Source organism: Blastocatellia bacterium (genome assembly GCA_025055075.1).
Classification (GTDB): Bacteria; Acidobacteriota; Blastocatellia; order HR10; family HR10; genus HR10.
The window spans coordinates 1-56,679 of record JANWYV010000014.1; the positions used below are offsets into that span (position 1 = coordinate 1).

Sequence of the window (56,679 nt, forward strand, 5' to 3'; positions counted from 1 at the left end):
AGACCACATGGAGGGCACAGTTGCTTCACACCACCTTCAGGAAGATGACGGCGAGCGTGAAGAGCACGAGCGTCTCGATGAAGACGACGCCGATGAGCATGAGCGTTTGGAGACGCCCGCCAGCTCCGGGATTGCGCGCTACGCCCTCACACGCGGCGCTGATGGCGCGCGAGTCGGCGTAAGCCGCCGCCGCCGCGGCAATTGCCATGCCGAAGGCAGCCGAGATGTACTTGAACGTCGTGTCCGTCACTCCCGTCCCACCTTGCTGCGCCCATGCTGGAGCGGTGAAGAACAGCAGCGAACCCATCCCCATGAGCGCTCTCGCGAACATCGGTTTCATATCCCCCTCCTGAGCATCGTGATCATCAGGGCCGCGCGGGGCGTATGAGGCCTTCGATGCCCGGTATACTTCCGTCCCCCTCTTACGACGGAAGCTCCAGACGGCATCGAATCTCGTCCATACATTGAGCCCCCGGCCCTTCCCCGCCTCACGCGGAGAGCGAAAGACATCGCCGCCGACGCGCCTGTCCTTCGCTCTCCCCTCGCGTCAGGCGTGAGCCGCTTCCTCCTGAAGCTCGACGCGCGAGATCGTACTCGCCTCCGCGTGATGCGTCACTTCGCCGATGTAGATGATCGAGAGCATGACGAAGATGAACGTCTGCATGAGCGCGACGAAAAGGCCAAGCGGCATCAGCAGCACGGGCACCCCCCAGGCGACGATCTGAGCGAAGACGCTCACCAGCGTCTCATCGCCGAAGATGTTCCAAAACAGACGCATCGAGAGCGAGATGATCCGCGCCGAATTGCTCACGATCTCCACCGGGAAGAAGAGTGGCGCGATCGCCAGGACCGGTCCCGCGAAGTGGCGCAGGTATTCGACAAGCCCGTTCTCCTTGATGCCGACGTAGTTGTAGTAGAGGAACGACATCAGAGCGAGCGCGAGCGGGACGTTGTAGTTGGCCGTGGGCGCGATGAGTCCTGGGATGAGACCCATGACGTTGCACACGCCGATGATGATGGCGAAGGTCCCGATCACGGGAAAATATCGCAATCCGTGCGGGCCGATATTCTCCCGCATCAGGTTGCGCAAGCCGCTGAAGATCAGCTCGAAGAGCTGCTGACGCGGACTCGGATTCTCCAGCGAGAGCCGTCCGAGCAAGAGCCGAAGTCCCACCGTACTGATCAGCACGGCGACGAAGAACATGACGACGTGCGTCGGAATTGGGAGATTCGGATCTCCGTGCCACTCGGCGCCGAAAAGCCCATAGAGCCGAGGCATGAGCGCTTGTTGCCAGCGATAGACAGTCGGGCCGAAGACATGATTGACCCATTCGACGAGTGCCGGGACATGATGCGCCGATCCGGCTTCCGATCCGACGGCCAAGAGGGCCAGCCCCGTGGCGACCATCACCTATTCGTCCCTCCCCAAGAGGATGCCACCGATGCAGTACCCAACCTCGAGCATAACGGCTACGACGAAGGCGCAGAATCCGGCGACCAGCGCGAGAATGTCAACCGCCCGGCTCCAGAAAGCGAATCCGATCGCTCCCCAGATGACGAGCGCTCGAAGGCTGAAGAACAAGATCGCTCGACGCGAAGCCTTCCTCGACGATCCGATCGAAGCGAAGAGCGTCCGCGTGCTCGCCGAGAGCCAACTATAGTTGGCCCAACCTAACGCTCCACCGAGGGCCACACCGAGGATAACCCCCGGCTCTCTCGTCCACGCCGCGATGAGCAGCATCGCGGCGAGCGCAAGCCACGTGTTTCGCTCCAACCGATGTCGCAGCCGGTGGAGTTCGCGCTCTTCACCGGATGTGAAGCACGCCTCGCTCATCCCTGAAAGGGGGAAATGGTAATCCACCGCTTTCCGTTTTGTCCAGGAGTTGGATTCGCGGTAACGGCTTCCGCTCTGGGGACGTGAATCAAGGGGGGACTCGCACAAGGTGCGATGCTCTCCGCTATGCTGGAAGCCACAAAGATGGCGGAGAGATTCGGTCCTCCTCCCGCCCTATCAGATCCCGAGGGCGTAGGTGAGATCACTCGGTTCCGAAACGCATCTTGTGCGCATTAGCGTTCGTTCGGCCCAAGGATGGAAGTCGCCATTCGTCAGAGCCCTTCGATCAAAATCCAGTCAAGTAGGGGAGCTGAGCAGCGGTGCGTTCGATGGCCTCTCCGGCTTCCAAGAGGACGAAGGTCGAATTCCAAGTCCCTTCCAGAAATTGTCGCCGAGTGCCTTCGGGCATCTGCACGGGGATCGTGCGATCGCCCGCGCGCAGGACCATCGTCTCCAAGCTGAGGTGAAGCTCCAGCTCGGGACGCTCGGCGACGGTCTCCCGCAACCATCGGGCTTCTTCGGGCGAGACCATCACGCAGGGGATGCCGATAGCCGTGCAGTTAGCGAAGAAGATCTCGGCGAACGATTCGCCGATGATGCCGCGAATGCCCCATCGCATAAGGGCTTGCGGCGCGTGCTCGCGCGAGGATCCACAGCCGAAGTTGCGTCCCACAATCAGCAAGGACGCCCCGCGATACTTCTCCTGATTGAACGGATGGTTGGGGTTCTGCCGCCGATCGTCCTCGAAGACGTGAGCCTCCAAACCCTCGAAGGTCACAACGCGCAGGAATCGCCCCGGGATGATCCGGTCCGTATCAATATCATCGCCGGGCAACGGAATTCCTCGACCGCTGATCTGGCGAATCGCCGCCGACGTCATCGCAGTATCTCCCGCACGTCTACGACTTCGCCCGCAATGGCTGCAGCAGCGACCATCGCGGGGCTCATGAGCAAGGTTCGTCCCGTCGGACTTCCCTGACGACCCTTGAAATTCCGATTGCTCGAAGAGGCGCAGATCTCGCGTCCACGCAGCCGATCGGGATTCATGCCCAAGCACATTGAGCATCCCGGCTTACGCCACTCGAATCCCGCTTCGAGAAAGATCTCATGCAAGCCTTCGGCCTCGGCCGCGCGAGCGACGGCTTCCGACCCGGGCACGACTAATGCGCGCACGCCACGTGCGACCTTGCGTCCGCGCACGACTTCGGCAGCCGTGCGTAGATCCGAGAGCCGCGAATTCGTGCACGAGCCGATGAAGGCGACATCAATCGGCGTCCCGAGCATGAGCTGCCCGGGTTTGAAGGACATGAATTCGAGCGCTTCCCAATAGGCGGTGCGCTCGGTTTCAGGCACCTCTTCGGGGGTGGGGATCGGCTCGGTCACCCCCACGGATTGCCCGGGGTTGATTCCCCAGGTCACCATTGGTTGCATCGTCGAAGCGTCCAAGTGGACCTCATCATCGTACGAAGCGCCAGGATCGGACGCGACCTGCTGCCACCATCGGACAGCGCGCTCGAAGGCGTCGCCTTGCGGGGCGAATGGACGTCCGCGCAGATACTCAAACGTCGTGCGATCCGGATTGACATAGCCGATGCGCGCTCCCCCTTCGATCGTCATGTTGCAAATGGTCATGCGTTCTTCCATCGTCATCGCTTCGATGGCCGAGCCCGCATATTCGTACGCGTATCCCACGCCTCCCTTCACGCCGAGTCGTCGAATGATGGTCAGGATCACATCCTTCGCGTAGACGCCGCGCGGCAATGTCCCTTCGACGACGATGCGCCGAAGTTTAGGTTTGCTCATGGCCAGACATTGTGTCGCCAGGACGTCGCGCACCTGGCTCGTCCCGATGCCGAAGGCGAGCGCCCCGAACGCCCCATGCGTCGAGGTGTGGCTGTCGCCGCAAGCGATCGTCATCCCCGGCTGCGTCAATCCCAACTCGGGCCCGATGACATGCACGATCCCTTGCCGTCCGCTGCCGAGATCGAACAGGGTGATGCCGAAATCTCGGCAGTTCTTCACCAGCGCGGCGGTCATCTGTTCGGCCAACTCATCGGCGAAAGGGCGCGCGTGCGAATCCGTGGGGACGATGTGATCTACCGTGGCGAATGTGCGGTGGGGAAAACGCACCGTCAGGCCCAGATCCCGCAGCATCGAGAACGCCTGCGGGCTGGTCACCTCATGGATGAGATGCAAGCCGATGAACAATTGGGTCTGTCCGGAGGGCAATTCTCGAACCGTGTGCCAGCGCCAAACCTTATCCAAAAGCGTCTCGGCCATAGGCGTCTTCTCCTCGCCGCGCGAAGGGGGAATTGTAGGTTTGGCCATCGCCAGCGTCAAGCCGGAGTTCGCGAGCGCTTCTTTGTGCGCGGGCGCATTATCGCTCCGAGAGGTCGCGTAGGACAGCGAGCACGCGCTCAGCGATGACGGGCCAATCGTAGCGCTCGCGATAGAGTGCGCGCCCGCGTTCGCCGAGCTGACGGCGTCGTTCGGCATCCTCGGCTAAGGCGACGACGTGTCGCAGGAATGCATCGAGGTCATCTGCCGGGGAAAGCAAAAGCGCTCCCGAATGCTTCAGGCTCTCGTCGGTCAACCGTCCCGAGGTCCCCACGACCGGAAGCCCATGGCTGAGAGCGGCCATGAGCGAGGAGCGGCGCGTCGAGACCCCATCGCTCAAGGGGAGAAGGAAGAGATCGCTCGCTTGCAGCAAGCGTGAGACGGTCGGCGCGTCCACATATCCGAACGCGAGGATCTTCTCTCGCACCTTCATCGGAGCGAGCGCGAGCAGCTCTTCCGAGTCGGGTCCGATCGCCAGCAGGCGCGTTGGAATCTGCCGGGCCGAGAGCGCCTCCACGCTCCGCAAGAGCCACATGCGTTTCTTCGAGACGTGTAACGTCCCGAAGAAAGCGAGGACGACCTCCTCCTCCCGAAGGCCAAGGTGTCGGCGCACGCGCTCGCGATCGGTCGGTACGGGTTCGATATTGGAAGGGCTGGGCAGGTGAAAGATTCGCGCGCGCGTCCATCGGATCGGCGGCGCTTGGCGAAGCCATGTTGTCCAGGGTTCAATCGAGACGGCGAGGCCGCGCGCGGCGCCGGCAGCGAGCCAGAACATCGCGCGCTGTGCGAGCGCTGCGCTCAAATGTCGAAGGGGGAAGAGCGGGAGATCGGCATAGAGCTCATGAACGAGGAGCAACAGGCGTCGTCCCCGGAGCCGTTCTCGAACGAGCATCAGGGGAAAGGCCAAATTTACCCCTCCTCGTCCATAGGCATGGGGCACATACGGCACGAGGAGCCAATCCGGTGCCGCGCGAGTGATCTCTCGCGCGAGCGAAGCGAAGCCGCGCCATCCCCAGTGCGCGATGACGCGCCGCACGAGGACGCCGGCAACATCTTCCTCCTGCGCCTCCGTCGGGACTGCTGCGCCTCCTTCTGAAACGCTCGTCGTGAGCACGATGACCTCGTTTTGGCCGAGTCGGCGAAGATGTTCGGCCAGATGCCGCGTGTGATCCGCGAGCCCGCTCCGTTTCGGAGGATAGTCAGGGGAGAGGATGACGATCCGCATCTTCGTTTCGCGCGACCTCGATCACGAGCGAGCGCTCGCCCACTCCCGCCGCGTATCTTCAAAAGCGCGCATCAGGCATTCCAGATGGCGCCAGGAGGCGAACATCACCTCGGCGAATTCGCGCGCGCGGGAGCGGAGCGCGATCATCAGCTCGCCTTGGGTCACCAGACATTCGATGGCTGCCGCCAGCGCACGAATGTCCCCCGGTTCGACGAGCAATCCCGTCTCCCCATCGCGCACCCATTCCGGAAGCGCCCCGACGCGAAAAGCGATGACCGGCGCCCCATGCCACAGCGCTTCAGCGCTGACGCGACAAAAGGGCTCGGGCCAGACCGATGGAACGACGACGGCGTGCGCGCAGCGATACAAGTGAAAGATGAACGGGCGATCGAGCCATCCGAGAAAAGAGACGGTATGCCGCGTCGGCACGCGTGCGGCCAAGCGCTCCAAGCGCGGTTGTTCCGGACCTTCGCCGATGAGAACAGCATGGATGGAAGGCGCGACGAATTCCAATGCGCGGAGGAAGAGGTCAGCGCCCTTGTGGGCGTACAGACGTCCGCAGAACAGAACGATCGGCAGAGGAGTCGGTGGGAATTCCGATTCCGGAAGCGGACGCTCTTCCCCCACGAGCGCAGGCTGCACGAAAATGGGATTCGTGACGATCCGGTCTTCGGGCAGCCCGACGGCCATAAGCTCGCGCTTCATGTACTGGCTCGCCACGAGAAGGCGCGGCAACTGGCGCGCCGCTTCGATCCACTGCTTCGTCACGCGAACATTGGCCCAAAGGCGCCAAGGTCGGCGCGTCGCGCACCCGTGCAGATATGGGGCGATGAGGCAATACGGGCTGAAGGGTCTTTGGCAAACGCGCTGCTGGCGTGCGTAGAACTTCCCATGTCCCGGACACACGTAGCGACTGTGAACGTGGATGAAGGGAATCGTGGGGCGAAGTCGATCGAGGAGGCGAAGCACGGCGGCCTCCTCCACATCGTGCGCGAGGATGACATCGGGATCGAGTCGTTCCACGATCCGGCGCAATTCGGCGGCGCGCTGTGGCCATGGTCCGGTATTCGGTCGCAGCGCGGGAACATGAACGCGCGCGGACGTGATCGCCCGAAGCCGTTGCGTGACGGCCAGGCCATGCAGCAACGTGATCTCGTGCCCCTCTCGCTCCAAGAGCCGATGGAGATCGGCAGCGTACGTCTCCGTGCCGCCGACGATCTCTCCATGAAGCGTGATGTGCACGATGCGCATCGCGAGACCCTCATCCCGTGCGGAGCGCCTCTCGATAGATCGCCAGGCACCGGCGCGCGACGGCCTCCCATGTGAATCGTTCCAAGACGCGCGCGCGTCCTCGTTCCCCCATGCGGCGCGCTTCTTCGGGATGTCGCCGCAGCCACGCGATCCGATCGGCCAATGCGCGCGCATCATTGGGTGGGACGAGGAATCCCGTCACTCCGTCCTCGACGATCTCCGGAAGCGCGCCCACCGTCGTCGCGATCACGGGCGTCGCACACGCCATCGCTTCCAGAAGCGTCAGCCCGAAAAGCTCCGGAGTCGCATGCCGCGTCCCGAAGACGTCCGTGTACACCGAGGGGAGAACCGTCACGAGCGCCGCGTTATACTCGCGAACGAGGCGCTCATCGTCAGCATTGAAGATGAAACTCACGCACTTGCCGCGCGCCAACGTCCGCAGCAGCTCCAAGTATTCCGCGCTCCGCGTCGCACCGAGCTGCGGCTCCCACAACCGTCCGACGAGCCGCAACTCGACCGTCGCGTCCACGGCTTCGACGAGATAATTGATCCCTTTGTGCGGAAGCAGTCGTCCGACATAAAGCACCGTCTCATACGTGCGCCCAGGCAGGGGACGAAATCGCTCGACGTCTACGCCCGCGAAGATGATGCGATTCTTCCCTTCGTAGCGCGCGAACCGCTGTGCGGAGAACTGCGAAAGGTGCAGGAACCCATTCACCCATCGCCCAGTGTCGAGGTGGTAGGAGACGTCCCATCCCCCTCCTCCGAGGTCCGTGACGAAGACGCGTTTGCCCGTGACGCGAGCATAGGCGATGGCGAGCGTCGTCGCGACGACGTGGAATTGGTGGCAATGGATGACGTCCGCATCCGCGAGCGCCGTGAGGAATCGAAGGCTGACGGGATTGGTCCGCTGCCCACGCGGATACCAGAAGGGGCGGAAGAGCCGCACCTCCAGCGAAGCCCATTCGAGGCGCGACTCTTGCTCGTCCGCGCGCGCGGCGAAGCTCACCAGTCGCGTGGGCGTCAACCGCGCCATCGCGCGCGCGAGTTCTGTGGCGTAGCGCTCTCCTCCGCCGAGGATCGAACGTTCGCCGAAGTACGCCGGCGAGACGTGAACGACGCGAATCGGTTTGTCAGCGTCGTTCACCTCATTGTGACGAGCGCGCTTTCGCACGGGCGCGATCAACGACGTCCTCCAAGATCTCGGCCAAACGACGCGTTAGGGCGCGCCGCTCGTAGCGGCGGATGACCGCCGGCTGCGGATGATAAAACTGCCGCGCGAAGCCTTCTGGGTCAAGGGTCGCGTGGCGCAGCAGAGTGCGCAGTCGTTCGCCTTCGCGAGGCTCCACGCTCACGCCGACGCCAGCTTCCGCGATCAACGCGGAGGCCAATCCCGATGGCACCACGGCGAGGATCGGGCGCCCGGCGGCCATGTACTCGAAGAGCTTTCCAGGAAACCACTTCCTCCCTCCCTCATGGCTCGTGATGAGCAGAAGTAGCACGTCGGCGGCGACCATGCGCGCCAGCACCTCGCGATGCGTCGTGCGCGGCTCGATCGCGACCACATCGTGCAACCCTCGCTCGCGCACGAAACGCAAATTTGAGGGCGGCAATCCTCCCACGAAATGCACGCGCCAAGAGGACGGCGTCAACGTTTGCTCCTTGAGCCAGGCGATCGCTTCCAAAAACGCCGTGGCCGCATCTCCCCACACCATGCCCGTGTGCACGAGTGTCGTCGGAGCGCCGGCCTCAGGGGATACTCGCACGAGCGTTCGAAAATCCTCCGCATCGTAGCCGTTCGGGATGACGACCGAACGCGCGATCGTCTCCGGAACGAGTCGCGCGAAGTCTTCGACCATGGCCTCGTGCACGCAGACGAGGCGATCGGCGGCGCGCAAGATCCATCGTTCCGCCCACGCATCGAGGCGATCGCGGACGGGACGTCGCGCTTTGATCGGCCACTGCGTCCAATAATCGCGGAAATCCACGATGAGAGGCCGATGGAGCCATCGCTTGAGCCAAACGCCGAGCATCACCGAAGTCCACGGGCTCGCGGAGACGAAGATGGCTTCCACTTGATGTCGCCGCGCGATCCGCACGCATGTGGGCAGTGCGCGCATCGCCCAGTAGAAATGCTCGTCGCCGATGGGCGCTAAGCTGAAGTGATAGAGCGCGCGCAGCAGACGGTACCACCGCGCGCGCGGCGCATCTTCGCTGGGGACTTCGGAGAGGGTGACGGGATCGGTCCCCGTCGCCAGCGGAGAAGTGAACGAGAGCCTTCGCCGCACCCGTTCGCCTAGGGCCTGCACTGGATTGAAAGGCGCAAGCCGGTAGATGGGGAGATCGGGGGGCAGATCTTCAAGTAGCGTCTCGTCTCGTTCCTGCGGAGCGAGCACGCGGGCCCAATCGAGGGTGACGACGACGGGCTCCCACCCGAACTCGCCGAGATATTTGACGAACTTCACCGAGCGGAATGTGCCGCTGCTATTTTGCGGTGGGAACGCCAGAGCGATGAACAAGACCCGGCGCGGCATAGGTGCTCAAGAGACGTTCGAGGATCGCGTCGTCGCGCGCGATGCTTCGATCACCGACCAATACAGCGCCTCGAGTCGAGGGGCTTCGCGGCGAATGTCATGGTGTTCAGCGACGAACGTGCGGCCGGCTTCGGCCATCGAGGGCCACCGCGCGGGATTCTCGATGAGCTCGAGAAGCGCGTCGGCGAGTGCCGCGACATCGCGCTCGGGGACGAGTCGAGCGCTCTCCCCCTCGCGAACGACATAGGGAATATCCGCGTGGCGCGTCGCGACAATGGGCATGCCCGAGGCTTGCATCTCCAGCAGGACCGTGGGGGCTCCTCCCTCATCATCGCCATTGGCGGCGACGACGCTCGGCTGCACGAGGATATGGCAGCGCTCGGCCACCTCGCGATACGCCGCGCGCGAGAGAGGGCCCAGCCAATGCACGGCTCCAGCGATTCCCAACTCCCCAGCGAGTCGTTCCAAATGCGGACGCAGCGGTCCATCCCCGATGATGTAGAATTCGCTCTCGCGAGCGCGCGAGCGCACGTGCGCGAACGCGCGCAGCGCATACTCGTGCCCCTTCTTCTCCACCAGACGCCCGACTTGCAGCAAGCGGAGCGGTCCCTCGCGCCACACGCGCGGACGAAAGGGGAATTCATCGAGATCAATCGCGATGCGTCGCACGCGGATCTTCTCCGGCGGACATCCGAGCCGAATGAGTCGCTCGCGCATGTGCGGGCCTTCGACGAGAAAGAGCGCGCCGTGAGCGAAGAGGTGACGGTATCGCGCTCGCCACGCGGGATCTCGTGCGAGAGCCGAGAGGTCGTAGCCGTAGAAGGAGGTGATCAGCGGAACGCCCAGACGTCGCGCGGCCGCGAGCACGAGAACCCCTGTCGGCCCGAAATGCGCGTGCACAAGCTGCGGATGCAAGCGTCGCAGCGCCGCATGATACCGATAGGCGCGCGCGTTCTCGAATCGGAGCAGAATCGCGAGCAGCCGATCCCTCATGCGCTCTCTCAACGTCAGCTCCAACGTTCGCACGCGAACGAGTTCCTTCACGGGAAAGAGATCGAGATGCTTCACCTCCTCGGCCACGACGACCGGGCGCACACGACGCAGCGCGCGCAGGTATTCGTAGATGAAGGTCTCCGTCAGCGGCAGATACTCCGGTTTCACTTCGGCGACGATAGGCCGCGCATCCGCTGTGTTCCTCATCTGGTCCGTCCGGCGCATCCGCGTCGGCGTCGCAGGCGCGAGGTTTCGGCCGTCATCGCTTTCGTCTGCGTTCCTGCTCTCTCCATGGCGATCGCACGGATCGAACCCGCCGCTACGGCCGTTTCGCCTCCACAGCGACGAGGCCGCGCTTCATCAGGATGGCGAGGACGACGCCGACGAACATCCCCATGAGATACCCGTAGGGGAGTCCGACCGCCAGGAGTCCGACGAGCAAAATGATCATCCAATCGCTTCGAGACGACGTGGCCTCGCCCACCAGTCGCAAAAGCGCCACGCCCTCGAAGAACAAGATGACGCCCAGAATCGGCAGCGGAAAGATCTTCACAATCGCATCAAATCCCCGCCCGAAGAAGAGGCCTAGAAGCAGGTAGAGCGCGCCTTCGATGATCACCGAACCGCCTGTGCGCGCGCCGAAGGTGTAGTGTCCGGCGACTCCTCCGGAGCCGTGACAAGTGGGAATGCCCCCGAAGAAGGGATTCACCACGTTCATCAACGCATACGTGAGGCTGAGCTGCCGCGCCGTGATCCGGCGCTCGGGGAAAAGGTCCTCGACGATCTGTCGCGTGGCCAGGATCGAGTTCCCGAGCGAGAGGGGGATTTGCGGCAACGCCAGAAGGAGAACGCCCGTCCAGATGTCCGACCATTGGGGAAGGTGAAACTTCGGCGCGCTGAAGCCGACGCCCTGGACGAGGGCGGAGGGGGAGATTTTGAACGCGAGGCTGTAGGCGAAGCCCATCAGGACGAGCAGCAGGGCGACCGGATATCGCCGATTTCCCAACAGGATGAGCGTGAGGGCGAATCCCACGATGGCGAGCGCATATCCGAAGAAGCCATCTGCCGGCACGTACTCCCGCAGAGCGAGCATCGCCAATTGCAGGCCGAGTCCGAATTGAATCCCCCGCACGACGCTCTTCGGAATGACTCGCGTCAGCCACTCGATGAGGCCTGAGAGGGACAGCAGCAGCATAATGACGCCGATGGCCAATCCGGCTCCGTAGAGGACCGAGCCACTGAGTTTCTGCGTGATCACGATGGCGGCCATCGCCTTGAGCGGCTGCACCGGCATCGGGAGGCGGTATCGCCATCCCGTCAGAATTTGCATGAGGCCGAACATGGTGAGCACGCTCGCGCTATCCAGTTGGGCCGCCAGCGTGACGCCAACGACCAGTGGGAAATCCGTGCCCAGGTCCCCGAACGCGCCCGCCCATTCATTGCGGTCGAAGCGGATGGGGAACGCTTTGGATTTCGCCGTCGCGATGGTCTCCATAGATTCCCCCACGGCTTTCCGCAATCTCGCGCCAGGAGCCACAGAGGATAAATTCCCGTGGAGGGGGCAGGCAAGGGCGAACCGAGCCCGAGCGATGCTTCGGCATCGTAGGCGAAGCGCGCGGGCCACACTGTGATGTTCATTCGCTCGAGCGCGCCTCGCGCCGAGCAATGAGGCGCAGCAGCTCGCGCAGCTCGCGGAACGCGCTCGGTCGGAGACGGCTCAGGGCGAAGGCGTAGAGGCTCGCGCCAAGACCAGCTTGTAGCGCCAATGCCGCGAGATCGCTCGATGTGCGCGGAAGAATGAGCTGGAGGCGAGCGAACATAACTCCACCGGCCATGATGAAGGTGCTCGCAGCCGCGGGCGCGAGCGCGCGCAGAAAGACGCGCATCGGCAACGCGATGATTCGATTGGCGAGCGCGTGCGAGAAGTACCAGGCCGCGACACTCACGCTCGCATAGGCCAGGGCGACGCCTTCGATCCCCCATCGAAGGCCGAGCGCGATGGCGCCAACGACGGCGGGCGTGAAGATGAGGTTCCAGCGAAACAAGACATCCGGTCGCCCTTGAGAGAGACAAAGCGGCCCGATGGTCGTCCCGATCGCCTGCAGTGCTCCGATGACGCAGAAGACGCGCGCTAAGAAGATGGCGCGCTCCCATTGCGGCCCATAAAGCAATCGAATCAATTCGGGCGCGACGATCGCCATGCCGATCATCGTCGGGAAGGCCACGAGGGAGATTCCTTCGACCACGCGCCGATAGCCCACGCGCACGTGCTCCATATCGGATACTCGCGCCAGCGCCGGGAAGAGCGCACGCCCAAGCGCCCACGAGATGTTTTGCAATGGGAAGAGCAGCAGCCGATAGGCGAGGGCATAATACCCGAGCGCTTGCGCTCCGAGGAATCGCCCGATGAGCGCATTGTCCGCATTCCGAGCGATGTAGTTCAAGACGTTGATCCCCATCAGCGGTCGTCCGAAGCGCAATAACTCTCGCAGAGCGTCGCGATCCACGCGCGTCGGGTTCCCCAGCTCTTGGGGGCGCACAGAGAGCATTCCCCATGCCGCGATGACCGTCGTTCCCGACGCCACGAGCGTTTGTCCCACCAAGCTCCACGCTCCGCCTCCACGAAACGCGAGGCTTATGGCGGCGGCTCCGCCGAGTCCGAGCGCGAGGATCTCCACCAGGGCGAGCCGCCCCAACCGAAGCTCGCGCTGCAGGAGGTTGAGTGGTACGGTCGCCAATGCGACCAGCGGGAAATTCGCGGCGAGCGCAAGCGTAAGCGGCACAAGCAACGCATCCGCGTAGGCAACGGCGACCAGCGGCGCGCTGAGCATCAGGATGAGCATCAGCGCCAAACCGGTCACGAAACTCCCCCAAAAGGCCGCCGAAAGGTGCGCGCTCTTCAACTCGCGCTTCTGGATCAAGGCGGGGCCAATTCCCAGCTCGCTGAAGAGGTTCAAGAATCCCGTCACGACGCCGATCATCGCCACGCGCCCGAAATCGGCCGGAGTGAGCCATCGGGCGAGGATCGCCATGATCCCGAGCTGCAATAGCTGCTTGAAGAGTTGCGCGCTCCAGGACCACAACGCGCCGCGCGCCGCTCGGACCAAGAGCGCGGTCGCCATCCTTTGCTCCGCATGTCCCTCGGATTCGATCTCCGATCGTCGCATATGGCGGCGGTGTCTATCTCAGCGTGGGCTCGGCCGTGATGCTGGACGATCGAGCGTCGGCGCGAGATACCCAAGCCTCAGGAATCGCGCGCGGCTTCTACGGCGTCAATGCGTTTGATGACGCGCGCCGGAACACCGACGGCGATGGAGAAAGGCGGGATGTCCCGCGTGACGACAGCGCCAGCGCCGACGATCGCACTGCGGCCAATGGTGACGCCGGGCAGAACGACGGCATTCGCCCCGATGGTCGCATTCTCCTCCACCACGATGTCGCCCATGCGCTTCGGCTGAAAGCGCGCCGGCCGACTCAGATCGCGATAGCTGTACATCTCCGAGACGAGCACGGCTCCGGCCCCCACGATCGCGAAGTCGCGGAGGATGATCTGAGCCCCACCTCCATGCAGGATGCATCCCCAAGCCAATTCGACGTGATTGCCGATGACGATGCGTCCTCCCTGACGATACTCCGGCGCATGCCCCGCGCAGTAGAGCACGCAGTGGTCGTGGATGATGACGTTCTCCCCCAGGATGAGCCGATCCGGCCGAATGATCGTGACATGTCGGCCCAGTTGAAGGCCGGGCGCTCGTGCTTGAAGCTCATCGCGGAGCTTCTCCTCGTAATACGCGCGCTTCAGATCGGACTGCATGCGACGCCAGAGGCGGAGAAGGTCCCTCCACGTCATAGGTCATAATCCCTCTTCGTCCGATCGGCGAACCACCCGCGGGAGATGCTGGAGAGCAAGCGCGCGCGCACCGTCGCATACATGCGGGAGAATTCATTACCTCCGACCTCCGCCGCGTGGAAGTAGAGCATCTGCGGATGGAATGATTGCTTGAAGCGCACAACGCCCGCATGACCGCCGCTCGGGTTGAAGTCGTACCATTCGTAGCCCCGCTCGCACGCATCGCGAATGGCTTCAGCGTGCACGAGATTGCTCGGCCGATATTCGAGGAAGGCCCCGACGAACGCGCCGTGCCAATAGACGGCATGACGATTGTGATACAGGACGAGAATCCCGCCGATGACCACTCCGGACTTTCGCACGAGCCACAGGCGCACGTATCGCGCATCGTATTGGCGCAAGATTTGGAACAGGGTGAACGGATAGCGACTGGTCGCTCGCTCTCCCCAACGTCGCAATGCGTCCTGGTAGGCCGCGTAGTACTGCGCGTAATCGCTCTCGCTCTCGGCGAGAGTCACCTGCAACCCACTACGCATCGCCTTGCGAATATTGCTGCGATTCCCTCGTGAGAACTGGCGCCAGAGGTCTTTGTACTCCCCCGACAGGCGCAAGGCTTGCGTGAAGAGCACCGTCGGGCGAAACGCTTCCGGTATTCCAAAGGGCGCATAGGGATTGCCGAACAGACGCACCCATGCCGTGCGCGGTCCCCGCACGCTCGCGTAAATCGCGCGCACCTGTTCTGGGGAGAGATCCCCTTCGGCGATGATCCCTCCGTAGACGCCCGGGAACATCGATTCGTAGCCGCGAAAGAGACCGCGAAGTCCGGCGCGATACCGCATGAGCGGAACGATCGCCACCGTGCCGTCCTCGAAGAGATACGCGCGCGTCGCGATGCGAAGGTGAGGGAAGGTCGCCGCCATCGCCTCCGCCCACAGGCGCGTGTGAAAGAAGGTGGCATATGGACAACGCGCGCACACACGATCCCACAATTCCGACGGCGCTGGATCCAGCACCTGCATTCGAATCCCCCACGCATCCGTTGCGTCGGGCTCTCTCCCCATCGGGAGATCGTGCCCTTCACTTACCGGGGCTTCATCCCTCGATCCTCTGGATCAGCAGCCACCCGCACGCCTTCATCGCACCAGCGGCTTTGCCGACTCCGCGAAGCCTTGGGGCCGCGAGCCTTCCGTCGTCTCGCGCTCAGCCAATTGCTGGGCGACGAGCGCCAGATCGGCTTCCACCATCATCTTGATCAATTCCTCGAAGCGCACTTTCGGCTCCCATCCTAGACGGCGCCGTGCTTTCGAGGCATCGCCCACCAGGAGATTCACATCGGCCGGCCGAAAGAGGCTCGGGTCCACGACGACATAATCCCGATAATCCAAGCCGACGAAGCCGAAAGCCAGTTCGCACAGCTCGCGCACCGAATGCGTCTCGCCCGTCGCGATCACATAGTCGTCGGGCTCATCTTGCTGCAGCATGAGCCACATCGCCTCCACATAGTCCTTCGCATATCCCCAATCGCGCCGCGCTTCCAGATTCCCCAAACGCAGCTCCTTTTGCAATCCGTGCTTGATGCGCGCGACGGCGTGCGTCACTTTCCGCGTCACGAATTCCAGCCCGCGCCGCGGGCTCTCGTGATTGAAGAGGATGCCCGAGCAGGCGAACATCCCGTAGGATTCGCGATAGTTGATCGTGATCCAATGGCCGTAGAGTTTGGCCACCCCATAGGGGCTACGCGGGTGAAATGGCGTTTGCTCGTTTTGCGGCACCTCGCGCGCTTCTCCGAACATCTCACTGCTGGACGCTTGATAGAACCGAATGCGCGGATTCACCACGCGAATCGCATCGAGCAGGCGCGTGACGCCGAGGGCGGTGAACTCGCCGGTCAATACCGGTTGACTCCATGAGGTCGGTACGAACGATTGCGAGGCCAGATTGTAGACCTCATCAGGCTCGGCCACCTTGAGGGCGTGGATCAACGAATTCTCATCGAGCAGATCCGCGTAAATCAGCTCGATCTCTCCTTCCAGATGCGCGATCCGCCCCAGATTGGTCGTGCTCGTCCGTCGCACGATCCCGTAGACCTTGTACCCCTTCTCCAACAGGAGCTCTGCCAGATACGATCCATCTTGTCCCGTGATGCCCGTGATGAGCGCTCGCTTCATATCCCCTTCTCCTCGATGAGCTGGCGATTCGCTCCTTGAGCGCCGAGGTTCTCCAAGAGCGCGACAAGGAGCAGGAACAGAAGCGCATTCGCCGTCACCTGCAGGCCGAAGTCGAAAGCGCTATGAATGCCCACGCCCAAGAGGGCAACTGTCACCCCCAGCGCGAGCGCGCGCTCAAATCGCGCGGTCGGGGAGTCGGCGACGCGCGCCAAGGCTCGCCACGTGGCACGCCACAGCGCGAATAGTAGTCCGAGGAGTAACAGAACCCCGCTCACGCCCAGTTCAGCCACAAGCTGCAGGTAATCGTTGTGCGCTTGTTCAACTCGAGCGAATCCGGTCGAGCGATCGTAGCGCGTGTAGGCGACCGGATATGCGCCCAAGCCGACCCCTCCCCAAAAATGATCTCGGATCATCTCCCCCGTCGCCCGCCAGATCCTCGGGCGATCGGGTGGATTTGAGAGTGTCGCTCCCACGTCCTCTGGCATCCGCCATCGGCTCACGATCGGTTCGGCTCCGATCCACAAGACGCCCGCCGAGATCCCCGCGCTCAGCAGTGCCACTATCAGCACGCCGGAACGAAGACGCCGATCCGCACCCGCGTTCATCGCCCTCCATAGCAGCGGTAGCGCGAGCATTTGCACGCCCAGCACGAGCACCCCCCCTCGCGATCCCGTCAGCGCGATGGCGATCCCCATGACCAACGCCAGGACGGCGCATATCCCCCACCGCTCGCGGGCTACTCCGCGCCCGAGGATCGCGGCCACCGGCAACGGGAAGAGCATCTCCAAAAACCCGGCCGCGTGATTCCGATTGACGAACGGGCCGAAGGCGATCTCCGCCGCTTCCACTTCGCGCACCCACAGCAGCCGTTCGCTTCCGGCGAGCTTCTGCACCAGGCCGACGAGCGCGAGCGAGAACCCCAAGAGTAAGAGCACGACGAACGCTGCTGCCATGCGGCGCGTGCTGCGCAGCAGCTCAATGGCCAATCCGAAGTACCCACTCAGAAGCGCGAGCCGCCACATCGCCCGACGTGTCCCTGAAGGATCTTGAGAAGCTCCAGTGCGCACGATGGCGGGCGCACCAGAACCAACGGTCTCCGGCGATAAGCTCGGCGCGCGGGTGAGTTGTAGGGCCGCTACAAGCAGGGCGCCCGCGAGCACGCCATGAATCGGCGTCACGTGCACGCGCACGGCTCGCTCAAGGACGGCCTTCACACCCCAAAGCGCGAGCAAGATTAGAAGAAGAGCCGTGAGGGCGTGAATCGCCCACGGCTCCACCGCGCCGAACATCCACGGCGCAAGGAACACAGCGGCCAGCAGGCCCGCTAGCAGAAAGCGCTCAAGCACTCGGATCATCGGATACTCGCGTGAGCGCGAACGCATCGAACCATGCGCGTCCGCGAATGTAATCGTGCAGTGGATGCACCGGCTCGCGGCCGAGCACCATTCGCACCGCGCGCGTCTCGGCCGTCGTCACGAATTCCAATCGCATGAGGACCCACTCCTCGCTCGCGGGAAGCGGCTCCGATCGCACCCGCATTCGGCGCGCATCCTCGGCATCGGTGACTTCGACGTACAGTCCATTGGACGAGAGCATTCCTTGCGTCTTATACGCGAATTGCAGCACGTAACGCGTCGCGGGCTCGACCACGATCTCGCGCGCGACACCGGTATAGCGCACGTTCTCTCGCGCGCGGAATTCGAGAAGGAGCGAGCGCGAATCTCCGTATCCCGTGCTCTCATCAATGCCGGCCGCGACTTCCCGCGAAGAGGCGATCCGCCAGTCCAATCCCCCCTCGACGATGGGATGCTCGAAGTCGCCGTTCCAGAGCGTCGTCGCGGGCTCACGCCCATACTCCCGCCGCAGCCACTGGTGCCAGACGCGTTCGGCCTCTCTCCATTTCCGCGCGCGGACCAGCCCGCGCACCAAACGCCGCCCGCCCTCTCGTGTCGCCGCGTCCCAGTGTGGGAGTGCCCACCACAATGCGATCGCCTCTTCCGCTCGACCCTTGGCCAGAAGGTACTCCCCGATCTTCACCACCACCCACGCCGGGCGACCTTCGGCCAAGCGCTGCAGCACAGCGACGTCCCCTTCGCGCACGTGCCAGATCAAATCGCACACGTTCTCCACAACGTCCGGCGTCATCGCTACGAGCGCATGCAGATGCTCGAGCGCAGCATCCGTTCGCCCGGCGCGCAGCAGGAAATTCGCATAAAGCCAGCGAGGGCGAAAATGGTACGGAGCCAAGGTGACGGCCCGCTCATACGCCTGCGCCGCGCGCGCCCACGCTCCCTTCGCCTCGTAAGCACGTCCAAGCCCCATCCAGTAGCGCGCGTCTTGAGGAGAGAGCGCGACGGCCCGTTGAAAATACGCCACGGCTTTCGACGGATCGAAGTGCGTGGGATCGAGCAAGTGGATCATTCCGAGCTGCTCGTGCACTTCCGGCGCCTTCGGGATGAATCGCAGCGCCTCTTCCAATCCCTCGGCGTCTTGAAAAAGCATCGCCAGCGCGTATCCGCGAAACTCGCGCACGAGATGATGCATCCCATAGCCGAGCAGCGCGAGCCAGATCAAGAGAAACAGCGCGCGAGCGCGCAAGGAAGAGAGAGCGATGACGATCCCCGCCTCCGACGGCAGCTTCGAGAGAGGCATCCGGGCGCAGAGGGAGGATTCCGGGAGCGCTGAGGGCGATCTCCCGCACGTTCGTTCGTCCGACCGCCTGAGCAGGAGAAGGCGCCGAACCATTGTGCGTCACCGCTGTGGCGCGACGGGACTGACAACCTTCGACCGTTCGCCGCGGGCGACCGTCAGAGCCAACGTCACGACGAGGGCCCCGAGGACAAGGGCGGGGAGCACGACGTTTCGACGCGCACGCCGTGGCTGTGGGGATTGCGGCGCCACCTGCGCGGTCCCCCCGTGCAAGAGGAGCGATTGGCCGGCCGAGAGTCTCAGCTCTTCACCTGCAGCGTGAATCATCACGGGGTTTTCTAGCGCGTCTACGCGAATGCCCTCGCCGCTTGTGGTGAGGCGATACCCATTCCCATACGGCGAGCGCACGCGCACGCCTTCGCAGATCACCTCCGTCGCCTCTCGCGCGCGAACGAGGATCTCTCCCTGCGCGAGTTCAATCGTCCATGTGCGATTCACCTCTCGCACACGCGCTTCGCTCTCCGGCAGCAAGGCGATCACTCCCGCTCCGGCTCGAAGCGCGAGGATCGCTCTGGCTTCGCGCGCCGTGCGAAGACTCGCCCCGTTGAAGACCGTGCTCCCGGAGGTCACCCTCACCCCATTCAGGAATACCGACCCATTGGCAATCACTTCCCCAATCGGGATATTTCGATCCCTCGCGAGGCGACTGGCCATCTCGGCCTTCAGGGTTAACGGGCGAGCTATTGAGAGCAAGAGGAGCAATGCGATCATCACCTTTCGCATCATCGGCCGCTGCCTCCGTTACACACGCCGAACGTGCCGTCGCTCGCATCCCTCATCCATCGGGCAACTCGCTGCGCAATGCCGATCGCGCGCGACGCCTCGTAGGAGAACCGACTCGCCCGAGAGTTCCCTTAGGCGCGCCGTATCACCGATGCGCTCGCCTCTCCGCGTCACGTCTTCGGCATGGTATTACGGACAGGGAAGGAAAGTCAAGGCGATCTTCGACGCGACCTCGCGCTCACCCTTTCCCCACATCGGCGCAGCGCGATCCGAAGAGGCGCCCGCGATCAACGGTGGGCTTCATCCACGCTTTCTCTCGGCGAGAAATTCGGCGAGGGCTTGGAGGAACGCGCGCACCTCTTCGACCGTGTTGTAGTGAGCGAGCGAAGCCCGCACGCTCTCCCGAACGCCGAGTTGCCGATGCGTTTCGACGGCATAATGATCGCCCCCGCGCACGGCGATGCGATGGCGTTGCCACAGCCATGTGGCGACCTCATCGCTCGTGTATCCGGCGACGTTGAAGCTGAAGGTCGGCTCCTTCACGGGATAGAACTCCGGCTCGCGAATCCCATAGAGCATCACCCCTTCGAGCGCGCGCAATCCCGGCGTTCCATCCACTCCATCGAGCATCGCCCGCACCAGTTCGTGCTCGTACTGGCGAATCGCCTGTTGTCCCAGCCGCACCCATTGGCGCCGGTCGGCTATCTCCGCGGTCGGAGAAGGAAAGCATTGGCGCCCCAGCCACGCGAGATATTCGACGACTTCGATGATCGGTGCGAAATCCGCCGGATTCCGAAAGCCCCATTCCCAACTCTCCGGCGGGCGCTCCGGAGCTGGAGCGAGTTTATAATGCGGGAGCTGGAGGATCGCATCGCTCGCATACGCCCAACTCAATCCGCGCTGAGCGAAGATCTTGTAGCTGGAGAAGACGTACGCATCGGCGCCCATGGCCTGCACATCCACAGGTCCATGAGGGATGAAGTGCACGCCGTCTACGATGAGCCATGCTTCGGGCGCCGCGCGATGGAGAAGATGGCGGATCTCCCGAAGAGGATTCTCCGCGCCGAGCACGTTCGAAGCGTGCGAGACGGCGACGACGCGCACGCGCGCGTCAGCGAGCGATTCCAAATGGTCGAGATCCACCGTGCCCGTTTTCGGATCGAAGCGCACGAGCTGAACGTCGAACTGCTTCGACGACAGAGAAGCCGCCATCGTTCGCCATGGGTCCACGTTAGCGTTGTGATCGGTCGCCGAGATGAGGATGCGGCTTCGATCCGGGAGCCCTGGGAGGATCGCTTCCGCGAGGCGCCGCAAGAGGGCCGTCGCCGATTCGCCGGTGAAGAGCTGTTCGGGGGAGGGAGCGTTGAGGAGATCAGCAACAGCCGCGCGCGCGTCGGCCACCACTTGATCCACCCATTGGGAGTCGGGAAAGGGGCCGCCGCCATAGGAGCTGAGGCGCGAGGCGCGCTCAATGGCCGCATGCGCTGACTTGAGCACCAGGCTCCCCGCTCCACTGTCGAAGAAAATCCTGGGAGTGCCCTGGTGATCTTCGGACACGTGCCAGAATTTCTCCCGAATCGCAGCGTGCAATCCATTCGAGAAGGGTGCGCGCATTTCTGTCCTCCTGAATCGCCGCATCCTGGCCGGATGCGAGAAGCGCCCCAATGACGCTGCCTGGTATAATAGGCGCGGGAAGAGAACTCCATGGGGGGCTTGTGAAGAGGAGGTCGCCATGCCGGCCAATCTGACGCCGGAATATCTGGAGGCTGAGCGAAAGTTCCGCGCGGCGACGACTCTCGAGGAAAAGCTCGCCGCCCTCGAAGAGATGCTCGCCACCATTCCCAAGCACAAAGGGACCGAGAAGATGCAAGCCGACATCCGTCGGCGCATCGCGAAGCTCCGACAGGAAGCGGGACGGCGGCCGAGCACGGCCCGACATAAGCCCTTCTATCACGTGGAGAAGGAAGGGGCCGGACAAGTCGTGCTTGTCGGTCCCCCCAATTCGGGGAAATCGTCGCTCTTGGCCCGCTTGACGCACGCCACGCCGGAGATCGCCGCGTATCCGTTCACGACGCGGCTGCCCATGCCGGGCATGATGGAGTTCGAGAACGTGCAGATTCAGCTCGTGGACATGCCGCCGCTCGCTCCTGCTTACACAGAGCCATGGATGTTGGCACTCGTGCGAAACGCCGATGCCGCGTTGCTGGTGTTCGATCTCGCCGATGACGATGTGCTCACGAGGATCGAAGAGACGCTGCTCCTTTTGGAACAGGCGAACATCCATCTCCGCTCGCTTTCGCTCGCCGATTCTTCCCCAGGGCCGGAAGGAGGACGGACATCGGCAGTCAAACGCGCGTTGGTTCTCGGCACGAAGCTCGATCTGCCGGGGGCGCGTGAGAACGTGGAGCTTGTGCGGGAGTGGCTCGGCGAGCGCTTTCGCCTGCTGCCCGTCTCCGCTCAGACGGGGGAAAATCTGGAGGCGTTGCGCCGCGAGGTTTACGCTCTGCTCGACATCATCCGCGTCTACACGAAGGAGCCAGGAAAGAAGCCCGACCTGACCGCTCCCTTCGTGCTCAAGCGTGGGAGCACCGTCGCTGACATCGCCCGCGCGATCCATCGGGACTTCGTCGAGCGCTTGAAGTACGCGCGCATTTGGGGGGTCGGGAAATTCGACGGCCAGCTCGTCCACCGCGATCACGTGCTCCAGGATGGGGACATCATCGAGTTGCACGTGTGACCTCGTGCGCTTCTCCTCATTGGCCGTCACCGCGATTCTTGTCGTCCTTGCCCCTGAAACTCATTCGGCTCGGACGCCGTCGCTGGGGTCGTCGAACGGATCTCCGGATGCCGAATGTACGCGCCCAGATGCGCCGTCCGACCAATCAGGATTCCCGCCGCGAGCGCGAGCACGAGGACGAACCATCCGTATCCTCGGGACCATGTCCCCGCGGAGCGAAAGCGCACCAGTCCCACAAGTGCGACCGCTCCCAGAACGAGCATGGTGATGAGCGTGGGCAAGGCCGCTTCCTCGTGCTCTTCAATGGTCGCTTCCGAGATGCCGGGCCATCCGTGGAGCATCTCTTCTGCCGGTTCTCCGCTTAAATAGGCGGGAAGCGTCAAAACGGCCATCAGCACGAAGACGCCCAGGCTGAGCGATCGCCACTCAGGCTTCTTCACGAGGGCCACGAGATACAGCACGATGCCCAACCAGAGGCCGATGACCGGAATGTGATTGAGCAGCAAATGCACATGCGCCGGATTCATCCTCCTCATCCTCCAGTTCCAGTCTCGCCGAGCATAGGGGAGAGTATAGCTCGATCGCTTCCGAAGCGGTCAAGCGCGCGCCGTCTCTCGGCGAGCTTCTCTTGCCCGCGCTTTCCCGATTCGCGTAGAATGCCTCTTTGCTCGGGAAGCTCTCTTCTCATGCGATGGCGCGGGAAGGGAGGACCAGAAGTGCGGCATATGCGAATCCTCGGTGTTGATCCCGGCAGCGAGACGACCGGTTACGGCGTCATCGAGACGGATGGCCGAACGCATCGGCTTGTCGAAAGCGGTGCCATTCGCCCTCCCCGCAATCGTCCGTTTGCGCAGAAACTGCTCTACATCGCCGAGCGCCTCCAGGACGTTCTAGATCGCCTTCGACCCGAAGCTGTCGCGTTGGAAGAAGCGTTCGCAGCGATCAATCCCAAGAGCGCCCTTAAGCTCGGCCATGTGCGCGGTGTCGTCTTGCTTTTGGCAGCGCGGATGGGCGTGCCCGTCTCCGAATACTCGCCCTTGGAAGTCAAGAGTGCGACCGTCGGATACGGTCGCGCTGAGAAATTTCAAGTTCAACGCATGGTGGCCGTCTTGCTCGATCTCCCCGAGGTTCCCGAACCCCATGACGTCGCCGATGCGTTGGCCGTCGCCATCTGCCACGCGCATCATCTGAGTGTTCTCCAGCGCTCCTCCGGGCCGCTTCCAACGCCGTCGTAATCCCATGGCGCTTCAGGGAGCCTTCTGATAGAATGCCCCTTTAAGGGCGAGACGAGGAGGATGAGCATGCGGGTACTCGATGTCGTTAAAGCGATCGCACAAGGGCTAGCGACGACCTTTCGCCATCTGCCGGATCGCGTGACGACGCAATATCCGGACGAGCCGGTTCGGTTGGAGCGAAGGTTTCGCGGTCAGCATATCCTGCACGTGGATGAGAACGGGCGCGAGAAGTGCGTCGCTTGCTTCCTGTGCGCCATTGCGTGTCCGGCCGATGCCATTTACATCGAAGCGGCGGAGGATTTGCGTCCCTATCCCGAGCGCATCGGCGTGGATATTCGCTACGCCCGCGTCTACGATATTGATTACGGCAAGTGCATCTTCTGCGGCTTTTGCGAAGAGGCGTGTCCCAAGGATGCGATCACCATGGGGCCGAATTTCGAACTGGCGTGGTATACGCGCGAGGACATGATCAAGCACAAGGAGGATTTGCTCATCACTCGCCAGCGCGTCTCGCCGCATTTGGAGATCACCTCGTAGAGACGCTCCTGGCTCTCCCTTCCCTGGCACGCGTCCGCGATCGAATGCGCGCTCACCGCGCGGTGCCATAGATCGGTTCCACTTCGTTCATCCATTCGGCCTCTTCCTCGTCGGATCGGAAATGCTCGAGCCATGCCGGTTCTTCGAGCAGATACCCGAGGCCTAGCGCGACCGACTCCAGGGGATTCTCCGCGCGAAAGATGGGAATGTTCAATTCTTGCTGAAAGCGCACGTCCAAATCGCGCAGAAGCGATCCGCCGCCCGTCAGCGTGATGCCCGTCGCGCACAGGTCGGCCGCCGTCTCCGGCGATATGCGCTCCAGCATGAGCCGCACGCCCTGAAGGATCGTCTCCACCGGCCCGTTCAGGACAGCGAAAACCTCATCGCTCGTGAGCCCGATTTCACAGGGCGCCCCCGTATGCGCGTTCTTCCCGGCGACGGCCATCTGCCGAACGGGCGTTCGAGGGAGCGCAGCGCCTAGGTTGATCTTGATCATCTCGGCCACTTGCTCGCCCACGATCACCCCATAGCGCTTCAGTACATAGTCGCTGATGGCGTGATCCATGGCGATGCCCGCTACGTTCAAGGAGTACGCGGCGATCAATCCCGATGCGGTGACGAGGCTGATGTCGGTCGTCCCACCGCCGATGTCCACGATGAGGCTCGCCTGGCCGTTGTGCGCGAGCGCTCCGGCGCCTAATGCCGCGGCGATTCCATCCTCGATGAGGGTCGTGTGAAAGCCGCCAGCCCGATGCGCGGCTTCTCGAAGAGCGCGCCGCTCGACATACGTTGAGACGCTCGGCGTGCCCAGGACCAGGCGCGGAAAAACCCATGCGCGCAATCGGTACCCGAGCGCTCGTTCCAGCAAGCCTCGCAACAACTTCTCCGCCAACTCGTAATCCGCAACGACGCCCGATCGAACCGGACGATGTACGGCGATCTCTCGCGGCTCGCGACCGAGCATGCTCAAGGCTTCGCGCCCAAGAGCAACGACGCTCCCATCGGCGCGATTCACCGCGATGGCCGTTGGCTCCGCGAGCACGATCCCGCGATGTCGCACGTAGATGAGCGTGTTCACCGTCCCCAGATCAACCGCCACGCTCGGCGCCAATGCATGTTCGATTCGCTCCCAGATCATCGTTCGCCTCCTCGCTTCTGTTCTTCACTGCCATCCGCTTAGATGCCTGTTCGGGAGATTCCGTTTCGGGAAATTTGTAAACCGGCTTTTTCAAGGCGCCGGAGCGCTCGCCGCCTTCCGAAGGACCCTTCGCGGAACACCGCCCGTCAGCTTGACACGCGCGCGCCGCGAATGCTATTTTCCCCGCCTCATCAGCGAGGCTCTTTCACAACGCGGCGGGTGCCCGGAGGGCCCGCAGGCATGAGGGCGCTCCGGGAGAATAGGGAAGTCCGGTGAGAATCCGGCACGGCCCTCGCCACTGTGATGTCCCGCATGGTCGGCACTCAAGCCACTGGCCGGTGACGGCTGGGAAGGCGCTGACCTGCTCATCGCGCGGATGAGCCAGGGGCTCAGTCAGGAGACCTGCCCGCTCGCGTGTGGCAGAAACTGGCGCGAGGTGACGCTGGGATGCCAACGTCAACGCGAGCTGTTCTTCTCCTTCTTGCGTCCCTCCTTTACTTGTGGGCTTGTCGTCCCCTCTCCTCGCAAGAAGGCGTACCGCGATCGGCGGAGCATCGGATCGTCACCGATGAGATCGGCCGGCGCGTGGCGATTCCCTCGCCTCCGCAGCGCGTGATCTCGCTCGCGCCAAGCGTCACCGAGATGCTCTTCGCGCTCGGCTTAGGGGAACGCATCGTGGGCGTGACCAGCTATTGCGATTATCCTCCAGCGGCGCGCGACAAGGAGAAGGTCGGCGATCTCCTCAATCCGAGTATAGAGCGGGTCCTAGCGTTGCGACCGGACTTAGTCATCGTCTCGACGGCGACGCAACTGGAGCGGTTTGCGCGACGATTGGAGGAAGTGGGCATTCCCCTTTACGTCGTAGATGCCGAGCGCGTCGAGGATGTTTTGCGTTCGCTCGGCAATCTCGGGGAGATCTTCGGTCGCCGCGAGGAGGCCGAACGCGTCGTGCGCGCGCTGCGGGCTCGCTTGGAAACCGTGCGCGCGAAGGTGCGAGGACGGCCGCGTCCGCGCGTCCTGATGGTCATTGATCGCGATCCGCTCATCGTTCCTGGGCGCGGCGCTTTCTTGACCGATCTCATCGAGCAGGCGGGCGGACAGTCCATCACCGCTGACGCCGAGCGAGAATGGACGCCCTACAGCCTGGAGACGGTTCTGACGCGCGCTCCGGAGGTGATCATTCTGCCCTCGCGCGAACGTACCACGCGACGGCGCGCTGATACGCATTGGCCGGAACTTGCGGCGACACCAGCGCTGCAGCATGGACGCGTCTATGCGATCAACAATGATCTGCTCTTCCGTCCTGGGCCTCGGCTCATCGAAGGGCTGGAGGAAGTGGCGCGCGTCCTTCATCCAGAGGCGTTCCGATGATTCGCCATCGTCCCACTTCTGCGACGGGCGCAGCGGCGGGTGAGCGTCGCGCCTTCTGGCGCGCGCTTTTTGAACGCGGACCGGCCACGCCGAAGAAAGTCGCCCTCGTCTGCGGGATGCTCAGCGTGTTGCTGTTGCTCAGTGCGGTGATCGCTCTTCACTTGGGAAGCGAGCCAGTGTCGCACGCGGTCGTCCTGGAGGTTTTGCGAACGCATCTGTTCGGCACCGCCCAAGAGCCGACCGTCTCCGAGATCATCGTGTGGCGCATTCGAGGGCCGCGCATTCTGTTGGGACTGGCCGCTGGCGCGGCGCTCGCCGTTGCCGGCGCTCTGCTTCAAGCGCTGCTCCGCAATCCCTTGGCCGAGCCCTATGTGCTGGGTATTTCCGGGGGAGCAGCTCTCGGCGCGATCCTCGCCGTTTTGGGGTTCGAGGAGGTGCCACTCATGCGCCCGTCGCTCGCCTTCGCTGGGGCTGCGCTGGCGACGGCGCTCGTCTACGCGATGAGCCGCAGTCGAGCGGGGATGTTCACCGAACGCCTCGTTCTCGCTGGGCTGATCCTAGCGACCCTGCTGTGGGCGACGATCGCGCTCCTGCTCGCTTTGGTGCCGGATTCTCGGTTGCGTGGACTCACCTTCTGGATGATGGGCGATTTGAGCGGAGGGGGGAATGGCTTGCTCCCAATCGTCTTCGGGATCGTTCTTGCGGCCATCGCCTTGGCGTATCGGCAGGCGCGCCGGTTGAACCTCCTCATGGTGGGGGAAGAGGAAGCACGAGTGCTCGGTTTGGACGTGGAGCGCGTGAAGACGGTGACGTACCTGCTGGCGTCACTGCTAGCGGGCGTGATCGTCTCGGTGGCTGGAGCGATCGGATTCGTCGGGCTCTTAGTGCCCCATCTGGTGCGCTTGTTGTGGGGGAGCGACAATCGGTTGGTGATCCCGGCGGCCGCGCTCTCCGGCGCGATCCTCGTCGTGCTCGCCGATGCCGCAGCGCGAACGGTGTTGGCCCCGCGCGAACTGCCCGTCGGCGCGGTGATGGCAGCGCTGGGCGCGCCGGTTTTCATTCTCCTGTTGCGGAGGGCATGAGCGATGTTCGAAGTCCGCGATCTGACGTTCGCCTATGAGCGGAGCGCTCGACCGGTACTCGTCGGGATCTCATTCGTCGTCGCTTCAGGGGAGCTGGTCGCCATCATCGGTCCGAACGGATCGGGAAAGACGACGCTGTTACGGTTGATGTGTGGACTCCTCCGCCCGCAGCGGGGTCAGGTGTTGTGGGATGGAAAACCCCTGACGCGGATCTCTCCCCGCGAGTTGGCGCAACGGCTCGGCGTCGTCTTGCAGGAACCGAAGGTCGGCTTCCCGATAACTGCGCTCGAATACGTCCTGCAGGCGCGGTTCCCATATTCGAACGGCTTCGGCTTCGAGGATGAAGAGGACGTGCGAATCGCCCTCTCGGCGCTTCGCCTCACGCGCGCGCTGGAGTTTTGGGACCGCAGGCTCGCCGAACTCTCCGGGGGCGAACGACAGCGCGTCATCCTCGCGCGCGCGCTCGCTGGAGAACCTCGCGCGTTGTTGCTGGATGAGCCGACGGCGAACTTGGATGTGCGCTTTCAAGTCGAGCTGTTAGCGCTCATTCGACAGCTCACGCGCGAACGGGGGCTCGCGGCGGTCTTCATCGCGCATGAGCTGAACGTGGTGGCCGAATTCGCCGATCGCGTCCTCCTCCTGAAGGATGGACGAGCGCTCGCCTTCGGTCCACCTCACGAAGTGTTCACCGAGGCGCTGCTCCGACAGGCCTTCGAGGCGGAGTTCCTCGTGGATCGCCATCCGCTGAGCGGGGCGCCGCGCATCACCCTCGTGGGACCGATCTCCAATCGCCGTCGCGATTCGTCGAGCGAAGATCCCGATCGTGCGGCGTCCACCTCAACGTTCGCGCTCCGACAGGAGCGCTGAATTCTCATGGGAGGGCAAGGAGATGAACAGGATGACGCTTTCGATCGTCGCATTGCTCATGGGCGGTCTTCTCGCCACGGGATCGCCTTTTTCACTCTTCGCCGGGCAACATATCGCTTCAACTGGCAGCGCGTTGGAAGGACGGATCACCGATCCGTTCGGTGCTGTCCTCCCAAGAGCTTCCGTGGTCCTCTTGCGCAATGGGCAGGAGGTCGCGCGCACAAGCGCGGACGAGAACGGACGGTACCGATTCGCGGGCTTGGCGAGCGGTCTCTATGACCTGCGGGTGGAGCACGAAGGGTTCGCGCCGCGCACGATCCCGAACATCTTCGTGCCCGCGCGTGCCGTGCGCGTTCTGGATGTCGTGCTCTCGGTCGGTCCACTGCGAGAGGAGATCGTTGTGACGGCGACGGCGACCGAAGTCCCCCAAGCTCAGCTCGGCGCTTCGATCGCCGTGCTGGATGAGAGCGATTTTCAACGCCAGGCGAAGGTGCACGTCCTCGAACTCCTTCGGACCATCCCGGGCCTCTACGTCGCGCAGACGGCGGGTCGCGGAGGTCTGACCAGCCTCTTCATGCGCGGTGGGAATAGCAGCTTCACGAAAGTGCTCCTCGACGGCGCTCCCATCAATCAGATTGGCGGCTTCTTCGACTTCTCCACGCTCGTGGGGACGCAGATCGAGCGGGTCGAAGTTATGCGGAATCCAAGTAGCGTCCTCTACGGGTCGGATGCCACAACGGGCGTCATCCAAATCTTCACTCGTCGGGGACAGGAACACGCGCGCATCCCTCTGTTCGGATATGCCATCGAGGGGGGAAGCTACAGCAGCCTGCGGCAGGAGGCGTCCCTGTCCGGGGTTGCTCGCACGTTCGATTACGCCTCGAGCTTCAGCCGCTACGATACCGACAATCACCTTCCCAATCACACCTACCACAACGGGACGTACGTGGGAAATTTCGGTTGGCAGCCGAGCGTCACGTCGGAGATTCGTCTCGTGCTGCGCCACACGGCGATGGGGCTCGGCACACCGAACGCGCTCGATTTCTACGGCATTCCCGATGATTCCTTCATGCGCGGGCGCGAGACCTACGTCGTCCTGAGCGGGCGGCATCAGACCGCGCGCCGTTGGCAGAACCAGATCCGCTTCTCCTCCGTTCACTCGATGAGTCGTTCCGTGAACCCGGCGCCGACGGGCGAACCTTTCAATCCCTTCGGCACTGGCTTCGTTTACCTCGGCGCTCCGGTCACCATCGTCGGCGGGAATGGGTTCCGCGTGCGGGGGCGCGCCATCCTGGATTTCGGGGGCACTTATCCGCGAACGTTTGTGACCGATACGGTGCGACAATCGCTCTTCGCGCAGTCGGACGTGCGCTTGGGAGAAACGCTCACCGGCACGTTCGGATTCCGGTACGAGAACGAGCGCGGTCGTTCGGGCGCGCGGCGCGTCTCTCGCGACAACTTCAGCTATTTCCTGCAGGGGCAGTATAATTGGGCCGCTCGATGGTTCGTGACGGCAGGCGTGGGCATCGAGGATAATGCCGTGTTCGGTGTGAAGGCGAATCCGCGCGTCTCAATGGCATATGTGCTCCGGCGCGGGGAGACCTCATCGTGGTGGAATGAGACGAAGCTACGGTTCTATTTCGGCACGGGCATCAAGGAACCAAGTATTTTCCAGGAGGGATCCTCGCTCTTCACCGTGCTGCGCAACCTGGGACCGTCGGGAGAAGCCTTGATCGCGCGCTTTCGGATCGCGCCGATTGGGCCAGAGCGCAATCGCGGATTCGACTTCGGACTGGATCAGGATTTCGCGCGGAATCGCGCGCGCCTCTCGCTCACGTTCTTCCACAATCGGTTCAAGGACGTGATCGAGTTCCTCTCGCGCTCGGCGCTCGTGCAACTTGGGGTTCCCGCGGAGGTCGCGCAGGCGACACCGTTCGGGGCGAACGTGAACGCGCAGACGTTCCGGGCGCGGGGGGCGGAGGTCGAACTCATGGCCGATTTCGGCTATGGGCTCATGGCGCGCGGGAACTACACCTACTTGGATGCGAAGGTCCTGCGCTCGTTCTCCAGCGATGCGTTGCGGCCTTCGTTCAATCGGGCGTTCCCCGGCATTCCCATCGGGGCTTTCGCGCCACTGGTGGGCGCGCGTCCATTCCAACGGCCGCCGCATACGGGAAGCGTGCTCGTCGCATGGGCGCGTTCGCGCTGGAGCGTAGCGGTCGTCGGATCGTTCGTCGGCCGCCGCGATACGAGCACGTTCCTCTCGGATCCCTTCTTCGGCTCTTCCATGTTGCTGCCCAATCGCAATCTGAATCCGGGGTATCAGAAGGTGGACGTGAGCTTGAGCATACGGCCGCACGATCGCCTCACGCTGGTGGCCGTCGTCGAGAACGTGTTGAATCAGCGATATACAGAGGTCTTCGGCTATCCCGCGCCGAAGCTCAACTTCCGCGCGGGCGCGCGATTGAATTGGGGTGGCGTCGCCGCCTGGCGGGACATCTTTCGGTAGGCCGACCATATGGGCACGAGGGCCCTCTATGACCACCGTTGAGCGCATCAAGGCCTTGGCGCGCGAGTCTCTCCGAGTGAAAGAGCGCTTCTTCGAAGCGCACGCGGAGGACGTCGCGCGCGCGGCCGAGCTGATGATCGCCGCGCTGCGCTCGGGCCGCAAGATCCTTCTTTTCGGGAACGGGGGCAGCGCGGCCGATGCTCAGCATATCGCCGCCGAGCTGGTCAATCGCTATCGGCGCGAGCGTCCGGCGCTGGCCGCTTTGGCGTTGACGACGGATACGTCTATTCTGACCTCGATCGCCAACGACGCTTCCTTCGAGGACGTCTTCAGCCGGCAGATCGAAGCCCTTGGGGAACCGGGCGATGTCGCCGTCGCCATCAGCACGAGCGGTCGCTCGCCCAATGTCGTGCGCGCGGTGGAAGTAGCGCGACGACTCGGCTTGCGCACGATCGGTCTGCTGGGGCGCGACGGCGGCCTCGTCGGACAGCTCGTGGACGTGCCGCTCATCGTCCCATCGGACGAGACGGCGCGCATTCAAGAGACGCACATCACGCTCGGCCACATCCTCTGCGAATTGATCGAGAGCGCCTTCAGCGACGCTTCCTGAGGAAGACCGCGTCGAACGCGCGGGATCCTCAGCGAACCGATGCCGCGATCGCGCAGCGTTCGATCCCTTGAAGGCTTGCGTGAGGCTGCCGAGTCGTCTATTTTTATAGCCCCGAAGACGAACGATGGCGATTCAGACCAGCGCGATTCGCTTAGAAGGCGTGACGAAGTGCTACGGCGCGGTCACGGCGCTTGAGTCCGTTTCCTTCGAGGTCGAGCGTGGAGAATTCCTCACGTTGCTTGGCCCTTCGGGCTCGGGGAAGACGACGCTCTTGCGGGTGATCGCGGGATTGGAACGACCGGATGCGGGGCGCGTGTATCTCGGTGGCGAAGATGTGACCGAGCTTCCTCCCTATCGGCGGCGCGTGCATACGGTCTTCCAGCAGTATGTGCTCTTCCCGCATCTGAACGTGTACAAGAACGTCGCCTTCGGGCTCGAGCAGAAGCGACTCTCGCGGCGGGAGATCGCGCGACGAGTCGGTGCGGCGTTGGAGTTGGTGCGGCTCTCGGGATACGAGCGACGATGGCCGCACGAGCTATCCGGTGGCGAACAACAGCGCGTGGCATTGGCGCGCGCGCTCGTGCTGGAGCCGGAAGCGCTGCTGCTGGATGAACCATTGGCGGCGCTCGATCTCCAACTTCGCAAAGAGATGCAGCGCGAGTTGAAACGCCTGCAGCGCGAGGTCGGCATCAGCTTCCTGTTGGTGACCCATGATCAGGAAGAAGCCCTGGCCCTCTCGGATCGGATCGCCGTGATCGCCGATGGGCGTCTGCAGCAGATCGGCACGCCTCGCGAAGTGTACGAGCGTCCGGAGACGGCTTTTGTCGCGACTTTCCTCGGAGCGGCCAACGTCTTGGAAGCCGAAATCCTGCACCGCGAGAACGGCGATGCGCTCTTGGGATTGTGCGGGCACACGGTGCGCGTGCCGCTCAACGGGCGGCGGATCGAGGGCTCGCGGGCTCAAGTGGCCATTCGCCCGGAGAAGATCGCTTTGCGGGCGCGCCCGCTGCGTCGAACGGATCTCGTGCAATTGGAGGGCGTCATTGAAGAGCGCCTGTATCTGGGCGAAGCCACCCATTGGCGCGTGCGCGTCGGCGAGCACTACGTCACGGTGACTGAGCCGAATCGCCCGGGCTCGAAGACCGACGCCTTCCGCGACGGGCAACGGGTCTTCCTCTGCTGGGCGCGCGAGAGCATCGTCGTCCTCTCTCGGTGAGGACGAAATGCGGGAGACGGGCGCCAACCGCTGGCTGTTGCTCGCCCCTTCCATTCTCTGGCTGCTTCTGTTCTTCCTCCTCCCTTTGGGGCTCATCGTCGTCATGAGCTTCGCCGAACGCGGCCTCTACGGCGGCGTGCGGTGGACGTTCGGACTGTGGAATTATCGGCAGGCGATGGATCCCCTCTATCTGTGGGTATACGGGCGTTCGTTCGCCTTGGCGGCAGTGACGACGGCGCTGTGTCTGGTGATCAGCTATCCGGTCGCCTACTACATCGCCCTGCGCGCCGATCCGAAGTGGAAGAATCTGCTGCTGGTCCTCTCGATCCTTCCCTTCTGGACGAGCTTTCTGCTCCGCACGTATGCGTGGATGTTCCTGCTTCGCGTGGAAGGTTTCGTGAATACGACGTTGCTCGCCCTGGGGGTGATCGAACGTCCGATGTCTGGACTCCTCTACTCGGACTTCGCCGTGGTGATCGGGCAGGTCTACGGCGAGCTGCCTTTCATGATCCTGCCGCTTTATGTGGCGCTGGAGCGCGTGGATGTGCGCCTGATTGAGGCGGCGATGGATCTCGGAGCGAATCGCCGTCAGGTCTTCCGGCGCATCGTGCTCCCGTTGACCATGCCGGGGATCATCACGGGGATCGTGCTCGTGTTCATCCCGAGCCTCGGAGCATTCATCACGCCGGATTTACTCGGCGGGGCGAAATCGGCGATGATCGGCACGGTCATCCAGAATCAGTTCGTGCAACGGAATCAGCCACTGGGATCGGCGCTCTCGGTCCTGCTGATCGTCGTCGTGTTGACATTGCTGCTCATCGCTTCGCGGGCAGCCCGCCCGAGGAGAGGACTATGAGGGCGCGTGCGCGGACATCGCCGATCCTCCTGATGTGGATGGGGGCGACCTATTTGTTCCTCTATGCGCCGATCCTCGTTCTGGCCGTCTTCTCCTTCAATGACTCGCGGCTGCTGGCCGTGTGGCGCGGATTCACCTGGGAGTGGTACAAGGCGGCTCTCAGCAATCATCCGATGCTCGATGCTCTGCGCACGAGCTTGCTCGTGGCCGCGCTCACGACGCTCATCGCTACGACGTTGGGGACGAGCGCCGCGCTCGCTCTCGAACGCGCGCGGCGGCGGGCGCGCTCGCTCTCGGAGGCGCTCTTCGTGCTCCCGATCGTCGTGCCGGAGATCGTCGTCGGATTCGCCTCGGTCGTCTTCTTCGGCTGGATCGGTCTGCGACTCGGACTCCTGACCGTCCTCATCGCTCACGTCGCGTTCAGCATCTCCTATGTTTTCTTCGTCGTGCGGGCGCGGCTGGCCGCGTTCGATCCTCGGCTGGAAGAAGCGGCGATGGATTTGGGAGCTGATCCGTGGCGCGTGTTTTGGAAGATCACTCTGCCGCTGCTCACCCCTGCGATCGCCGCCTCGGGGCTCCTGGTCTTCACCCTCTCGCTCGATGACTACGTCATCACGTCGTTCGTCGCAGGCGCTGGCGCGACGACCCTCCCGCTGCGCATCTATTCGATGATCAAGACGGGGATCACGCCCGAAGTGAATGCCATCTCGACGCTGCTGCTTGCGGTGACGCTCGCGCTCATGGCCTTGGCCTTTCGCATCGAGCGACGGGGGATGACGCGCACGAATTTGGTGCTCGTTGGACTCATTCTCCTTGGGCTCGTGGGCTTCGCCTTCGGCGACATCGCCACGCGGCGCCCGCGCGCGACGTTGAACCTGCTCATTTGGTCCAATTACATCTCGCCGCGCGTCGTGCGCGCCTTCGAGGAGAAGACCGGAGTTCGGGTGAACATCGAGACCTATGATTCCAACGAAGCGCTTCTGGCCAAGCTGCAGGCGGGCGTGGTCGCTTACGACCTCATCGTCCCGAGCGACTACATGGTGCGCATCCTGATTCGGGAGAACCTTCTGCGACCGCTCGAGCTGACGCGGATACCGAATCTCCGACATCTCGATCCTTCGGCCCTCGGGCTCCCCTTCGATCCGACGAACGCTTATTCGCTCCCCTATACGCGTGGGGTCACGGGCATCGGATACCGCAAGGACAAAATCACCGATCCCATCCAAAGCTGGGCCGATCTCTGGGACGCGCGGTGGCGCGATCGCATCGCGATGCTCGACGACATGCGCGAGGCGTTCGGCGCTGCGCTGAAACTCCTCGGATATTCCATCAACAGCACCGATCCGGAGCAACTTCGACGCGCGCGCGATCTGCTGCAGCGACAGAAGCCTCTGGTGCGCGCCTACGACAGCGCGAATTTCGATCAGCTCCTGTTGAGCGGCGAAGCGTGGATCGCCCAAGCCTGGGATGGGCAGATCGTCAAAGCGCGGCGAGAGAATCCGAATATCGAGTTCGTGATCCCCCGCGAGGGGACGACGCTCATCGTGGACAATCTCTGCATCCCGCGCTCGGCCGAACGCCCCGATCTCGCGCATGAGTTCATTAATTTCTTGCTGGACCCGGATATCGCCGCCGAGAACATGAACGACATCCTCTACCTCATGCCCAACCGTTCGGCGTGGCCGCGGCTGCGTCCCGAGTTGCAGCGACATCCGATCTTCTCCATCCCGCCCGAGGTATTGCGTCGAAGCGAATACCTGCAAGACCTCGGTCCGACGACCGTGCTCTATGATCGTTACTGGACCGAGGTGAAACTCGCGCGGTGATCCCACGCCGCCGTCATCAGCTCGAAGGTGCGGCTCGCGCGCGAGCGAGCGCCAGGAACACCTCCAGCTCGTCGGGCAAAGGAGAGGTGAACTCCATCATCTGTCCCAATCGGGGATGGCGAAAACCGAGCCGATAGGCGTGCAGGAAATGGCGACCAAGTTGCGCCATCGCTTGGCGAAGCACGGGATCGCGAACCTTCGTCCAGAGCGCGCGCCCATATACGGCGTCGCCGACGACGGGATGGCCGAGCGAATGAAAGTGTACGCGAATCTGGTGCGTGCGTCCCGTTTTGATCTCCACGTCCAGCAAAGAGAAGTCCCCGATCATCTCGATCACGCGATAGAGCGTGAGCGCATCGCGCCCCTGCCCTGGAGGACGAACAGCCATCATCGTCCGATGAACGGGGTGACGCCCGATGGGGGCAGCGATGCGTCCCTCGCGCGGAGTGACGTGTCCAATGACGAGCGCGCGATAGCACTTCTGCACCTGGCGTCGAGAGAATTGCTCTGAGAGGGCTTCGTGCGCCCGATCGTTCTTGGCGACGACCAGCAGACCCGACGTCTCTCGATCGAGTCGGTGCACGATCCCCGGTCGCATTGTCCCGCCGACTTCGGAGAGTTGCCGGAAGTAAAAGCACAGCGCGTTGGCGAGCGTCCCTCCGGAGACACCAGCTCCAGGATGGACGACCATCCCGGCCGGTTTCTCCACGACCAAGAGGTCTTCGTCCTCGTACACGATCGTGAGAGGAATGGGCTCTGGTCGAAGCTCGAGCACCGGAGGAGGAGGCAGCTCGATCTCAATCCGATCGCCCGCGCGCACACGATAGCTCGGCTTGACCGGACGTTCGTTCACGAGCACGGCCTGATCTTCGATCAAGGCTTGGATGCGCGTGCGGCTCAATTCCGCGAGAGCGCGCGTCACATACACATCGAGCCGCATGCCCGCTTCCGAAGCCGAGACCGTCACCGTGCGAATCTCAGTTCCGTCCTGAAGCTTCATCCGTTGCTTCGTCGAAGACATCGGGTTCGGACGATCACCTTCTCATGATAGGAGGGGACGTCCGCGCGAACAAGGCGCCCGTGGCTTCGCGCGGAGCACGTCGCGCGCGGCGGTTTGCTGAAAGGGCTCGCGCCAGAACGCAAGCGAGCGCAAAATTTGAGCAAGCGGGCGCGAGACGCGCGCGCCGCCGCACCCGTATACTGGCCTTCCGGAGAATATCCGCCACATACCGATCAGAGAGGTGGCATCTGTTGAGGAGGAGAGGGCGATGATCGAAAAAGGCGTGAAAATTGCGGAGCCGACAGGGACGCTCGGCGTATTGCTCGTCGGCCTGGGAGCCGTGAGCACGACGTTCATCGCGGGCGTGTACGCCATCCGCCGCGGTATCGGCAAACCCATCGGGAGCTTGACTCAGATGGGGACGATTCGACTCGGGAAACGCACCGAGGGGCGCGTGCCGAAGATCAAAGACTTCGTCCCCTTGGCGCGGCTGGAGGATCTCGTCTTCGGGGCGTGGGACATCTTCGAGGACGACGCCTACGAGGCGGCGCTGCATGCCGGCGTCCTGGAGAAAGAATTGCTCGCTCTACTGGAGCCGGAGTTGCGAGAGATCAAGCCAATGGCAGCCGTCTTCGACCAGGCCTACGTGCGACGCTTGAACGGGCCGAACGTGAAGACCGCGCGGACCAAGTATGAGCTGGCCGAGCAGCTCATCGAGGACATCGAGACGTTCCGCGCGCGACATCGCTGCGCCCGCTTGGTCATGATCTGGTGCGGCTCGACCGAAATCTATATGGAGCCGAGGCCCGACGTGCACAGCTCGCTCGAAGCCTTCGAGCGCGGGCTGAAGGAGAACTCTCCGCACATCGCGCCCTCGATGATCTATGCCTACGCGGCCTTGCGCTGTCGCGTCCCGTTCGCCAATGGCGCGCCCAATCTCACCGTGGACATTCCGGCTCTCATCGAATTGGCTCAGCGGAACAACGTCCCTATCGCCGGAAAGGATTTGAAGACCGGACAGACGCTGCTCAAGACGATCATCGCGCCAGGCCTCAAAGCGCGCTTGCTCGGACTGAGCGGATGGTACTCGACCAATATCCTCGGCAATCGCGATGGGGAGGTGCTCGACGATCCCGAGAGCTTCCGCACGAAGGAGGAATCGAAGCGGTCGGTTCTGGACTACATCTTGCAGCCGGAGCTGTATCCCGATCTCTACAAGGATTTCATCCACCTGGTGCGCATCAACTACTATCCGCCGCGCGGCGATAATAAGGAGGGGTGGGACAACATTGACATCTTCGGCTGGCTCGGCTACCCGATGCAGATCAAAATCAATTTCCTCTGCCGCGATTCCATCCTGGCGGCGCCCTTGGTGCTGGATCTCGTGCTCTTCCTCGATCTCGCCCAGCGATGCGGCATGCGCGGAATCCAAGAGTGGTTGAGCTTCTACTTCAAGAGCCCGATGACGGCGCCCGGCCTCTATCCGGAGCACGATCTCTTCATTCAACTCATGAAGCTCAAGAACACGCTCCGCTACCTTCGCGGGGAGGAACTGATCACGCATCTTGGCCTGGAATATTACGATTGAGCATTCGGACAGCGCGCGACGTCTTCTCGCCGAGAGGCTTCCCTCTCGACTCGCTGACCGTGCGCGCACCGAGATCGTCCATCCTCGCGATGTCTCCTTCGGCCCGTCCCGGATCCACCAGCGGCTCGCCATCAGCGCATACCGCCTCCCCCTTGGGGGCCCCTGCGACAGTCATCACCTCCCTCCGGTGCCCAACGCGCCGATCCGTGTCAGGGCCAATAGTCGCTGTCAAACGAAGGGGTGCGATAATCCGCCTTCAAGCCGAGGATCATCGAAAGGCTCACGAGCCCAATTGCCATCGCACGCTTCCACTCAGCGAGCGCGCTCGTGATCTCTGTCGTCAGCAGTAAAAAGGACCATGGCGCGATCAGCAACGGAGACAACGCCGCGCAGGAGGACGGCGGATAGAGCGTTCGCCTCAATGCGATCCCGAGAAAGACGCAGCGTCCGGCAGGAACCATCATGAGCGAAATTCATATAGAATTTGACATCCCGAAGGAGCTTCCCAAAATAAGCTCTTGAAAAACGCGCAAGGAGATTTTCACCGTGAAGAATGCGTTGAGATGGGTTGGGCTTTCCCTCCTTCTGGGAGTCATGCCTGCATTCGAACCCGCCACCGCCCGAGCACAAAACTTGTGCTGCCGAGATCTGACGGAATGTACCGGAACCCCATGCTGCAATAGTCCGGGGACTACGATGGGATGCGCCATTTCCTGCCAAGGAGGGGGATTGATCATATGCCGCAGAAGTGGTGGCGGCGAGGAGTTTATTACGGGCCTGAGGAGCAACGAGAGTGCTGAGTCCCTCGCAGCGTGCGCTTTTGAGGATACGGTGGAGCGAATTGATATCAACGAGTCGTACCACGTTCTTCGTCAAGCTGCGCGGGCTTGGTCGAAGCAGGATCCTCGACGAGCGGAGCGATTGCTCACGCTGGCTCAGCGGCTCATGGCCGCCGCTCCGAGATTAGAAATAACGCAGATGACGCATCCTCCGAAATGAGGTGGGCAATATGAAATGCATCGTCGCACTCGCGGTCATATTTGAGATCGCCCTCTTACAACCGACGTTTCAACTAAGAGGGTTCTCAGAAGCGCAGGATGTCCAGGATCAGCAAACGTGGGCGGTCATACTGCTTGAACAGGCCGAACGAACGCTTCGAGAGGAGCGGCACCCTCTTCGATTTGCCCATGGCGCTCTCGTGATCGTCGAACTGGTGAAACCGATCGAGCCGGAACGAGCGAATCGGTTGGTGCGCGCCGCCGCTCGGGCGCTCGCTGAGGTAGACTTCGAGACGCCCGAGGCGCGCATGATGAGGCTCAAACAGCGCGTAGCGATTCGCAACCCCTACGAAGTGGACTTCCTGTGGGAGAAGCTTTTGGAGCATGGTGCGGATTTGGATGTCGAACTTTTGAAAGGGAGCCTCGAGCGACTGAAAGCCAGTGAACAATGGAAAGCTAATGTCCTGACCAACATCGCTCGCTCCCTCATCGCTCGATCATCCGGTTCTTCGGAGAACGAGCGAAAAAATCAGCGAGCTGAGCAAGCTGAGCATGAGATACGGGGTGACCCTCTCGCTGGTTAATCTCCTGTTCCATCTCAGACAGGAGAATCCGGACCTGGCGCATACCCTCTTTCGTTCCGCTCTGCAGCATGCCGCGGCCCGAGGGGATCTGGATGGCTTGTATTGGTTGGGCGCCTATGCGATTCCCGGAGTGAGCCTACCCGATCGGTTTCCTCTTGTTGATCCCCCACCACCGGATCCCTACCTGGCACGTCTATATTTGGATGTCCTCGTCGAACAGCTCGCGCACGTCGCATTTTCGAGGCCTCGCATACCCGCCCACGTTTATTGGGCCCTCATGAACATTCGTCCGGAGGTGGAACGGTTCGCTCCCGAGTTGATAGGGCGGGTTGAAAGTTTGTTGACCTTCGTCACCAGCCGACTTCCGGCTTCTGCGATCGCTGATGTCGAACGCCGCGAGCAGCAACGTCGGACGGATCCACGGGCGGAAGCTGAGGACCTGATCACCAAAGCCCAGACGGCTCGGGACGATTCGACGCATGACGCGATGATAGCCCATGCTGCCCACCTTCTCTCAGGGCGACATGACTTCGAGAAGGCTCTCTCCACTGCTTCCAGGATCCGCGATCGGACGTCCCGTAAGGAGATGAGCGATCTCATACGCTTCGAGGCCGTCGCTCACTTCCTCAAAGAGGGCGCCCTGAACGAAGCCGAAACGTACGCCTTAGCCGTAGAGAATGCAGAAAGAAGCGTGGTCGCCGCCGCTCAGGTTCTCGAGAAGGTGAAGGACGCTGAGCGTCGAACCCTGCTCCTTGTGCGCATGCAGAACCGGTTCGAACAAATACTCGCTGAAGAGGGGAAGGCGCGCGCTGCACTCTATTTGGCCGCCGCTTTGCTGCCGAATGATCCGACTCAAGGAGAGGTGCTGTTGATGCGGGCCGTGGAGCTTTTCAATAAGGCCCGTCTCGACCTGAATGGAGCGACGGAAGCTGGAATCACGATCGAGATCGGACAGTTCGCCGCCGTACGCGTTATTGGATCGTTCGACCTCGCGCCCATCGTTGTTCAAATCTTCCGGCAACTTGCCCGGCGAGAGCAAGAGCTTCCGCGCCTGATCGCCCTGGCCTCGAGTTGGACGAGCCCGGAGATTCGCGCCATCGCCCAAGCCGCTCTAGCGGTCGAAGTGCTCCAACGCGTGAAGCGAGATCGCGAAGAACACTAAGGACCGTTCCAAGGCGCGACGTCTTTTGGCATCCTGAAGCCGACCTCTGAGCTCCGGGCGGAAACCGCCGCGAGTTCCACGTGCTGAGATCACGTGCGAGCCCTCGTGCTCTTTCACCCCTCGCGCGATCGCGAAGCGATTCCTCCTGGCGCAAGAGCCAGGCGCGCACGACTTGGACGGTTCATGAGATTCACGCTGGCCCGAACGCCTCCGAGACGTCATCAGCGGAAGCGATCCTCAGCAAACAGACGCTCTCGCTCGGCGGAACGGCGCGTGCGACACTCTGCGCGCCTTCGTGCGGCATCGCCGTCCCAGGGTCGGCTCTCCCTTGGCGACGTCAAATCTTTCCCAGATCGAGCTAGAGGTCGGGCTCGTTCGATGACCAGTGGCGCTCCGCACATCGAGCTGTCACCGCTCATCACCCCCCACATCGGAATAGGACGGCTCAAGATGAGGAGAGCGGTCGTCTTCGTTCGCGCTGTGTCCTGCGCTTTTCGCTGAGAGAGCATCCTCATTTTGAGAAACGGCACGGCGCCGACGAACGTTCGTCTGCTCGTTCAGCGAACCCTGCGCGCCACCTGATCTTGTCCGCCCTGGTGGAGGATGAGGTGGGTGACCTCTCCCTTCTCGTCCTTCACGAAGGTGATTTGCGCGTCTACGATCCGGAGGAAAAATTTCGTCTCCGATTCGGGAAACATCCTGATCGGTGGCTGTCCCCCTACCTGCAGCATCAACCGATCGTCCTCTCTCGTGACGGTGAGGACGAGATTAGGAGCGAGTTCGTATCGTCCGACATATGCGTCGTAGATCCTCGGGTCGAGCGCGATGGCCACGCGCTCTCTGGGAAGCTCGTAAGGTTCGCCGAAGACGATGGCAGCGAGATCGCGCGCGATCCGACCCGATGGCGCGCTCTCGAGATTGCTGAGCACGACGACCACCACCCTCTCGTCCGGGTATCGCGCGATGAATGTGCTGAAGCCGTTGATGCGCCCTCCGTGCCCGATCATCTTGCGATTCAAATGCGTGGTGACCACCCAGCCGTAGGCGTAGTTGTTCTTGAACGGGGTGAACATCTTCTCCAATGATGCCTTCGAGACGAGCCGCTCCGTGTGCAGGGCCTGATCCCAGAGATAGAGATCTTCCACCGTCGAATACAGCCCGCCGGCCGCGTGGGGGATCGTCATATCAATATACGGGGCGTTGGCGAGCGCATCGTCTTGCCAGGTGTAACCTGCCGCGCGGTGTCTCATGATCCGGCTGTTGCTGTCAACGCCTGTGTTCACCATCCCCAGTGGCTCGAAGATATTCTTGCGCAGGAACGCCTCATACGGCTCGCCCGCTACTTTCTCGATGATATAGCCGAGCACGATGTAGCCCGAATTGCTGTAGCTCGCGCGCTCTCCTGGTCGGAAATCGAGCGGTTTGTCTCGGAACCGATCGAGCGTGCTCGCTGGAGGTGCGGGCTCTCCCAAACATTGCGTCTTCACATACTCGGGGAAGTTGGTGAAATTCGGGATTCCCGACGTGTGCGTGAGCAGATGATGGATCGTGATCTCCCGCCATGCTTCGGGACAGTTTGGCACATATCGGCACACGGGATCATGCACGCTCAATCGGCCGCGTTCTTCGAGCATCAGGATCGCCATCGCCGTGAATTGCTTGGTGATGGAGCCCAGACGAAATTTCGTCTGCGGCGTGTTGGGCACCTCGTGTTCGAGATTCGCCCAGCCGTATCCTTTGCTCACGATCACCTTTCCCTCGCGGGCCACCAGGATCGCCCCGCTGAAGCGATTCGCGCGGACGTGAGCATTCATGTACGCTTCGATCTTCGAGACGATGTCCTGAGCGACGCCGCGCGCGTTGGTCAAAAGGATGAGCGCTACGAGCGCTCCCGCTCTGAGGTCGAGTCTTCTCATCGCGAGCTCTCCCTGACGTCGGATTTCGGCGAGCGTGCTGGCTAGTATCGCCGAGGGCCCTCCGCGCCGTCAATTGGCAGAGTCACGAAACGCGATGCCACGTGCGTTCGCCGCGAGCGGGAGCGACCGAGGTCTGGAGGTTGCGGATGGCTCGCTGCGCGGGGGAGTCTCGGCTCGACGAGCCAAAGAGTGCTCTTCGGCCTGCTTGACGCTCTCGGCGAGCGGCAGGTACCATTTACCTTCAGCTTCTCGAGGAGACGGACGCAAATGATGGACTCGTTAGGCTCCTTCGCCATTTTGCTCGCTCTGACGGCCTGCGCGTACGCGTTCCTCGTGGGAATCGTCGCTCACCTGAAGGGACATCGCGTCCTCGGAGCGATGGCGCGACGGGCGGGCATCACAGTCTTCCCCACCTTGAGCGTCGCGATCGCTTGTTTGTGGGGACTCTTCCTCACTGATGAGTTCTCGATCGCGTATGTGGCGAATCACAGCAATCGCGATCTCCCCCTCTTGTACAAATTCGCGGCGCTCTGGTCGGGGCAAGAGGGATCGCTGCTCTTCTGGAGTTGGATCCTCTCCGGCTATATGTTCCTCGTGCTCCTGAAGCATCGAGAGGAGGGAGAATTGCGGCCGCTCGCTGGCGTGATCCTGGCCGGGATTCAGCTCTTCTTTCTCCTCCTGAACGCCTTCGTCGTGAGTCCGTTCCGCGTCTTGGCGGAGGTGGCTCCCGATGGGGCGACGCGTCCGTTCGTGCCGATGGATGGGCGCGGATTGAATCCGTTGCTGCAGTATCCGGAGATGGTCCTGCATCCTCCGACGCTCTATCTCGGATATGTTGGCTTCTCCGTCCCCTTCGCCTTCGCATTGGCGGCGTTGATCACGCGATCGCCGGGGGAGCGATGGATTCACGTCACGCGCCGATGGACGATGATCGCCTGGGGGTTTTTGACCTTGGGCATCTTGATGGGGGCGCATTGGGCCTATGCCGTCCTCGGATGGGGAGGGTATTGGGCATGGGATCCGGTCGAGAACGCTTCGTTCATGCCGTGGCTGACGGGAACGGCCTTCCTCCACTCCGTGATGATGCAGGAGCGTCGGGGCATGTTGAAGGTCTGGAACGTCTGGCTCGTCTTCATCACCTTCTTGCTCTGCATCTTCGGTACGTTCCTGACGCGCTCGGGAGTGGTGAGTTCGGTGCATGCGTTCGCGCAATCGCCGATCGGGCATTGGTTCATCGGATTCCTGCTGATTGTGCTCGCTGTGTGCTTGTTCTTCTTCGCTCGTCGTCGCGACTACTTGCAGAGCGAGCATCGGTTGGAAGCGGTGCTCTCGCGCGAGTCATCCTTCCTCTTCAACAATCTGGTGCTGTTGGCCGCGTGTTTCGCTGTGCTGTGGGGGACGCTCTTTCCGGTGATCTCGGAGGCGGTGACGGGGAATAAGGTGAGCGTCGGACCGCCGTTCTTCAATCGGGTGAACATCCCGATCTTCCTGTTCCTGCTCTTGCTGACGGGAGTGGGGCCACTTTTGGCTTGGCGACGGACGTCGTGGGAGAGTCTGAAGCGGAACTTCACGTATCCGACGCTCATTGGGGTGGCGACCGGCGTGATCCTCTTCGCTCTTGGCGTGAGGAACCTCTATGCCCTGATGGCCTTTGGGCTCTCGGCGTTTGTGACGGTCACGATCGTGAGCGAATTCTACCGAGGGGCACGGGTCATCCGTTCGCAGACGGGGCGGACGTGGGGGCAAGCGCTCTTGGAGCTGACGCTTCGGAACACGCGGCGGTATGGAGGGTACGTCGTGCATTTCGGGATCGTCGTGATGGCCATTGGGATCGCCGGATCGGCCTTCGATAAGGAACGGGAGATGGAGATGACGGTGGGCTCGACGCTGACGCTGGGCCAGTATGCCGTGACGTTGAAGGATCGGGCGCAGGGGGAGACGCCGAATTACATCTACGAGCGCCTCACGCTCGAAGTGCGTCGGGGGGATAAACTGCTCACGACGCTTGAGCCGGAGCGACGGCTCTACAAAGCGAGTGAGCAGCCGTTGACGAAGGTGACGATTCATTCGGGATGGCGCGAGGATCTCTATATCTATTTCGCGGGGGTGAATTCGGAGACGGGAGCGCCGATCGTTCACGCGTATGTGAATCCGCTGGTGCGATGGCTCTGGATCGGTGGAGGGATCGTCATGCTGGGAACGTTGCTGGCGCTGCATCCCGGGCGTCGGCCGGTGAAAGTGGCCGTCTCCGAGCGCGCTCCGGCTCGGGAGAGGGAGGTGGCGTATGCGAAGGGGGATTGAGGGTCGAAGCGGACGGTGGATCGGGCTCTTCTTTCTCGGCGCGCTCCTCATCGTTCCGTACCTGGTGCATGCGCAATCTTCGGAAGCTCTCGAAGAGCGGGTCAAGCGGATCGGAAAGAAGCTCCTTTGCCTCTGCGGATGCAATCAGATCTTGGTCGAATGCAATCATGTGAACTGCCCGTTCTCCGGGCCAGCCATCGAGATGTTGCGGCAGGCGGTGCGGCGATACGAGAGCGATGATCTGGCCATTCAGGCGATGATCCAGCAGTATGGGACGGCCGTGCTGGCGGCCCCTCCGGCGCAGGGGTTCAATCTGGCGGCGTGGATCACGCCGTTTGCGGCGGCGACAGGGGGACTCGTGCTCATCGCTTTGGTACTTCGACGGTGGTCTCGGCGACACGCGGCGCCGACGGAGAGCCCGACGCTTCCCGACGATCCCGCTTGGCGCGAGCGCGTGCGTCAAGAAATTGAGAAGGAATTGGGAGGGCTCTCGTGACCGTCCTCGTCGTAATCTTGTGCAGCATTCTGGCGCTGGTGACGCTCCTCTACATCTTCTTCGAGGAAGCGCCCGAGGTCGAGCGCCGCAGGGATCGCTGGGCCGTCCTGATGGAGAAGAAGGAACAGTTGCTCGATAATCTGCGGGACTTGCGCTTCGAATATCGCGCGGGGAAGCTCTCGGAGGCTGATTACGAGCGAGCGCGGGCGACCTTGGAAGCCGAGATCGCTGCCGTGCTCGCGGAATTGGAGAAGCTCTCATCGGAAGATGCGGCCCGCGTCGCGCCGCAACGTTGAAGCGCGAGCACACATTAAGGAGGGAACGTGAACCGAAGGTCTGGTCCTAGACGATCGCTCTCATGGTATCTCCGATGGTGCGGATGGGTGTGTCTTCTCGGCGCCCCGGTGCTCGTGCGCGCGGAGGTGCGGGGCACAGTGATCAACGGCACAACGGGGAAGCCAGCAGCCGGCGTCGAGGTGCATTTGGTCGTGCTCGAAGAGGGGATGCAAGTCGCCGAGAAGACGCAGACGGATGCGCAGGGACGGTTCGCCTTCTCAACCGCGGTGACGAAGCCCGCGATGGTGCGGGTGACCTATCAAGGCGTCAACTATCACGAGACGCTCTCTCCCGGGAGCACGTCCGTCACGCTGCGCATCTACGACGCGCGCGCGACCGGGACCTATGCGGTCGAGCGGCTCACGTATCTTGTGCAACCGATGGAGGGGCGTCTGTTGATCGGGCGGGAATATCTCGTTCAGAATCGGACGACGCCGCCGGTGACGCTCTCCCGTCCGGAAGGAGTGTTTGTATTCGCTCTTCCTGAAGGCGCGCGTCCCGAACGGGTCTCGGTGATCGGAGCCAGTGGGATGCCGCTGGCGATCGCGGCGCGCCCGACGAACGATGGGAGCTGGCGCATCGAACATCCGTTGCGACCGGGGGCGACGCCGTTCTTCGTCGTCACCCAACTCCCGTACGAGCAGGAGCAGGCACAGATTCGGGAAGTCTTGCCTTGGAATGTGGAACGCGTGCGGCTGCTTGTGCCCGAGCCGATGAAGGTCGAAGCTCCGGGCTTTCGACCGCTGGGGTCAGAGCAGGGGCTCTCGGTCTATGTCCTCGACAATGCCCGCGCCGGGATGGAGATCGCCTGGAGCGTGAGCGGTCGCGCGCCAAATGTTTTGGCCGAGGAAGCAGAGGGAGAGGCAAGAGGGACTGTTCGTGCCGTAGCGGGTCCGATCGCTAAGCGGCAATGGATCCTTCTGGCCGCCTTGGCCGCGGCCTTCGCCATGAGCAGTGTGTTCGCCGTGCGGCGGCAGAAGGTGCGCGCGACGCCGGCGAAAGAGCGATCGTCGGAATCTCCTGCCGCCGCTCCTCCTCAAACGAGTGAGATGGCGGCGTTGAAGGATGAGCTTTTTGCGCTCGAACTCCAGCGACAGCGCGGGGAGATCTCCGAAGAGGACTACGAGGCCAAGCGTCGCGCGCTTCAGCGTTCCCTTGAAGCCGCGTTGCGCGCCGATGCTGGAACGTCCTCGTGAAGGCGATGCGATCATCATGGCGCGTGGCAAGGCTTCTGCGGTATCTTGTGTGTGTTGCATGATGGGACATCGGATCAGTCCGCCACAAGAGATCGTTCGAGGAGGAAGGCGATGAGCAATCCGAAGGTGAAATTCGCCGTCGCCATTGCGATTCTGTTGGGAGCGCTGGCGTGGTTAGCCGTGATCGGCATGCAGGAGAGCAAGGCCTACTACATCACGGTCGCCGAGTTGAAGCGCATGGGCGAGAGCGTTCGGGAGAAGCGACTGCGAGTGGGCGGGCGCGTCGTTCCGGGCAGTATTCAGCGCGAAGGGCGATACGTGAGGTTCCTGCTCGAGCAGGAGGACGAGACGCTGCCCGTCGTCTACGTGGGCAGGGATCCTGTGCCCGACACCTTCGTGGATCATGCAGAGGCGCTCGTCGAGGGACGATGGGGGGCGGATGGCGTCTTCCAAGCGCAGAAGCTGCAGGCCAAATGCGCCTCCAAGTACGAACCGGCGGAAGGCACTGGGGCTTCGGCTTCGTCGGGACGATGAGCACGCCAGCGCGCGCGGTGGCTCGTCTTTGATTGTCCGCATGCTCGCCAATGGGTGACGTCCTCAATTCCAAGGCACTCGTCTTTGATGGCGTCTGTAAGACGTTCGGCGAGACCGCTGCCCTCTGGCAGGTGAGTTTCACCCTCGGCCCTGGGGAGATTGTGGCCGTCACAGGCGGCAATGGTGCCGGGAAATCCACGCTCCTTCGTGTGGCCGCCTTTTTATTGAAGCCGACCTCGGGCAGCGTCTTCGTCTTCGGTCAACCGCGTCCGACGCCGGAGGTGAAGCGGCGGATCGGTCTTCTCGGGCACGCTCCGTTCCTCTACGAGGAATTGTCGGCGGAGGAGAATTTGAAGTTCTACGCTGCCCTTTATGCCTTAGGGCGAGGGGCCGATGACCGCATCGCGCGCGTACTGCGAGAGGTCGGGGCCGAAGATTTTCGACATCGTCCCGTCCGCACGCTCTCGCATGGGATGCGGAAGAGGGTCTCCTTGGCGCGCGCGATGCTCTCGGATCCGGATCTGCTTCTGTTCGATGAACCCTTCTCCGGGCTTGATGTGGCGAGCGTCGAGCGCGTGCGCGCCTTGATGATCGAATGGCGCCAGCGGGGGAAAGCGTTGCTCGTCACAACGCATCAGGTGGAATTGTTGGAGGGAATCGCCGATGGGGAGCTTGTCCTCGACCGAGGGCGCGTCCTCTGCTGGCGGGCGCCGGTCCTTCGCGAGTCGGCGATCCCTCATTCTGTGACGGAACGCGCATGAGCTATTGGACGGCGGCGACGCGCATCGTGGCGAAGGATCTCTTGAGCGAAGCGCGAACGCGCGAGATGACCAACGCCATGCTCTTTTTCGCACTCCTGGTGCTCGTGCTCTTCAGCTTCTCCTTTCAGCCGGCTTCGGATGAGGAACGTCGGTTGGCCGCGGGCGTGCTGTGGATCGCCTTCCTCTTCGCCGGATTGAGCGTGCTCGATCGCTCGTTCCTGCGCGAGCGGGTGAACGATTGTCTGGATGCCCTGCGATTGACGCCCGCTTCGGCGAGCGCCCTCTTCGTGGGCAAATGCGTGGCGAACGCGCTCTTCCTGCTTCTGGCGGAGGTCATCTTGGTGCCGCTCTTTCTCATCTTCTTCGACCTCTCGTTTCGCGGCGATGTGGGAACGTGGCTCCTGGCGCTCATGCTGGGGACGTGGGCGCTTGTCGTGAACGGGACGTTCTTCGCGGCGATGACGACGAACGTGCGGAGCCGCGAGTTGTTGTTGCCGCTTTTGCTTCTGCCGATCTCGGTGCCGGCGTTGATCGCCGTCGTCGAGGCGACGTCGGCGGCGCTCCTTGGTGAAGGCGCGATGGGCGTGTGGATCCAGGTGCTCATCGCGTTCGATGTCATCTACACGACGCTCGCCATGCTGCTTTTTGAAACGGTCCTGGAGGGAGCATGAGGAACGAATGGACGCTTCCGCGTTGGTGGTTTGGACTTGTCGGCGTCACTGGCGTCGCGCTGATCCTGGGCGTGCTGCATGCGCTTTGGTTCGCGCCGACGGAGCGGACGATGGGGACCGTTCAGCGCATCTTCTACTATCACGTCAGCTCGGCGTGGACGGCCTTCGTCGCCTTTTTCATCAACTTCCTGGCGTGCATCGCGTACCTGAAGACGCGGCGTCCGAAGTGGGATGCCGTGGCTGTGAGCGCGGCTGAAGTGGGCGTGGTCTTCAGCACGGTGAATCTCGTTACCGGACCGATCTGGGCGAAGCCAGTGTGGGGGATTTGGTGGACATGGGACGCGCGACTGACGTCAACATTGGTGATGTGGCTGCTCTATGTGAGCTATCTCCTCTTGCGACAGTTCACCGCTGAGCAACCGAGCCAGCGCGTCTGGGCGGCGGCCTTTGGCATTTTCGCCTTCGTGGATGTCCCCCTCGTGTATCTCTCGATTCGGCTCTGGCGGACGCAGCATCCGGGGCCGGTCATCGCCGGAGGGGAGGGGTCGGGCATTGATCCCCAGATGTTCCTGGCGTTGCACGTATGCTTTCTCGCCTTCCTCTTGCTCTTCGCCGTGCTCTTTTACTGGCGTTATCGCTTAGAGGGACAACGGGCGGAGCTGGCCGAGTTGCGCGCGCGATTGCATCGGCTGCAACTAGAGCGATTGGCCTGAGAGGGGGAGAGATGCGAAACCTCGTCATCGCGATGATCGTCGCCTGGCTCATTCATCTGGTGTATTTGCTGAGTCTCGCCCGAAGGCAGCGGCGGCTTCAGCAAGAGGCTGAGGAGTTGCGACAGATCGCAGAACGCTTGGAGCGATCCTCACCTCGCTCCATGTCGTGAAGAGGTGCACCGCGCGTGTTCGACAAGGGGCGTTCACTCACCGTGCTCCAGTTGAGCCCCATCCCCGTCGCGAAGTCCAGCCATCCCCGATTTCAGCACGAGCCGGCGAGGTTCAATATCCGGGCGGCGTTCTCATAGAGAATCTGGCGTCGCGTTTCTTCGGAGAAGCCATCGAGAGCCTCGAAATCCGCGAGCCAGCGCTCGGGGGTGATGAAGGGATAATCGCTGCCGAAGAGCATCTTGGCCGAGAGCCGTTTGCGAGCCGCCTCGAGGACCGTGGCAGCGATGTAGCGCGGCGACCAACCGGAGAGATCCATATAGACGTTCGGCTTATGTCCGATGATGGCGAGCAATTCCTCGTGCCAGGGCCATCCCGTGTGCGCGCCGATGATGATTAGCTCGGGGAAATCGGCAGCCACGGTGTCCAAGTAGATCGGTCGCGCATAGTCGAGCTTGATGCCGCCGCCACCGGGAAGCCCGGCCCCCAACCCGCTCGTGCCCGTGTGAAAGATCGTAGGCACGCCGAGCGCAGCGATCTTCTCGTAGAGGGGGTAAAAGCGCGCGTCGTGGGGATAGAAGGCTTGAAGGCTCGGATGAAATTTCACGCCCTTCAGGCCAAGTTCCGTGATCGCCCGTTCGACCTCCTCCAGTGCGCGTCGTCCCTTCCACGGATCCACGCTCGCGAATCCGATGAAACGTCCCGGGTACCGGCGGACGATCTCGGCGACTTCTTGATTGGTCACGGGGGGAAGGCCGGTCGCCGTCTCCGCATCCCACGCGAGCAAGACGCCAATGATGTCCAAGTCTTCGTAGTAGCGCGCGACGTCATCCATCTCGCGAACGGGGACGCTCGTGCGGAAGAAGCGCTCGGCTGCTGCGCGATACGGACCGATCGCCCCTTCCAGGAAGCTCGCCGTCGGCAAGTGGACGTGCATGTCAATAGCTCGCGGCATCGCCCCCTTCCTCCTTCAGGATCTCGCCCACTTCTCGGCGCAGATATTCAGCCGCAGCTTCCGGCGGGGTGGGATTGATGAACAGCTCGGCGCCCCACTCGAATCCCGCGATGCGTGTCAGGCGCGGCACGATCTCCAGATGCCAGTGATAGTCGTATTCGATGGAGCTCCAATAGTCGGGATGGCCAGGTCGAGCGAACGCCGGGGGACTGGTGTGCAGGATGAAATTGTAGGGCGGATCATTGAGAAGCCGCTTCATGGCGCGGAGCGTCACGCGAAGGGCATGCGCCGTTCGCTGCAGCTCCTCATCGCTCAAGCGAGAGAAATCGTGCCGATGCGTCTTCGGTAAGATCCACGTCTCGAACGGGAACGCTGAGGCGAACGGCGCCCAGACCACAAAGGCGTCATCCTGATAGATGACGCGCTCGCCGAAAGCCAGTTCCTGAGCGATGATGTCGCAGATGAGGCAGCGCTCTTTTTTGACGAAGTTCTCTCGGCAAACGGTCAGCTCTTGCTTGACGGCGGGCGGGACCATGGGCGTCGCGATGAGCTGCGAATGTGTGTGCGCCAACGACGCGCCCGCTTCCGGCTTGTGGTTTTTGAAGATGAGGATGTAGCGGAGCCGAGGATCGCGGAAGAGATCGCGGATGCGCTCGCGATAGCTGATGAGCACGTCGCGGATCCAAGGGAGCGGCAAATCGGCGAGCGTCTTCGTGTGGTCGGGCGTCTCGATGATGACCTCGTGAGCGCCAGCCCCGCTGAGGACGTCGAAGAGGCCGACGCCGTATCGCCGCGCGTGATCCTCGATGCGCAGCGCTGGGAATTTATTTGAGACGACGCGCACGCGCCAACCCGGCGTGTTCGGCGCCGTCCCCGGCTCGCGCAGGGCGAAGATCTCCGGCGGCGTCTTATCCTCGTTCCCTTCGCAGAAGGGACAAGCGAGTGGCCGTCCTTCGCGCTCGGCCGGGGGGCGCGCCTCGATCAAATAGTCGCTCGGACGCCGCGCGCGTTCGGCCGCGATGATGACCCACCGATTGCGCAACGGATCGAATCGCAGTTCGCGAAGCGTATCTCGTTGAGGATTCATTTCGCTTCCCTCCTATACCATCCAGTGCTCCATCTCGAATTCGCGTCCGGGCACTTGCAAGCGCAAGGCGCCGCTTGGCGGGTATCGCTCCAGCAGGCTGTCCACTTTCAACGTAAGGACGAGATCGAAGGACTCGCCGAAGTCGAGCTTCAACTCTGACAGCGAGAGGGCCATCTCGACGACGTCGGCGACGGCCCACGAAGGCGAATGGCGACCGGCCGAGATCTCGTACCGCTGCTCCCCGCCCGCCGTGTAAATCTCCACCTGCAGCGTCGCGTGCTCGAGAAGCGGACGGGCGTTCTCCCGCAAGTCAATGCGGAGATAGAGGTGTTCGGGATCGAATCCGAAATAAAGCGTCACGAGATGTCCGCTCGCGCGATGCATCGCGCCGTGAGCCTGCAGGCGGATCATCCCGGCCGGCGCCCACTCGAAGTAGTGCGTGTCGCGTCCATCGAGGATCGGGCGCAGGAACGCCACGGGCGTGCGCAGCACGAGGCTGCGTTCCGTACGAATCGGCGTCTCCAGATACGAGGGGGGGACGAGCCCCAAGCCCGCATACACATTCTTCAGATGCCTTCGGAAGAGTTCGTCGAAGATTGGGTCCTGAGGGCTATGATGCGGTTCGCCGAACCACCAGAACCAATCGCTACCTTCGGCAGCCAGCAGGGAGCGTCGTGCCAGCTCAACGGATGCTTCCTCCTTCGCGGAGAGAGCGGCGTGCACTGAGGCGGCCCATCGTCGCCGCGCCCGCTCCAAATATCGCCAGGCCGTGTTCTTCTCCTCATCGCCGATCCAAGTCGTGAAGTTCGCTTCGATCCAGGAGCCAGGATGCATGCGTCGCAGTTCCGGGAGCGTCGGGCACATGGCGAGCGCTCGACTGAAGGTGAGCGTTTCAATCCACGGCTCTTCCTCCAATCGCTGATAGAGGCGCGTGAGGAAGTCATGGCCGTTGGCCGGATAATGTTCCCACGGATTCTCGCCGTCGAGGATGACGGCGACGATCGCGCTCGGGGCCCGCTCGTGGATCGCGCGCAACCGACGGAGGAAATCCTCCACGGCGTCCTCGCTCCGCCATCGCGGATAGACGAAGCCGATCAAATCCGACAGCTCATGATCGCGGAAGAAGAGCGCGATCGCCCGCCCGTCTTGCGTGAAGCGATAGGGCCGCCAATGTGCGTCCTCACGCCGCGCCTCCGGAGGGAGGCTGTGGAAGAGGACAGCGCCATCGCTCGCTGTCCACGCGAGGCCGGCTTCGGCCATGAGCCGCACGGCCTCTTCGCTGATGGCGCCTTCGGCGGGCCACATCCCTTGCGGACGACGACCGAAGACGGCCTCGCATTTCTCCAACGCCCGGGCGATCTGTTCGCGCGCGTCTTCCGGAAAGCGAAAATGGAGATCATCCAGCCGAATCCCCGGCGTCGCGTGCCGGGCGATCTCGATGTCGCAGAGCAACGGCAGGATCGGATGATAGTACGGCGTCGTCGAGACCTCAATGCGTCCCTGCTCCCAAAGCTTCCGATAGAGCGGAAGCGTCGTGCGGAAGATCTGCTCCATCACCTCCTGAAGCTGCCGCTTCTCCTCCTCCCGATACCCCCGTTGCTTCCCGACAAGTGCGCGAATCCCCGCGTGCGTCCGCTTCCAGCTCTCGCCGAGCCAGTGCAGGTGGAAGAGGATCTGTAGGTCGCGCAGGTCTTGCGGCGCGAACCGACGGCGCGCGTCCCGCCGTGCTCGCAGCTCGCGATAGCGCGGATGCGCCTCGATGGCCGAAGGGGGGACGAGGAAGTAGTGCTCCAGGAGGAACGCGCGCTCCGCGGAGTCCATCTCCTCCGGAGCCTTGCGAAAGTGCACGAGAAACGGATCCTCGGCACGACCGCTCGCATAGTCTTCGAGGCTTTCGATCAAACTGGGAACGAGATTGAACGTCACCTGGAGACGTTCGTACCGACTCGCAATCCACGCCATCTCGTAATAGTCCTTCAGCGCGTGCAGGTAAACCCAAGGGAGCTCATACCGACCCGTCCGGTAATCCTTGTACATCGGTTGGTGCATGTGCCAGAGCAGGAGCAACCTCATACGTCGCTCGGACAAGCAGCCCATCGTTCACGATCCAGCATCGCGCGTGCGGGGAGCCGTCCGCTGGGCGAGGACGCGCTCCACTTCCTCCATGAGCGCGCGAGGATCGGTCGACTTCACACAATAGCTGTGCGCGAGCCAGGACGTGTAGTCGTCCTGGAATGAGGCGTAAGCCGAGCAGATGATGACCGGGATCTGCGGATATCGCGCGGCGATCTCCCGAAGGAGATCGAGTCCGCTCTCGGCCTTCAAGCGAATGTCGAGGATCACCAGATCGAAGGGTTCGCTCTCGAGGGCCTTGAGCGTCTGGTGCCCATCTTCGGCTTCGACGACCTCATGCCCGCCCTCGGTCAATATGGTCGCATAGAGGAGCCGAATGTTCGGCTCATCATCCACAATCAAGATCTTCGCCATGACCGTTCTCCGTAACTTCCGCGCAGCGCCTCAAGAAGCTCCGCGCGCCGATTCGCCTTCCGCAAACGTCTCGGAAGGCATCTCGGAAATAGGAAGGCGGATGATGACCTCGCACCCTTGACCGAGTTGACACAGGAGCTGAAGCTCTCCGCCTAGGCTCTCGACGATTCGTTTGGCCGTGTAGAGGCCCAGTCCGCTTCCTGTCGGTTTGGTCGTGAAAAACGGCTTGAAGAGATTGCGCGCTGCTTCTTCGGTCAGGCCGGGCCCCGTATCTCTGACGATGATGAGGATCGTACCATTGGACTGACGGCTCTCGATGAAAAGATCGCCCCCGTCGCTCATGGCTTCCAGAGCGTTGTTCACGATGTTCTCCAGGCAGTGATAGAGCTGACGTTCATCGGCGAGAATCGGGGGGACAGGGCCAAGATCCAAATGCCACCGAATCGGCGCTCTGTGGCGCAGGGTCTCCATCTTCTCGTGGGCCAGCAGTTCGAGGATCTCGTTGACGTTCACCGGATGGCGCTCAGTCGAGTACTTCAGCGCGGCGAATTTCACGAAATCCTGTACCGTCTCTTCCAATCGGGAGGCCTCTTGGGCGATGGCGGTGGCGAACCGGCGATGCGGGGAATGCTCATCGAGCTTCTTCTGAAGGTGTCGAGCGAGCCCGCCGATGGCGACGACCGGATTTTTGATCATATGCGTCAGTTGCAGCATCATCTCGGCGATCGCAGCTTCTTCTCGAAGACGAACGATTGTCTGTTGATGCTCTCGGATGCGCCGATAGGCTTCTTCGAGCATCTCCATCTTCTCGCGCAATTCCGCATAGGCGAGAGCCCGCTCCAAAGCGACGGCGATCTCTACAGCGAACAACTCCATGGCGAGCCGATCCTCGGCCGAGATCGGGCGCCTCGTCAGAAAGTTATCGAGCAGCAGCACGCCCAAGGGTTGCTCCTCGTGAGAGAGCAATGGGACGATCCAGAAGGTCACATTCCCATAAAATTCTCGCAGCGCCTCAGGCAGCGGCGTCTCCGCCGTGATCTCCAACACGCGGCCCGCCTCTGGCACATGCGGGATGGGCAGCGAGAAGGCTTCGCGAAACGGCGAGTCCGAGAGCATGAAGCGAAAGCGCTCCAGCCACAGCCGGAATTTCTCCCGCTCTCGAGCGAAGGCTTCCGGGGAATAGTCCAAGAGGTCGGCCAGCGTCACGCCTCGTTCCGTGACCTCTCGCCAGATGCGCGCCGCTTCCTCCTCATCGCGTGGGCCGAGAGCGAAATATCCGCGCAGTTGACCTTCCTCGACCAGAAGGGCGAGCGCGCGATTGAACCCAAGGCTCCCGCCAGCCGTGAAAGCGACCAAGCCTTTGTAGAGGATCTCATCCGGATCAAGCGCCAACTGCAAGCTGCGCGAGAGATGCCGGAGGATGTCCAGCAACTCCTCTTTGATTTGGAGCGTGCGGAGGATCGGGGGGCATCGGTTCAAGGCTTCATCGAGGATCACCGTCAACGCTTCAAGGAGGGGACCGCCGGTGCGCCGCACGTCGGCGAGGTCGCGACGCAACTCATCGCAGCCGATGCATTTCTCTCGATTTCGACGCCGCACGTCCGAGAGCAGATGCGCGTCCTGCGCGCCGAGATACGGACACGCCGTCGGATCGTCGGCGATCAGCCAGCAATAGCTGTCCCCCACGCGCGCCATACTTCCCTGCAAAGGGTATCATCAATGCGCCCCTCGGGCAAACGTTCCGTCTGAGACGGCTGCTTGCACTCGGGCTCTAAGGCTCCCTATTTCCTGAGCGCTCCAGATTGCCCCGCGCTTTTAAAATTCCAGGCGCAGGCCCAGCTCGAGCGTGCGCGGACGGCGCGCCGCGCGAGGCTGCAGGAAGACGGATCGGCCCTCGCGCTCATCTAGCGGCCCGTAAAATCCCGTCATGATGAAGTTCGGCGTGTTGAAGAGATTGTACGCGTTCACCCAAGGACGAAGCACCAGACGCTCGCCCGCGCGAATGGTTCGAGAAAAGCGCACGTCCACGCGCCGCGTCCCCGGACCCCGACCCACGTTCCGACCGAGCGTCCCGTTGGTTCCGATCGTCGGGAAGAGAAATTGCGCGGCCATTGCCTC

General features: G+C 62.6%; 53 protein-coding genes and 1 riboswitch (1 of these 54 only partly in view). Of the genes, 23 read left to right on the forward strand and 30 right to left on the reverse strand.

The features are described from left to right. Positions 1-25 precede the first annotated feature (25 nt). From NZ746_03690 to NZ746_03780, 19 genes are all read right to left on the reverse strand, one after another. Positions 26-340: an ATP synthase F0 subunit C gene (locus tag NZ746_03690; GenBank protein ID MCS6816465.1), complete on the reverse strand. Its 315-nt coding sequence runs from the start codon at positions 338-340 to the stop codon at positions 26-28. Positions 341-547: 207 nt separating this feature from the next. After that, positions 548-1,408: a F0F1 ATP synthase subunit A gene (atpB, locus tag NZ746_03695; protein MCS6816466.1), complete on the reverse strand. Its 861-nt coding sequence runs from the start codon at positions 1,406-1,408 to the stop codon at positions 548-550. Positions 1,409-1,411: 3 nt separating this feature from the next. Continuing rightward, positions 1,412-1,834: a hypothetical protein gene (locus NZ746_03700; protein ID MCS6816467.1), complete on the reverse strand. Its 423-nt coding sequence runs from the start codon at positions 1,832-1,834 to the stop codon at positions 1,412-1,414. Positions 1,835-2,120: 286 nt separating this feature from the next. Beyond that, positions 2,121-2,714, reverse strand: a complete 594-nt coding sequence (locus tag NZ746_03705; GenBank protein ID MCS6816468.1) for a 3-isopropylmalate dehydratase small subunit — start codon at positions 2,712-2,714, stop codon at positions 2,121-2,123. Further along, complete coding sequence (gene leuC / locus NZ746_03710) at positions 2,711-4,114, reverse strand: 3-isopropylmalate dehydratase large subunit (GenBank protein MCS6816469.1); 1,404 nt, start codon at positions 4,112-4,114, stop codon at positions 2,711-2,713. The genes NZ746_03705 and leuC overlap by 4 nt, the downstream gene beginning before the upstream one ends. Positions 4,115-4,211: 97 nt before the next feature. Then, a complete protein-coding gene (locus NZ746_03715; protein ID MCS6816470.1) occupies positions 4,212-5,396 on the reverse strand; it encodes a glycosyltransferase family 4 protein in 1,185 nt (394 codons plus the stop codon). A 21-nt stretch (positions 5,397-5,417) separates the two neighbouring features. Next, the gene (locus tag NZ746_03720) at positions 5,418-6,647 is read right to left on the reverse strand and encodes a glycosyltransferase family 4 protein (protein ID MCS6816471.1); all 1,230 of its coding nucleotides are present in this window, start codon (positions 6,645-6,647) and stop codon (positions 5,418-5,420) included. A 10-nt stretch (positions 6,648-6,657) separates the two neighbouring features. After that, complete coding sequence (locus NZ746_03725; protein ID MCS6816472.1) at positions 6,658-7,833, reverse strand: glycosyltransferase family 4 protein; 1,176 nt, start codon at positions 7,831-7,833, stop codon at positions 6,658-6,660. Further along, positions 7,796-9,181, reverse strand: a complete 1,386-nt coding sequence (locus tag NZ746_03730; protein MCS6816473.1) for a glycosyltransferase family 4 protein — start codon at positions 9,179-9,181, stop codon at positions 7,796-7,798. Before NZ746_03730 ends, NZ746_03725 begins: the two co-directional genes overlap by 38 nt. A 6-nt stretch (positions 9,182-9,187) precedes the next feature. Continuing rightward, a complete protein-coding gene (locus NZ746_03735) occupies positions 9,188-10,381 on the reverse strand; it encodes a glycosyltransferase (protein ID MCS6816474.1) in 1,194 nt (397 codons plus the stop codon). Positions 10,382-10,493: 112 nt separating this feature from the next. Then, a complete protein-coding gene (locus NZ746_03740) occupies positions 10,494-11,669 on the reverse strand; it encodes a putative sulfate/molybdate transporter (protein MCS6816475.1) in 1,176 nt (391 codons plus the stop codon). A 139-nt stretch (positions 11,670-11,808) separates the two neighbouring features. Then, positions 11,809-13,296 (reverse strand): lipopolysaccharide biosynthesis protein, encoded by a 1,488-nt coding sequence (locus NZ746_03745; GenBank protein MCS6816476.1) that lies wholly within the window; start codon positions 13,294-13,296, stop codon positions 11,809-11,811. Between the two features lie 122 nt (positions 13,297-13,418). Further along, the gene (locus tag NZ746_03750) at positions 13,419-14,024 is read right to left on the reverse strand and encodes an acyltransferase (protein ID MCS6816477.1); all 606 of its coding nucleotides are present in this window, start codon (positions 14,022-14,024) and stop codon (positions 13,419-13,421) included. Further along, the gene (locus NZ746_03755) at positions 14,021-15,085 is read right to left on the reverse strand and encodes a GNAT family N-acetyltransferase (protein MCS6816478.1); all 1,065 of its coding nucleotides are present in this window, start codon (positions 15,083-15,085) and stop codon (positions 14,021-14,023) included. Before NZ746_03755 ends, NZ746_03750 begins: the two co-directional genes overlap by 4 nt. Positions 15,086-15,157: 72 nt before the next feature. Further along, complete coding sequence (gene gmd, locus NZ746_03760) at positions 15,158-16,192, reverse strand: GDP-mannose 4,6-dehydratase (protein ID MCS6816479.1); 1,035 nt, start codon at positions 16,190-16,192, stop codon at positions 15,158-15,160. Then, entirely contained in the window at positions 16,189-17,547 is a 1,359-nt protein-coding gene (locus NZ746_03765; protein ID MCS6816480.1) for an O-antigen ligase family protein, read from the reverse strand. Before NZ746_03765 ends, gmd begins: the two co-directional genes overlap by 4 nt. Next, the gene (locus NZ746_03770; GenBank protein ID MCS6816481.1) at positions 17,531-18,844 is read right to left on the reverse strand and encodes a tetratricopeptide repeat protein; all 1,314 of its coding nucleotides are present in this window, start codon (positions 18,842-18,844) and stop codon (positions 17,531-17,533) included. Before NZ746_03770 ends, NZ746_03765 begins: the two co-directional genes overlap by 17 nt. Positions 18,845-18,943: 99 nt before the next feature. Further along, complete coding sequence (locus NZ746_03775) at positions 18,944-19,627, reverse strand: hypothetical protein (protein ID MCS6816482.1); 684 nt, start codon at positions 19,625-19,627, stop codon at positions 18,944-18,946. A gap of 297 nt (positions 19,628-19,924) precedes the next feature. Then, on the reverse strand, positions 19,925-21,238 hold the full coding sequence (locus NZ746_03780; protein ID MCS6816483.1) for an aminotransferase class V-fold PLP-dependent enzyme: 1,314 nt from the start codon (positions 21,236-21,238) through the stop codon (positions 19,925-19,927). 118 nt (positions 21,239-21,356) lie between these two features. Here NZ746_03780 and NZ746_03785 point away from each other — a divergent pair, with 118 nt between their 5' ends. After that, the gene (locus NZ746_03785) at positions 21,357-22,361 is read left to right on the forward strand and encodes a TGS domain-containing protein (GenBank protein MCS6816484.1); all 1,005 of its coding nucleotides are present in this window, start codon (positions 21,357-21,359) and stop codon (positions 22,359-22,361) included. A gap of 26 nt (positions 22,362-22,387) precedes the next feature. Here the strand turns inward: NZ746_03785 and NZ746_03790 are convergent, their stop codons facing one another. Beyond that, complete coding sequence (locus NZ746_03790; protein ID MCS6816485.1) at positions 22,388-22,888, reverse strand: hypothetical protein; 501 nt, start codon at positions 22,886-22,888, stop codon at positions 22,388-22,390. A 198-nt stretch (positions 22,889-23,086) separates the two neighbouring features. Between NZ746_03790 and ruvC the strand changes: the two genes are divergently transcribed. Together ruvC and NZ746_03800 are read left to right on the forward strand one after the other, a co-directional pair. After that, entirely contained in the window at positions 23,087-23,596 is a 510-nt protein-coding gene (gene ruvC, locus NZ746_03795; GenBank protein MCS6816486.1) for a crossover junction endodeoxyribonuclease RuvC, read from the forward strand. Positions 23,597-23,656: 60 nt separating this feature from the next. Then, positions 23,657-24,133, forward strand: coding sequence for an NADH-quinone oxidoreductase subunit I (locus tag NZ746_03800; protein ID MCS6816487.1), 477 nt, complete (start codon positions 23,657-23,659; stop codon positions 24,131-24,133). 52 nt (positions 24,134-24,185) lie between these two features. On the opposite strand, the gene NZ746_03805 is transcribed toward NZ746_03800, so the two are convergent. Next, entirely contained in the window at positions 24,186-25,271 is a 1,086-nt protein-coding gene (locus NZ746_03805) for a rod shape-determining protein (GenBank protein ID MCS6816488.1), read from the reverse strand. A gap of 200 nt (positions 25,272-25,471) precedes the next feature. Further along, positions 25,472-25,696: riboswitch (cobalamin riboswitch) on the forward strand. Positions 25,697-25,718: 22 nt separating this feature from the next. Here NZ746_03805 and NZ746_03810 point away from each other — a divergent pair. The 8 genes from NZ746_03810 (at position 25,719) to NZ746_03845 (ending at position 35,608) form a co-directional block, all read left to right on the forward strand. Further along, on the forward strand, positions 25,719-26,642 hold the full coding sequence (locus NZ746_03810; protein MCS6816489.1) for a cobalamin-binding protein: 924 nt from the start codon (positions 25,719-25,721) through the stop codon (positions 26,640-26,642). Continuing rightward, on the forward strand, positions 26,639-27,724 hold the full coding sequence (locus tag NZ746_03815) for an iron ABC transporter permease (GenBank protein MCS6816490.1): 1,086 nt from the start codon (positions 26,639-26,641) through the stop codon (positions 27,722-27,724). Before NZ746_03810 ends, NZ746_03815 begins: the two co-directional genes overlap by 4 nt. Before the next feature lie 3 nt (positions 27,725-27,727). Further along, positions 27,728-28,591 (forward strand): ABC transporter ATP-binding protein, encoded by an 864-nt coding sequence (locus tag NZ746_03820; protein ID MCS6816491.1) that lies wholly within the window; start codon positions 27,728-27,730, stop codon positions 28,589-28,591. Positions 28,592-28,613: 22 nt separating this feature from the next. Next, complete coding sequence (locus NZ746_03825; GenBank protein ID MCS6816492.1) at positions 28,614-31,100, forward strand: TonB-dependent receptor; 2,487 nt, start codon at positions 28,614-28,616, stop codon at positions 31,098-31,100. A gap of 28 nt (positions 31,101-31,128) precedes the next feature. Next, complete coding sequence (locus NZ746_03830; protein ID MCS6816493.1) at positions 31,129-31,710, forward strand: D-sedoheptulose 7-phosphate isomerase; 582 nt, start codon at positions 31,129-31,131, stop codon at positions 31,708-31,710. 124 nt (positions 31,711-31,834) lie between these two features. Then, positions 31,835-32,926 carry an ABC transporter ATP-binding protein gene (locus NZ746_03835; protein ID MCS6816494.1) on the forward strand — a complete coding sequence of 364 codons (1,092 nt, stop codon included), beginning with the start codon at positions 31,835-31,837 and terminating at the stop codon, positions 32,924-32,926. A gap of 7 nt (positions 32,927-32,933) precedes the next feature. Further along, positions 32,934-33,782, forward strand: a complete 849-nt coding sequence (locus tag NZ746_03840) for an ABC transporter permease (protein MCS6816495.1) — start codon at positions 32,934-32,936, stop codon at positions 33,780-33,782. Further along, complete coding sequence (locus NZ746_03845) at positions 33,779-35,608, forward strand: extracellular solute-binding protein (GenBank protein MCS6816496.1); 1,830 nt, start codon at positions 33,779-33,781, stop codon at positions 35,606-35,608. Before NZ746_03840 ends, NZ746_03845 begins: the two co-directional genes overlap by 4 nt. 16 nt (positions 35,609-35,624) lie before the next feature. Here the strand turns inward: NZ746_03845 and NZ746_03850 are convergent, their stop codons facing one another. Continuing rightward, a complete protein-coding gene (locus NZ746_03850; protein ID MCS6816497.1) occupies positions 35,625-36,608 on the reverse strand; it encodes an RluA family pseudouridine synthase in 984 nt (327 codons plus the stop codon). A 268-nt stretch (positions 36,609-36,876) separates the two neighbouring features. Here NZ746_03850 and NZ746_03855 point away from each other — a divergent pair, with 268 nt between their 5' ends. After that, complete coding sequence (locus tag NZ746_03855; GenBank protein MCS6816498.1) at positions 36,877-38,196, forward strand: inositol-3-phosphate synthase; 1,320 nt, start codon at positions 36,877-36,879, stop codon at positions 38,194-38,196. Positions 38,197-38,405: 209 nt separating this feature from the next. Here the strand turns inward: NZ746_03855 and NZ746_03860 are convergent, their stop codons facing one another. Beyond that, positions 38,406-38,660, reverse strand: a complete 255-nt coding sequence (locus NZ746_03860; protein MCS6816499.1) for a hypothetical protein — start codon at positions 38,658-38,660, stop codon at positions 38,406-38,408. Between the two features lie 545 nt (positions 38,661-39,205). Here NZ746_03860 and NZ746_03865 point away from each other — a divergent pair. Further along, entirely contained in the window at positions 39,206-39,778 is a 573-nt protein-coding gene (locus tag NZ746_03865) for a hypothetical protein (GenBank protein ID MCS6816500.1), read from the forward strand. Continuing rightward, complete coding sequence (locus tag NZ746_03870) at positions 39,747-40,940, forward strand: hypothetical protein (GenBank protein MCS6816501.1); 1,194 nt, start codon at positions 39,747-39,749, stop codon at positions 40,938-40,940. Before NZ746_03865 ends, NZ746_03870 begins: the two co-directional genes overlap by 32 nt. Positions 40,941-41,497: 557 nt before the next feature. Here the strand turns inward: NZ746_03870 and NZ746_03875 are convergent. Beyond that, positions 41,498-42,856 (reverse strand): serine hydrolase, encoded by a 1,359-nt coding sequence (locus NZ746_03875; protein ID MCS6816502.1) that lies wholly within the window; start codon positions 42,854-42,856, stop codon positions 41,498-41,500. 267 nt (positions 42,857-43,123) lie between these two features. Here NZ746_03875 and NZ746_03880 point away from each other — a divergent pair, with 267 nt between their 5' ends. The 9 genes from NZ746_03880 (at position 43,124) to NZ746_03920 (ending at position 50,034) form a co-directional block, all read left to right on the forward strand. After that, complete coding sequence (locus tag NZ746_03880) at positions 43,124-45,157, forward strand: heme lyase CcmF/NrfE family subunit (protein MCS6816503.1); 2,034 nt, start codon at positions 43,124-43,126, stop codon at positions 45,155-45,157. Next, positions 45,141-45,653, forward strand: coding sequence for a cytochrome c-type biogenesis protein CcmH (locus NZ746_03885; protein MCS6816504.1), 513 nt, complete (start codon positions 45,141-45,143; stop codon positions 45,651-45,653). Before NZ746_03880 ends, NZ746_03885 begins: the two co-directional genes overlap by 17 nt. Beyond that, a complete protein-coding gene (locus NZ746_03890; protein MCS6816505.1) occupies positions 45,650-45,949 on the forward strand; it encodes a hypothetical protein in 300 nt (99 codons plus the stop codon). The genes NZ746_03885 and NZ746_03890 overlap by 4 nt, the downstream gene beginning before the upstream one ends. Positions 45,950-45,976: 27 nt before the next feature. After that, positions 45,977-47,185 carry a hypothetical protein gene (locus NZ746_03895; GenBank protein ID MCS6816506.1) on the forward strand — a complete coding sequence of 403 codons (1,209 nt, stop codon included), beginning with the start codon at positions 45,977-45,979 and terminating at the stop codon, positions 47,183-47,185. A 111-nt stretch (positions 47,186-47,296) separates the two neighbouring features. Then, positions 47,297-47,719, forward strand: coding sequence for a cytochrome c maturation protein CcmE (locus tag NZ746_03900; protein MCS6816507.1), 423 nt, complete (start codon positions 47,297-47,299; stop codon positions 47,717-47,719). Between the two features lie 50 nt (positions 47,720-47,769). Beyond that, positions 47,770-48,480 carry a heme ABC exporter ATP-binding protein CcmA gene (ccmA, locus tag NZ746_03905; GenBank protein MCS6816508.1) on the forward strand — a complete coding sequence of 237 codons (711 nt, stop codon included), beginning with the start codon at positions 47,770-47,772 and terminating at the stop codon, positions 48,478-48,480. Further along, positions 48,477-49,151, forward strand: a complete 675-nt coding sequence (locus NZ746_03910; GenBank protein MCS6816509.1) for a heme exporter protein CcmB — start codon at positions 48,477-48,479, stop codon at positions 49,149-49,151. The genes ccmA and NZ746_03910 overlap by 4 nt, the downstream gene beginning before the upstream one ends. After that, positions 49,148-49,864, forward strand: a complete 717-nt coding sequence (locus NZ746_03915; GenBank protein ID MCS6816510.1) for a cytochrome c biogenesis protein — start codon at positions 49,148-49,150, stop codon at positions 49,862-49,864. Before NZ746_03910 ends, NZ746_03915 begins: the two co-directional genes overlap by 4 nt. 11 nt (positions 49,865-49,875) lie before the next feature. Continuing rightward, the gene (locus NZ746_03920; GenBank protein MCS6816511.1) at positions 49,876-50,034 is read left to right on the forward strand and encodes a hypothetical protein; all 159 of its coding nucleotides are present in this window, start codon (positions 49,876-49,878) and stop codon (positions 50,032-50,034) included. A gap of 92 nt (positions 50,035-50,126) precedes the next feature. On the opposite strand, the gene NZ746_03925 is transcribed toward NZ746_03920, so the two are convergent. The 6 genes from NZ746_03925 to NZ746_03950 all read right to left on the reverse strand — a co-directional run. Further along, positions 50,127-50,987 carry an amidohydrolase family protein gene (locus NZ746_03925; protein ID MCS6816512.1) on the reverse strand — a complete coding sequence of 287 codons (861 nt, stop codon included), beginning with the start codon at positions 50,985-50,987 and terminating at the stop codon, positions 50,127-50,129. Then, positions 50,971-52,074: a galactose-1-phosphate uridylyltransferase gene (gene galT, locus NZ746_03930; GenBank protein ID MCS6816513.1), complete on the reverse strand. Its 1,104-nt coding sequence runs from the start codon at positions 52,072-52,074 to the stop codon at positions 50,971-50,973. Before galT ends, NZ746_03925 begins: the two co-directional genes overlap by 17 nt. Before the next feature lie 12 nt (positions 52,075-52,086). Further along, positions 52,087-54,147 carry a glycoside hydrolase family 57 protein gene (locus NZ746_03935; protein ID MCS6816514.1) on the reverse strand — a complete coding sequence of 687 codons (2,061 nt, stop codon included), beginning with the start codon at positions 54,145-54,147 and terminating at the stop codon, positions 52,087-52,089. 27 nt (positions 54,148-54,174) lie between these two features. Beyond that, entirely contained in the window at positions 54,175-54,561 is a 387-nt protein-coding gene (locus NZ746_03940; protein MCS6816515.1) for a response regulator, read from the reverse strand. A 30-nt stretch (positions 54,562-54,591) separates the two neighbouring features. Further along, positions 54,592-56,256, reverse strand: a complete 1,665-nt coding sequence (locus tag NZ746_03945; GenBank protein ID MCS6816516.1) for an ATP-binding protein — start codon at positions 56,254-56,256, stop codon at positions 54,592-54,594. A gap of 120 nt (positions 56,257-56,376) precedes the next feature. Then, positions 56,377-56,679, reverse strand: the final stretch of a protein-coding gene (locus NZ746_03950) for a TonB-dependent receptor (protein MCS6816517.1). Its footprint extends 2,931 nt past the window's final position; 303 of the gene's 3,234 nt are visible here — the last part of the coding sequence; the start codon falls outside the window, past its right edge; it ends in the stop codon at positions 56,377-56,379.

What these genes read in the sequence shown, in the direction of transcription:
- NZ746_03690 (MCS6816465.1), bottom strand. Translation starts at nt 340, where the DNA reads ATGAAACCGATGTTCGCGAGAGCGCTCATGGGGATGGGTTCGCTGCTG.
- atpB (MCS6816466.1), bottom strand. Translation starts at nt 1,408, where the DNA reads ATGGTCGCCACGGGGCTGGCCCTCTTGGCCGTCGGATCGGAAGCCGGA.
- NZ746_03700 (MCS6816467.1), bottom strand. Translation starts at nt 1,834, where the DNA reads ATGAGCGAGGCGTGCTTCACATCCGGTGAAGAGCGCGAACTCCACCGG.
- NZ746_03705 (MCS6816468.1), bottom strand. Translation starts at nt 2,714, where the DNA reads ATGACGTCGGCGGCGATTCGCCAGATCAGCGGTCGAGGAATTCCGTTG.
- leuC (MCS6816469.1), bottom strand. Translation starts at nt 4,114, where the DNA reads ATGGCCGAGACGCTTTTGGATAAGGTTTGGCGCTGGCACACGGTTCGA.
- NZ746_03715 (MCS6816470.1), bottom strand. Translation starts at nt 5,396, where the DNA reads ATGCGGATCGTCATCCTCTCCCCTGACTATCCTCCGAAACGGAGCGGG.
- NZ746_03720 (MCS6816471.1), bottom strand. Translation starts at nt 6,647, where the DNA reads ATGCGCATCGTGCACATCACGCTTCATGGAGAGATCGTCGGCGGCACG.
- NZ746_03730 (MCS6816473.1), bottom strand. Translation starts at nt 9,181, where the DNA reads ATGCCGCGCCGGGTCTTGTTCATCGCTCTGGCGTTCCCACCGCAAAAT.
- NZ746_03735 (MCS6816474.1), bottom strand. Translation starts at nt 10,381, where the DNA reads ATGAGGAACACAGCGGATGCGCGGCCTATCGTCGCCGAAGTGAAACCG.
- NZ746_03740 (MCS6816475.1), bottom strand. Translation starts at nt 11,669, where the DNA reads ATGGAGACCATCGCGACGGCGAAATCCAAAGCGTTCCCCATCCGCTTC.
- NZ746_03745 (MCS6816476.1), bottom strand. Translation starts at nt 13,296, where the DNA reads ATGGCGACCGCGCTCTTGGTCCGAGCGGCGCGCGGCGCGTTGTGGTCC.
- NZ746_03750 (MCS6816477.1), bottom strand. Translation starts at nt 14,024, where the DNA reads ATGACGTGGAGGGACCTTCTCCGCCTCTGGCGTCGCATGCAGTCCGAT.
- NZ746_03755 (MCS6816478.1), bottom strand. Translation starts at nt 15,085, where the DNA reads ATGGGGAGAGAGCCCGACGCAACGGATGCGTGGGGGATTCGAATGCAG.
- gmd (MCS6816479.1), bottom strand. Translation starts at nt 16,192, where the DNA reads ATGAAGCGAGCGCTCATCACGGGCATCACGGGACAAGATGGATCGTAT.
- NZ746_03765 (MCS6816480.1), bottom strand. Translation starts at nt 17,547, where the DNA reads ATGATCCGAGTGCTTGAGCGCTTTCTGCTAGCGGGCCTGCTGGCCGCT.
- NZ746_03770 (MCS6816481.1), bottom strand. Translation starts at nt 18,844, where the DNA reads ATGCCTCTCTCGAAGCTGCCGTCGGAGGCGGGGATCGTCATCGCTCTC.
- NZ746_03775 (MCS6816482.1), bottom strand. Translation starts at nt 19,627, where the DNA reads ATGATGCGAAAGGTGATGATCGCATTGCTCCTCTTGCTCTCAATAGCT.
- NZ746_03780 (MCS6816483.1), bottom strand. Translation starts at nt 21,238, where the DNA reads ATGCGCGCACCCTTCTCGAATGGATTGCACGCTGCGATTCGGGAGAAA.
- NZ746_03785 (MCS6816484.1), top strand. Translation starts at nt 21,357, where the DNA reads ATGCCGGCCAATCTGACGCCGGAATATCTGGAGGCTGAGCGAAAGTTC.
- NZ746_03790 (MCS6816485.1), bottom strand. Translation starts at nt 22,888, where the DNA reads ATGAATCCGGCGCATGTGCATTTGCTGCTCAATCACATTCCGGTCATC.
- ruvC (MCS6816486.1), top strand. Translation starts at nt 23,087, where the DNA reads ATGCGAATCCTCGGTGTTGATCCCGGCAGCGAGACGACCGGTTACGGC.
- NZ746_03800 (MCS6816487.1), top strand. Translation starts at nt 23,657, where the DNA reads ATGAGCATGCGGGTACTCGATGTCGTTAAAGCGATCGCACAAGGGCTA.
- NZ746_03805 (MCS6816488.1), bottom strand. Translation starts at nt 25,271, where the DNA reads ATGATCTGGGAGCGAATCGAACATGCATTGGCGCCGAGCGTGGCGGTT.
- NZ746_03810 (MCS6816489.1), top strand. Translation starts at nt 25,719, where the DNA reads ATGCCAACGTCAACGCGAGCTGTTCTTCTCCTTCTTGCGTCCCTCCTT.
- NZ746_03815 (MCS6816490.1), top strand. Translation starts at nt 26,639, where the DNA reads ATGATTCGCCATCGTCCCACTTCTGCGACGGGCGCAGCGGCGGGTGAG.
- NZ746_03820 (MCS6816491.1), top strand. Translation starts at nt 27,728, where the DNA reads ATGTTCGAAGTCCGCGATCTGACGTTCGCCTATGAGCGGAGCGCTCGA.
- NZ746_03825 (MCS6816492.1), top strand. Translation starts at nt 28,614, where the DNA reads ATGAACAGGATGACGCTTTCGATCGTCGCATTGCTCATGGGCGGTCTT.
- NZ746_03830 (MCS6816493.1), top strand. Translation starts at nt 31,129, where the DNA reads ATGACCACCGTTGAGCGCATCAAGGCCTTGGCGCGCGAGTCTCTCCGA.
- NZ746_03835 (MCS6816494.1), top strand. Translation starts at nt 31,835, where the DNA reads ATGGCGATTCAGACCAGCGCGATTCGCTTAGAAGGCGTGACGAAGTGC.
- NZ746_03840 (MCS6816495.1), top strand. Translation starts at nt 32,934, where the DNA reads ATGCGGGAGACGGGCGCCAACCGCTGGCTGTTGCTCGCCCCTTCCATT.
- NZ746_03845 (MCS6816496.1), top strand. Translation starts at nt 33,779, where the DNA reads ATGAGGGCGCGTGCGCGGACATCGCCGATCCTCCTGATGTGGATGGGG.
- NZ746_03850 (MCS6816497.1), bottom strand. Translation starts at nt 36,608, where the DNA reads ATGAAGCTTCAGGACGGAACTGAGATTCGCACGGTGACGGTCTCGGCT.
- NZ746_03855 (MCS6816498.1), top strand. Translation starts at nt 36,877, where the DNA reads ATGATCGAAAAAGGCGTGAAAATTGCGGAGCCGACAGGGACGCTCGGC.
- NZ746_03860 (MCS6816499.1), bottom strand. Translation starts at nt 38,660, where the DNA reads ATGATGGTTCCTGCCGGACGCTGCGTCTTTCTCGGGATCGCATTGAGG.
- NZ746_03865 (MCS6816500.1), top strand. Translation starts at nt 39,206, where the DNA reads ATGAAATGCATCGTCGCACTCGCGGTCATATTTGAGATCGCCCTCTTA.
- NZ746_03870 (MCS6816501.1), top strand. Translation starts at nt 39,747, where the DNA reads ATGAGATACGGGGTGACCCTCTCGCTGGTTAATCTCCTGTTCCATCTC.
- NZ746_03875 (MCS6816502.1), bottom strand. Translation starts at nt 42,856, where the DNA reads ATGAGAAGACTCGACCTCAGAGCGGGAGCGCTCGTAGCGCTCATCCTT.
- NZ746_03880 (MCS6816503.1), top strand. Translation starts at nt 43,124, where the DNA reads ATGATGGACTCGTTAGGCTCCTTCGCCATTTTGCTCGCTCTGACGGCC.
- NZ746_03885 (MCS6816504.1), top strand. Translation starts at nt 45,141, where the DNA reads ATGCGAAGGGGGATTGAGGGTCGAAGCGGACGGTGGATCGGGCTCTTC.
- NZ746_03900 (MCS6816507.1), top strand. Translation starts at nt 47,297, where the DNA reads ATGAGCAATCCGAAGGTGAAATTCGCCGTCGCCATTGCGATTCTGTTG.
- ccmA (MCS6816508.1), top strand. Translation starts at nt 47,770, where the DNA reads ATGGGTGACGTCCTCAATTCCAAGGCACTCGTCTTTGATGGCGTCTGT.
- NZ746_03910 (MCS6816509.1), top strand. Translation starts at nt 48,477, where the DNA reads ATGAGCTATTGGACGGCGGCGACGCGCATCGTGGCGAAGGATCTCTTG.
- NZ746_03915 (MCS6816510.1), top strand. Translation starts at nt 49,148, where the DNA reads ATGAGGAACGAATGGACGCTTCCGCGTTGGTGGTTTGGACTTGTCGGC.
- NZ746_03920 (MCS6816511.1), top strand. Translation starts at nt 49,876, where the DNA reads ATGCGAAACCTCGTCATCGCGATGATCGTCGCCTGGCTCATTCATCTG.
- NZ746_03925 (MCS6816512.1), bottom strand. Translation starts at nt 50,987, where the DNA reads ATGCCGCGAGCTATTGACATGCACGTCCACTTGCCGACGGCGAGCTTC.
- galT (MCS6816513.1), bottom strand. Translation starts at nt 52,074, where the DNA reads ATGAATCCTCAACGAGATACGCTTCGCGAACTGCGATTCGATCCGTTG.
- NZ746_03935 (MCS6816514.1), bottom strand. Translation starts at nt 54,147, where the DNA reads ATGAGGTTGCTCCTGCTCTGGCACATGCACCAACCGATGTACAAGGAT.
- NZ746_03940 (MCS6816515.1), bottom strand. Translation starts at nt 54,561, where the DNA reads ATGGCGAAGATCTTGATTGTGGATGATGAGCCGAACATTCGGCTCCTC.
- NZ746_03945 (MCS6816516.1), bottom strand. Translation starts at nt 56,256, where the DNA reads ATGGCGCGCGTGGGGGACAGCTATTGCTGGCTGATCGCCGACGATCCG.